We start from the raw sequence: 57,671 nt of genomic DNA on the forward strand, positions 1-57,671 counted from the left end.
GTTGACCACACACTGAGTTTCCAGCGGGTCAGGGCTGCGTATTCTACGCGTTCCCGTTAGTGCGTCAAGTAGTTTTTTCAACTTTCTCAACACTCATCGTTTAGCTCGCTAACCGATGAACTGCTTGGCTTTCTTTGCTCAACTTGCGTTACGCTGTCTGCCGTGTCAGTGGATGCGCATTATAGGGAGATTGAGAAAGTCCGCAAGGGCTTTTTTGAGAAAAATGGATCTTTTTTTAATACTTTCAGTTAGTCACACAATACCCCCACTTTATCCTCAGACTTATCCACAAAATGGGTTTTAACGGTTAAATTTGCTACAGAGATGACTTTGCTTTAATGGCTATCGATAAGAGTGAAATGATGTTCAATGGGGAATAACGACGATTAGCTATATAAAGAAGAGTCAGAATGTAATCCGGATGACACGAGAGTAAGCGCGAGGCTTATAAAAGAGGAAATAAAAAGGCAACTTAGATAAGTTGCCTTTAGTGTGCGTTCTATTCTACTTATTCAGTAGGCTTAATCTGTCAGCAGATTAACTTACCGTGACATTGTTTGTACTTGCGACCTGAGCCACAAGGACAAGGATCGTTACGACCCACTTTCTCACCATCACGGATCATCGGCGCTTGCGCAGTGACAGCTTCATGCTCATCACCACCGCCAACAAGCGGCTCTGCCGCTGCGTGTTGATAGTCGCGCTGGATCTTGGCATCTTCTTCACGACGACGCGCTTCCATTTCTTCCACATCTGACTGAGCTTGAACTTGTACTTTCGACAGCACACTGATGACGTCATGTTTCAAGGTGTTCAACAGTTGTTGGAATAACTCAAACGACTCACGCTTATATTCTTGCTTTGGATTTTTCTGTGCGTAACCACGTAAGTGGATGCCTTGACGCAGATGGTCCATCGCCGCTAAGTGTTCTTTCCACAGACCATCGAGCGTTTGTAGCATAACGGCTTTCTCGAACTGGCGTAGCACTTGCGCGCCAACCATTTCTTCTTTCGCCTTATATGCATCGCCCCAAGCAGTGATAATACGCTCACGTAGACTCTCTTCATGCAGATCGTCTTCTTTATCTAACCATTCCTGGATAGGTAGTTTGAGCATAAATTCTTGGTGTAGACGTTGCTCTAAACCTGGGATATCCCACAGCTCTTCTACTGATTGCGGTGGAATATATTGATCGATGACCGCGCCAATCACATCGTCTTGAATGTTTTGGATAGTATCTTCAATGCTTTCCGCATCCATCAACTCGTTGCGCTGGGCATAAACCACTTGGCGTTGATCGTTGGCTACGTCATCAAATTCGAGCAATTGCTTACGAATATCGAAGTTACGTGCTTCAACTTTACGTTGAGCGTTTTCGATTGCGCGAGACACCCATGGATGCTCGATCGCTTCGCCTTCTTCCATACCCAGCTTTTTCATCATGCCAGAGACACGATCCGAGGCGAAGATGCGCATTAAGCTATCTTCCATCGACAGGTAGAAACGTGATGAACCCGCGTCACCTTGACGACCCGCACGACCACGTAACTGATTGTCGATACGGCGTGATTCGTGACGTTCGGTACCTAGGATGTGCAAACCACCCGCGGCGACGACTTCATCATGACGAATTTGCCAATCGGCTTTGATCTTAGCTTTTTGCTCAGCGGTTGGATTATCGAGTTCATCGATTTCCATGTTCCAGTTGCCGCCAAGCACGATATCGGTACCACGACCTGCCATGTTAGTGGCAATGGTCACTGAACCAGTACGGCCAGCTTGCGCGACGATTTCAGCTTCTCGTTCGTGGAATTTAGCATTTAAGACTTCGTGCGGAATTTTTTCCTGCACCATTAAGCGCGCTAACAGTTCAGACTGTTCGATTGAGACTGTACCCACCAATACTGGCTGACCACGTTCGCGGCAATCTTTAATGTCTTTGATGATAGCTTGATATTTTTCATCGGCGGTCAGGTAAACCAAATCCGCCATATCCTTACGCACCATTGGACGGTTAGTCGGCACAACGACTGTGTCTAATCCATAGATGTGTTGGAATTCGAACGCTTCAGTGTCGGCTGTACCTGTCATACCTGCCAGCTTCTCGTATTGACGGAAGTAGTTCTGGAAAGTGATCGAAGCCAATGTTTGGTTTTCGTTTTGAATGTGCACGCCTTCTTTGGCTTCAACAGCTTGATGTAAGCCTTCTGACCAACGACGACCCGGCATAGTACGACCTGTGTGTTCATCGACTATGATGACTTCGTTGTCTTGTACTATGTAATCCACATCACGCTCAAACAGCGTGTGCGCACGGAGCGCCGCGTTAACATGATGTAACAGGGAAATATTTGCAGCAGAATAGAGTGAGTCACCTTCGGCTAACATGCCGCGCTCGATCAGCAGATTCTCTACTTTTTCTTGACCACGTTCGGTGAAATGCACTTGTTTGGCTTTTTCATCGATACTGTAGTCACCCTCACCCACATACTCTTCCGTATCTTCTTTATCTTGACGGATAAGATTAGGGATCAAGGTGTTGATCTTGATGTATAGCTCAGAGCTATCTTCAGCGGCACCAGAGATGATCAGCGGCGTACGCGCTTCGTCGATTAAGATTGAATCCACTTCATCGATTAGGGCGTAGTGCAACGGACGTTGTACTCGTTCTTGCGGCGAAAACGCCATGTTATCGCGCAGATAATCGAAACCAAACTCGTTGTTGGTACCGTAAGTGATATCGGCGTTATAAGCGGCTTTCTTTTCATGCTGACCCAGACCTGCCACGTTGATGCCGACGGTTAAACCGAGGAACTCAAACAGTGGGCGGTTATTCTCGGCATCACGACGTGCTAAGTAATCGTTCACAGTAATCACGTGAACGCCTTTGCCAGTCAATGCGTTTAAGTAAGCGGGCAAGGTTGCCGTTAAGGTTTTACCTTCACCCGTACGCATCTCAGCAATACGGTTACTGTCGAGTACCATACCACCGAGTAACTGTACGTCGAAGTGGCGCATGTCAAATACGCGCTTAGACGCTTCACGCACTGTCGCAAACGCTTCAGCCATGATGCTATCTAATGAAGCGCCGGCAGCTAAACGCTCACGGAACTCAGCGGTTTTAGCTTTTAATGCTTCATCGGTTAATTTTTCATAATCAGCTTCTAGTGCGTTAATGCTAATAACGATCTTTTGAAGCCCTTTAAGGGTGCGGTCGTTGCGACTACCAAATACTTTTGTCAGTAATTTACCAAACATCTGAATCACTTATTCTCTGTAGGCCAAGTCCATGATGGAAACTAGAAGCCAATGTTTCAATTAACTTGCTTTGCGGTAGACAAACTTTTGTGGATCTATCTGCTGTCCGCCGCGCAACACTTCATAATGCACATGAGCCCCAGTTGAGCGCCCAGTGCTTCCCATACTGGCGATTGCATCGCCTTTTGCGACCACATCACCTACAGTCACTGACAAAGCTTTATTATGGCCATAACGCGTATGTAAACCGTTACCATGGTCTATTTCGACCAACTCGCCATAACCGAACATGTTCCCAGCCCAAGTTACTACGCCTGCAGCAGTCGCAACAACTTTGGCCCCTTCTCGGCCGGTAAAATCAATCCCTTTATGCACAGTCCTGCGACCGTTGAAAGGGTCATTACGTAATCCGTAGGGCGACGATAACCAACCTTTATCGAGTGGGATCCCTGATATATAACGTTCATCATCTATATGGTGGTTAGATGACACTGTTTCAAGTAGTGAAAGCTGAACATTATTATTGTCAATTCGTGATGCCAACTTATCCATATCGTCGATAAGCTGTCCGAGCTCGATGTTAGTACCTAATTCGCTCAAACCACCCACACCAACTTCTGATGAGAAATCAAAATCTTCATCCAATTTGTTCTGCTGGGCGACCTGTTGACCTAAGGCTTCGAGACGGGTGATCTTGGCTTGCATACGTGCAACATGAGTCACTAGCATAGCCAGTTGAGACTCGGTAGCACTTTTTAGCTCTAAGACTTGTTTCTTTTGTTGTTCGCGCACGAGACGATCGTTATCGACACTGGCTTGCTGATCTTGAAATCGAGCGGAGTTGTGTTGATAAATACCGGACCCAGTGGCCAACAATAGTATTGGAAGTAGCAACCAGCGTTTACTGGGCTGCCAGCGTGTGACGCCATTCCGACCTTGAATAAATACTGTTACACTCATAGCCTAATTCAGCCATCTTATTATCATATGAAAAAGCCCCCTCAAGATCTCAGCCAATTACTGCATCAATCGGGCAAATTACCCGACCTTGCTGAGAAAGCGGAACTACTTATGTATCTGAATCATCATGTGAAGCAGATTATCGCAGGTCCTGTTGCGGAGCAGCTAAAAGTCGCTAATTTCCGCCAGGGTGTTCTTGTGGTTGAAACCACTTCGGCGGCCTGGGCTGCACGAATTAATTTCCAAAAGCCGAAGCTACTAGCGCAGCTTCAAGCAGAAACGCTCCCAATCCTTACCGCAATTGAAGTTAAAGTCAACCCGAGATTAGCAATGTATGACGCAAAGCCTAAACAGGGACACAAAGAATTAAGCCCTGCTGCAGCGGAGCATATTGCGGCATTAGCGGAAAATATTGGCGGTTCACTGGGCGAAAAACTAAAACGGCTGGCCTCATTGGCCAGCCGTAATAAATAATTTCACCGCTTTTTAAGCAAATACAGCGCCACCTGGAACGGTAAAGCTGACGGGAACATCGGCTTCTTTTTCAAAGCTGACCAACTCCCACGCATCCTGTTGCGCCAGTAAAGCACGCACCAATTGGTTGTTCAGCGCATGACCGGTTTTATACGCAGTAAACTCACCTAAAATAGCGTGTCCTGCCACATATAGATCACCAAACGCATCTAGAATTTTGTGCTTAACAAATTCGTCCTCATAACGCAGGCCGTCGGGATTAAGGACGCGATATTCATCAAGTACAACTGCGTTTTCCATGCTGCCGCCCAACGCTAGGTTGTTGGCTCGCAGATATTCGATATCACGCATAAACCCAAAAGTACGGGCGCGGCTGATATCTTTCACGAAAGCAGACGTTGAAAAGTCCATCACCACGTGCTGCTGGCTACGAGCGATTTCTGGATGCGCGAAGTCAATTTTAAAATTGACTCTAAAACCTTTAAAGGGTTTTAGCTCGGCCCATTTGTCGCCATCTTCAACACGCACAGGGCGCTTAATCTTTAAGTACTTCTTAGGTGCGGCCTGCTCTTTAATACCCGCAGACTGCAATAAGAAGACGAACGGGCTCGCACTGCCATCCATAATAGGAATTTCAGGCGCGTCCACTTCGATTACGGCGTTATCTATGCCTAAACCCGCAAGTGCTGCAAATAAATGCTCAATGGTCGAGATACGAATACCTTCGTCATTGACAAGTGCCGTACACATAGTGGTTTCACGAACTTGCTCCGCCTTCGCTGGAATGGCGACGGCAGGACTCAAATCAGTGCGCACGAGTACGATCCCTGAATTAACGGGCGCGGGCATTATGCTCAAAGTGACCTTGTTGCCAGAATGCAATCCGACACCAGTAGTTTTCACCATTTTCTGAACAGTTCTTTGAAATATCATTCAGTTACCCGTTTATATGCCAATTATAAAGCCTAATATTTGTACACTCAGCGTCGGCAAATTGGCCGCACTGGTTCAACATAATAACATAACTTTATTATGTCACACAAATGCAGCTATGTTGTGGTATTGCCCAAAACGAACAACACCTCACACATTACGCTGGACTCAAACGCTATCGCTAGTCAGCTTGCTTACGCAAAAATGCTGGAATATCAAGATAATCCAACTCATGCTTTGTCGATGGTGCAGGCTGTGGAGCTGGCTGCGGTGCAGCTGGCAATACATTGCCTTTTGGCGCAGCGTAGTTCACATGTACCGCTTCTTCGACATAGGCTTCGACTTTTGGTTCCACAACCACTGGCTCTGGACGAGGCGCAGGCTTAGACACCAATTGAATATCTGGACGCTTTTCAGCGCCAATACCAGTAGCAACAACGGTTACACGCAGCTCATCACTCATTTCTGGGTCGATGACAGCACCAACAACCACAGTCGCGTTGTCAGAGGCATAAGCCTTAACGTGATTACCCACGGTTTCGAATTCTTCGATACTCATGTCCATACCCGCAGTGATGTTAACTAACACACCACGCGCACCGGCTAAGTCGATGTCTTCTAATAATGGGCTGGCAACAGCAGCTTCAGCCGCTTCCTCAGCGCGGTCTTCACCGCGAGCGACGCCTGTACCCATCATGGCATTACCCATTTCAGACATCACAGTCTTCACGTCGGCGAAGTCGACGTTAATCAGACCTGGACGAGTGATAAGTTCAGCAATACCTTGTACCGCGCCAAGTAACACGTTATTCGCTGCGGCGAACGCATCGAGTAAAGAAGTGCCACGGCCCAATACTTTTAATAATTTTTCATTTGGAATCGTGATTAACGAATCCACGTGCTTAGCCAGCTCAGCAATACCTTGCTCAGCATAAGCCATACGCTTTTTCCCTTCGAATGGGAAAGGCTTAGTCACAACCGCAACGGTCAGAATACCTTCTTCGCGAGCGATTTGAGCGACAACTGGTGCAGCACCAGTACCTGTACCACCGCCCATACCGGCAGCGATAAAGATCATGTCTGAGCCTTTGATTGCCGCGCGAATGTTTTCGCGGTCTTCTTCAGCTGCTGCACGACCCACATCTGGGTTTGCCCCTGCTCCGAGACCTTTAGTGACATCGCGTCCTAATTGAATCGTTGAGCCTGCACCTGATTTTCTCAGGGCCTGAGCGTCTGTATTGGTAACGATAAACTCAACACCTTCAATGTTGTGTTTGACCATATGTTCGACAGCGTTACCGCCGCCGCCGCCAACGCCGATGACTTTAATCACCGCGTCGTCTGAGTGAGTATCCATGATCTCAAACATTGTCTGATCTCCGTGTTGCCTGCGTTATGAAAATTAAAATTCGCCCTTAAACCAGCTTTGGACCCGATTCCAAGCGCTAGTTACCCCTTGGCGCTCAGGACGTTCGAACTGACGTTCGATCACCCGTCGTGCGCCGTAATGAAGCAGTCCGACTCCAGTGGAGTAAATAGACTGGTCCACGTATTCATATAAACCTTTAATCGGTAGCGGTGACGCTACGCGAACTGGCATGCCGAACGTCGCTTCCGCGATATCGACCACACCTTGAATCGACGCTGTGCCACCTGTGAGCACAATACCTGCGGCGATTTGATCTTCTAATCCACTATCTTTCAACTCTTTAAGTACTAACTCAAACAGCTCTTGGTATCTTGGTTCTACCACTTCGGCGAGCGTGTGACGTGACATGCTACGTGATGGACGTCCACCTACCGATGGCACTTCGATACTGTCTTCGCGGCTCACCATAGAGCTGCGCGCACAGGCAAATTGCACTTTGATTTGTTCAGCATGTGACGACGGCGTGCGGAAAATCTTCGCGATGTCGTTGGTCACTTGGTTGCCCGCAACTGGCACAACCGCACAATGACGCAAGGCGCCGTTGGTATATACCGCAATATCTGTGGTGCCACCGCCGATATCGACGATACACACACCTAAGTCTTTCTCATCGAAGGTCAGCACGGCATCGGCCGAAGCAATCCCAGAGAACACTAAGTCGTCGACCTTAAGGCCACAACGCTCAACGCTCTTAGTGATGTTCTTCGCCATATCATTGGCGCAGGTCACTATGTGTACCTTGGCTTCCATACGCATGCCAGACATACCGATTGGGCTGCGAATGCCGTCTTGCACGTCGATCGCATATTCCTGCGGCAGCACATGCAAGATGCGACGTTCGGTCGGGATCTTCACCGAGCGAGCCGTGTGGATCACGTTATCAACGTCTTCCTGTGTCACTTCTTCATCGTTGATCGAAACCATGCCGTTTTCGTTTTGGCAGGCGATGTGTTTACCAGAGATGCTCAGGTAAACCGATGACACTTGGCAATCCGCCATTAATTCCGCTTGGTCGAGCGCACGTTGCACACTGCGAACGATCGAATCTAAATCGTTAACACCACCTTTATCCATGCCCCTTGAGGGATGGTTGCCAAGGCCGACTATGCTGATTTCGCCATCGGGCAGAACTTCGCCTATGATCACTGCGACCTTAGAGGTTCCTATGTCCAATCCGACGATAAGGTTTCTATCTTGGTTTTTGATCATTAATTATCGGCTCTCTTGTTTGTGCATCGCCCCAGCCTACGGCCAACCCTGTGTCGTAGCGCAAATCTACTCTGGCAACGGATTTCTCTTGTTTCGCCAAAACCGGATAAACAGTAATAAATCGCTGTATCCGTGCAATTTTATCTTCTCGACCTAAATCTAAAACGATGCCGTTTCCTAAGGTCGCGTGCCACGCATGTCGTGGCGTCAAATACAAACTGGCTAAGGTAAAGCCATTAATCTTTAACAGGGAGTTGATCTGTGCATATACAGTCAACACCTCAAGGCCCATATCGTCTGGCCCAGATAACTGCGGTAAATGCTCCAGCTCTGGATGCGATGGCGCTTCAAACACTTCACCATGCACATTCAACCAGGAGTCGCCATTCCAATGGGCCGCCGGCTGCTGCTCTTGCAAATACACCCTGAGTTTCGCTGGCCACTCACGTCTTACCGACGCGCGATACACCCAAGGTAAGTCTTCTAACGCCTGTTGCACTAAGGTAATGTCAGCACTAAAAAAACTCCGCTGCATTAAATCCTGTAGTGCCACTTGTATATCTTTATCTGTGGTGTAAGCCCGCTCACCTTTGATGGCAACGGCCTCTATCGGCAAGGTGCTGGCATCATTTAAAAACTTATGTAACTGGTATCCACCAAATACAAAACTGGCCACGATGAAGAATAAAAAGCCAGCCCCGCTCCACAGATACCAATTAACCCGTGACATTCTTGCCCGCCAGTGCCGCCTCTTATCACTCCAAGACACGCTTCATTCCACCTTTAACGACACTCATTAAAAACCACAGAAAACCGGCCATTATATAGACCAAAATCCTTTGGTCAAAATTTCCTTTTCCTCGCAGATCAAGCGCTAAAGATCAGCTTGCTTGCGCAGGTAATTCCGCAACGGCAAAGCCCAATTCTGTCGTCGCTAACAATCGCGACAGAGCGCCAATATTACCTGCACCTTGGGTGAGTAATAAATCCCCCTCTTGCAATACATCGGGCAATACCTCTGCGAGCTGATCAGGACTGGCGATAAAGATCGGATCTAACTGGCCACGCAGGCGAATTGAGCGACATAAAGCTCGGCCATCGGCACCAGTGATCGGCGCTTCACCCGCACTATAAACATCGAGCAACAGTAAACAATCCACTTGGGATAACACTTCAACAAAGTCTTCATACAAATCACGGGTACGGGTGTATCTGTGTGGCTGATACGCCATAACCAGACGTTTGTCGGGCCAACCTGCACGGGCAGCTTTAATCGTCGCGGCAACTTCACTGGGGTGATGGCCATAATCATCGACTAACATAACTTCGCCCTTAGGCGTAGCAAACTTGCCCAAATGCTGGAAACGACGACCTATACCTTGGAACTCCACTAACGCCTGAGTAATGGCGCTGTCGTCGATTTCATCTTCGGTCGCGACCGCAATCGCAGCCAAGGCATTAAGCACGTTATGTTGACCCGGCAAGTTAAGCACCAGATCGAGATCAGCTTTGCCTTTACGTCTCACCGTGAAACGACACTGATGGCCTTGCTGACTGAAATTCAGCGCTTGCACGTCCGCATCGTCACTAAAACCATAGGTCACGAGTTGACGACCAATGCGCGGCATGATTTCACGCACTACAGCATCGTCGATACACACAACTGCGACACCGTAGAAGGGCAAGTTATGTAGGAAATCCACGAAGGTCGATTTCAATTTTTCGAAATCACCGCCATAGGTATCCATATGATCGGCTTCAATGTTAGTCACCACACTGACCATAGGCTGCAAATGCAGGAAGCTCGCATCACTCTCATCGGCTTCGGCAATCAAGTAACGGCTGGTGCCTAATCTGGCGTTGGTACCGGCACTATTGAGCAAGCCACCAATCACGAAGGTAGGATCCCGCCCCGCTTGACCGTACACGCTGGCGATAAGGCTCGTTGTCGTCGTTTTACCATGGGTGCCAGCAATCGCCACACCATGACGGTAACGCATCAACTCGGCTAGCATTTCGGCGCGACGCACGATAGGAATACGTAATTCTTTGGCAGCAAGGATTTCTGGGTTTTCCAGATTAATCGCCGTGGAGACCACGACCACATCCACTTGCTGCACGTTTTCGGCAGCATGACCAATTTGGATCTTGGCACCGAGCAAACACAATCGGTCGGTCACAGCATTTTGCGCGATATCCGAACCACTCACCTGATAGCCTTCGTTCACTAACACTTCGGCGATCCCGCCCATGCCCGCGCCGCCAATGCCGACGAAGTGAATACGCTTAATACGGCGCATTTCTGGGATCATGCTTCTCAGTTGTGCATATCTTTCTGTCTTAGTCATGCTTATCCTTTCTCAGCAAGGCTGATGCACACTGCGGCAACTTGTTCAGTCGCATCCAGTACGGCAACGTCTCTCGCTCTTTGGCCCATACGGGCTAATTCTGTTCTGTCATTGGCAAGCAGTTGTAATTTGCCCGCCAGTTTATTCACGTCTAAGATGGCCTGTGGCAATAGGAAAGCTGCGCCAGCCTCAACCAATACTTGACCGTTACGGGTTTGGTGATCATCCACCGCATGGGGATAAGGCACCAGAATACTCGGTAGCCCCACCGCCGCTAACTCAGACACCGTCAGCGCACCGGCGCGGCACAATACCACATCAGCCCAGCGATAAGCGGCTTCCATGTCGTCGATAAACTCGGCGATATTCACGCCGCCATCTTGCCCATGTTGCTGATAAGCCGCCTTCACGCCCGTAAGGTTATCTTTGCCCACTTGATGCCAAACCGTAACGGACTGCTGCTGACTCAGAATCGCAACCGCTTCAGGCATCAGATCGTTAAAGACTTTGGCGCCAAGGCTGCCGCCGACAACTAATACTTTTAAGGCTTCATCAGCCTCTGGCTTTGGTTCGGCGCCTAAGGCAATCAATTCTTGGCGAATAGGATTACCAACAACCTTGGCCTTCACTGTGGTAAAGGTATTTTTAAAGGCACATAACACTTGCGTCGCAATCCGTGACAACAACTTGTTCGTCATCCCTGGGATGGCATTTTGCTCATGTAGTACCAATGGAATACCGGCTAATCTTGCCGCCACACCACCAGGGCCACTGGCGAATCCGCCCATGCCAAGCACGACATCGGGTTTAAACTCAGCAATCACGGCCTTAGCCTGCAATATTGAGCGCACCACTTTAAAGGGCGCCGCGAGTTTACGTATCAAACCATTGCCGCGCACACCTTTGATATCAATGAAATCAATATCAAATCCATACTGGGGCACTAAACGCGCCTCCATACGATCGGCCGTGCCTAACCAACGCACTTGCCAACCCTGTTGAGCTAGATACTTAGCCACTGCCAGCGCCGGGAACACATGTCCTCCCGTACCACCCGCCATGACTAAAATACGTTTTCCTGCTGGGGTCATCACTTCAATCTCCCTTGCACGGCCTGAACTAATGTCATGCGCCGCTCGTAATCAATGCGCAGCAACATCATGGCTGCCGCCGTCATGACCCATAAACTACTGCCGCCATAGCTGATAAAAGGTAATGTCAGACCTTTGGTCGGTAACATGCCGATACTCGCGCCGACATTAACCACAGTCTGGAAACATACCCAAATACCAATGGCGTAACCTAAATAACCTTCGAAGGGCTTATCCATGGCTAAGCACAAATTGCCCAAACGAATCGATCTCAGCGCCACAAACAGCAGCACAGATAACACGGCGATAATACCGATAAAACCTAATTCTTCCCCGATCACGGCAAAGATAAAGTCAGTGTGCGCTTCGGGCAGATACTCTAATTTCTGAATACTGTTGCCCAGCCCTTGGCCAAACCAATCACCACGGCCATAGGCCATCAAAGATTGTGTCAACTGGTAACCACTACCAAAGGGATCTTGCCAAGGATCCATAAACGATGTCACCCGGCGCATACGGTAAGGTTCTAATAACACCAAAGCCACAAACGCCAACACGCCGGCAAAAATCAGGGCGAAGAAGTCGAGCAAACGTGCACCCGCTAAAAACAGCAGGCCAACGGTACCGACGAACAACACCACAACCGTCCCTAAGTCGGGCTGCATCAAAATCAGCACAGCGTAAATGGCAAATACCGCAATCGGTTTATAGAAACCCTTAGCGTTCTCGCGCACTTCCTGATGACGACGCACTAAATAGCCCGCCATGTAGATAGCAAAGGCAAACTTAGCGACTTCCGCCACTTGGATGCGTATTGGGCCTATCGATAACCAACGCGTCGCGCCGTTTACCGTAGTACCGACCACTAAAACCGCCAGTAACATCAAGCCCACAACCAATAGCAGCATGGGACTCCAGCGCTGCCAAGTTTGCATTTCAACTCTTAATACAAATGCCGCAATGGCTAAGCAACCCACTAAATAACCCACATGGCGAGTCATAAAATAAAACGGGTTACCCGTGAGCGTTTGCGCTTCTGGCATAGAGGCCGACATCACCATCACAAAGCCAAAGCCAATCAAAGACAACACAGCCGCGAGCAAAGCGCGGTCGTACAATTGCACGCCCGGCACTTCGGTATCACGTTGCCAATTGGGCATTGCTGAACGCAAACGCCCAAATAGGCTGAGTTGTCTTACATCACTCGCCATTGAGTTGCTCCACAAGGTTTCTAAAATCGTCACCTCGAGCCATAAAGTTACTGTACATATCTAAACTGGCACAGGCTGGCGACAATAAAACGATATCGCCAGAGGTCGCCAATTCAGCGGCTTTCGTTACCGCTGCCGCCATAGTCTCGACTCTGACCGCGCCGTCTTTTAAGGCGGCAATCTTTTTGCCATCACGACCTAAGGTAATGAGGAGTGTTACTTTCGCTAACGCCACGCCTAAAGGTTTAAAATCAGCACCTTTACCGTCACCGCCAGCAATCAAAATAATATCGCCTAAGTGATCACTCAAACCATCGAGCGCGGCAACGGTGGCACCGACGTTCGTCGCTTTCGAGTCATTGACATAGGTCACGCCATTCTTAATCCCAACCACTTCACAGCGATGGGATAAGCCGGTAAAGCTACGCGCCACTTTTGCCATAATCTGTTTATCAACACCGACAACATCCACAAGCGCCATTGCTGCGAGTAGGTTGGCATGGTTATGACTACCAATCAGGGAGACTTCAGTGATCGGCATGATTTCGCTGCTGCCGTGGTAAATCTTACTGTCGCTGATACCCCATTCGTCCGCTTCTGGCGCAGCTAAACCAAAACTGTTTTGGTTCATTGGCTCTGGCGGTACGGTCAGTTTATCGTCGCGATTAAACAGCACGGCGCGGCTTTGTTTGTATAAACGTAATTTAGCTTCGCGGTAGGCAGCGATATCGCTGTATCTGTCCATGTGGTCTTCGCTAATATTCAAACAGGTCGCCACCACACACTTAAGGCTATGGGTGGTTTCCAGTTGAAAGCTCGACAACTCAAGCACAAATAAGTCAGCATTTTCATGCAGTAAATCCAGCGCAGGCACACCAATATTGCCACCAACGGCAACGGCGATACCCGCTTCCCTTGCCATTTCGCCCACAAGCGTAGTGACAGTTGATTTACCGTTAGAGCCAGTAATACCTATAACGCAAGGTTTACGGTCAGCAATCTCACGGGCAAATAGCTCCACATCGCCAATTACTTCGATGCCCATATCCACAGCGGCACGCACCTCTGGGGTATAAGTGGCAATGCCGGGACTGATAATGATCTGCGTCGCTTGCACGAGATAACGGCAATCGAATCCGCCAGAAATCAGCTTCACATCAGGAAAAGACGTCGCTAATGTTTCGGCGCCCGGAGGCTGCCGACGACTGTCCATGACCAATGGCGTAATGCCCTTTCCACACAAATAGCGCACGACGGACAAACCCGTTGCCCCTAAACCTAACACTATGTGTGAGTACTGATTTTGCATAACCAATTACCTTAACTTCAACGTGGCTAAGCCAAGTAAGACCAGGAATATCGAGATAATCCAAAAACGCACTATCACTCGAGGTTCGGGCCAACCTTTTAACTCATAGTGATGGTGTATCGGCGCCATGCGGAAAATACGCTGGCCGCGTAACTTGTACGAACCCACCTGCAGAATGACTGACAGGGTTTCCATCACGAACACGCCGCCCATGATCACTAACAAAATTTCTTGGCGAACGAGCACTGCAATTGTGCCCAGTGCAGCACCTAATGACAGTGAACCCACATCGCCCATGAAGACTTGCGCAGGGTAAGTGTTGAACCACAAAAAGCCCAGACCCGCACCGACAATGGCGGTACAGACAATCACAAGCTCACCCGAACCGGGTAAATGCGGAATATGTAAGTAGTTCGCAAACTGCGCGTGACCCGATAAATAAGCTATCAAGGCAAACGCCGCCGCGACCATTACCGTCGGCATAATGGCCAAACCGTCTAGGCCGTCGGTTAAGTTCACCGCATTGCTCGAACCCACAATCGTGAAGTACGCCAATACGATAAATACGGCGCCCAGTTGCGGCATCACGTCTTTAAAGAAAGGCACCACTAACTGGGTTTCACCTGGATTTGCCGCTGTGGCATACAGGAAAAAAGCAATGAGCAGCGCAGCTAAAGATTGCAGAATGTACTTCCAGCGCGCGATCAAACCTTTAGTGTCTTTACGCACCACTTTGCGGTAATCGTCGATAAAGCCGATCAAACCGAAACTACCGAGCACAAACAACATCACCCACACATAGCGGCTACCGAGATCGCCCCACAGCAATACGCTGATGAAGATAGCAGCCAATATCAGCAAGCCACCCATAGTCGGCGTGCCACGCTTACTAAAATGTGATTCTGGACCATCGTTACGCACAACCTGACCAATTTGCAGTAATTGCAAACGTTCAATCAGTTTAGGGCCAAACCATAAGCTAAAAACCAATGCGGTCAATAAGCCTAAAATGGCTCGAAACGTTACATAGGAAAACACGTTAAACCCGGTATGAAAACGGGTTAAATACTCGGCCAGATATACCAGCATTTACACTAACTCCCCACGCCCGAAGGCTACTGTTAGTCCATCCACGACCCGCTCCATGGCGGCGCTACGTGAACCTTTAACGAGAACCGTTACCTGTCCCGGTAACTGGTTAATATGCTTTATGAGTTTTTCTACTAACGTCGCCACACTGTCATAGTGCTCCGCACCGAAAGCTTGGCTCGTATGCTGACTTAACGTTCCGGTGCAAAACAAGGCATCTATCCCCTGTTGCTTGGCCAGTTGCCCTAGTTCAGCGTGTAAAAGGGGCGCATTGTCGCCTAATTCTCCTAAATCTCCCAGTACCAGACAGCGATTTTCAGAAATTTCCTTTAACCAAGCGATTGCCGCCCCAACGGACACCGGATTCGCGTTATAGCTATCGTCGATTAGACGAACGCGTCCCAATTGACTCGGCTGCATGCGCCCTTTCACTGGCGTTAATTGGCTTAAGCCTTCGGCGATCTCTGTCAAACTTAATCCCAAGGCAATACAAACACTTGCAGCGGCGAGAGCATTACTCACCTGATGACGGCCCGCCAGTGGCAAGACTACTTGGCAAGATTCACCTAAATAATTGAGCATAAAACGATAGCAGCCATCGGCATTGGCCTTATGACCTGTAGCGATGACATCGATATGACGTTTAGCGGCGCCATCTTGCTGGGAGAAGCTCAGTTGCTTATAAGGTCTTGCCTTAACGCTCATAAAATCGGCGAAGGCATCATCGGCGTTGATGATGGCGGTGCCATCGGCCTGCAGATGATTAAAAATTTCCGACTTAGCCTGCGCGACCCCCGCTTGCGATCCAAATCCTTCTAAGTGGGCACTGCCGACGTTATTCACCAGCGCCACGTTCGGACGCACGAGTCCCGAGGTGTAATCAATTTCACCTTTATGGTTTGCGCCGAGTTCGAATATCCCAAACTCATCCGCTGGCGTTAAACGCAGCAAGGTAAGCGGCACACCGATTTCATTGTTGAAGTTACCAGCGGTATAGAGGATTTGATGCTTTGCCGACAGAATTGTTGCGATCATTTCCTTCACGCTGGTCTTGCCGTTTGAGCCAGTTAACGCCACGCAAATCGGATTGATTTGGTCACGGACATAAGCCCCTATCGCGCCCATGGCTTTTTGGCAATCGGGCACAATCAGCTGCGGAATATCAAAGGCTAACTCGCGCTCGACCATTAACGCCGCGGCGCCGTTCTCAATAGCGGTTGCAGCAAAATCATGGCCATCAAAACGCTCACCCTTTAAGGCTACAAACAGGGTTGCAGCGCCGATTTTGCGGCTATCACTGCTTAAATCTTCGATGGTGACGTCGTCACCGACTCGAAACGTACCTAAGTGTTGACTTAGGGTCTCGAGAGAAAGAGGGATCATCTTGATTGCTCCGATAACTGGCGTGCCAGGGCGCGTTCATCATAGTCATGACGCACACCTGCCGCCTCTTGGTAAGTTTCGTGGCCTTTGCCCGCAAGCAAGATCACATCGCCAGGTTTAGCCAATGCCACAACCTCTTTAATAGCTGCGATACGATCAACCTGAGTCAATGCCTGCTGAGGGTGGGTTAGCCCTTGGATAATATCGGTAATAATTTGCGCGGGGTCTTCACTGCGCGCATTGTCGCTGGTCACCATAATGCGGTCGGCATATTGCTCTGCAGCTTGGCCCATCAAAGGACGCTTGCCCTTATCACGGTCGCCACCACAGCCAAATACGCACCATAAATCACCAGCACAATGGCGACGTAGCGCGTTTAACGCTTGTTCAATCGCATCTGGCGTATGGGCATAATCGACCACTAAGGTGATGTTATTCGCAGTTGTGAAACGCTCCATACGACCTGCGACGGGCGTTAGGTATTGCACTTGCTCAGCTAACGCTTTCATATCAAAACCTTGCAGATACAAGGCTGAGAGCGCCGCGAGTAAATTAGAGAGATTAAAGGCACCAAGAAGTGGTGAGTGAATTTGAGTCTCGCCCTCGGGCCACACTAAGGTTGCACTGACACCTTGATCGTCAAACTTGGCATTTTTAGTATAAAAAGCCGCGGCTTGATGACCTTCAATACTAAAGCCCCACATTTGCGCAGGCACAGATTTAAGTTCAGTCAACCAAGACTCGCCAACTGCGTCGTCGAGATTCAATAAACCGTGGCCTAAGGTGCTGAAGCGAAATAGGCTTTGCTTAGCGGCGGCATAGCTTTCCATGTCGCCGTGGTAATCGAGGTGATCGCGCGTCAGATTGGTAAACACGGCAACATCGAATGGTACTGCATCGACGCGGCCTTGCACTAAGCCGTGGCTCGACACTTCCATGGCGCAGACACTCGCGCCTTGGGCTTCAAAGTCATGCAACTGACGCATTAGGGTAATCGCATCGGCTGTGGTGTTACCGCTATCGACGAGCTCGCCCCAGAGACCATTGCCAAGGGTGCCCATCACGGCGGCTTTGCGGCCGAGCGACGTTATCAGCTGGGCAATCAGTTGGCTTGTCGAGGTTTTACCATTGGTGCCAGTAATACCAATCACCCCAAGGGATGTTGTCGCAGACTGATGCGCTAAGGGATAACGCTGGGCGGCGATGGCTGATACTTGGCGACTCAACTGGAAGAAATAAATCTGCACGCCGTGCTCGGCATTATCGCTGTGCAACACTTTGCCATGCTGATCAGCATCATCCGTGTGGACTAATACGGCTGCGGCACTTAAATCTAAGGCTTTTTCAATAAACTGTCTGCCATCAACCTTATGTCCTGGCAGCGCCAAAAACACATCGCCGCGACGTATTGCGCGGCTATCTAAGGTCAAATCGTTGAAGGACTGCGCGCCGGCATAATACAGCCAAGGCGCGAGCAGATCCCGTAATAACATCATTCTGCTCTCCCGGCGGCGATACCCGCCAATTGCACTTGTTCTTTATCGGTAATGGGTTCAACGTTTAACATTTGCAGTGCGCCAGACATGACTTTGGCAAATGCCGGCCCCGCCACTGAACCACCATAATAGAGATCGCCCTTAGGCTCGTTCACGACGACCACTATCGCTAACTTAGGATTATTCGCCGGTGCAACACCTGCAAATAATGCAACATAATCATCACCATAACCGCCAGCAACCGCCTTACGACTTGTGCCTGACTTGCCCGCAACCGGATAACCGTCAATATGCGCCAAGGTGCCGGTGCCGCCTTTTTCTGTCACGCCGACCAGCATTTGCATCACATCGTGGGCCACATCTTCAGAAATGACTCGCTCACCGACGGGGGGCTTTTTCAGTTTCATAATTGAGACGGGGAATAAGGTGCCGCCATTGCCTAAAGTGGCATACATGCGTGCAAGTTGCAGTGTGGTTGCCGTTAAACCGTAACCGAAGGACAAGGTGGCGCGCTCAAAGTCAGACCAACGGTGGCGGTCTTGAATAACGCCCGCGCTTTCACCCGTAAGGTTGATCCCTGAGAAGCTCCCAAGTCCCATAGATTGATAGGTGCCGAGTAACTGCTGCACCGGAATAGACAAGGCCAATTTACTGATGCCGACGTTACTGGATTTAGCCAGAATACGCGCCAAACTCATGTCGCCGTAGTTGGCAGGGTCGCGCACTTGGCGGCCGCCTAAACGCATCCAACCCGGTGAAGTGGCAATAATGTCAGTCGATTTGACTGTGCCCGCTTCAAGCGCCGCAGCCACCACAAAGGGCTTAATGGTCGAACCTGGCTCGAAGGTATCTGTCATGGCACGGTTACGCATTCTGAAGGTTTGCAGATTATCGCGCGCATTAGGGTTGTACGATGGCGTATTCACCATCGCCAAGACTTCACCGGTGTGAATATCGAGTACAACGATGGAACCTGAAGTTGCTTGGTTCATCTCTGTGGTGCGTTTCAGCTCGCGGTATGCTAACTGCTGAATACGTTGATCTATACTGAGCACAAGATCATTCGGGCTTTCGCCTTCTTGGATGATATCTAGCCGCTCAACCACATGACCATCGCGGGATTTACGCACTTTCTGTTTTGAAGGCGTGCCCGTTAGCCAGCTGTTATAAGCATTTTCTACGCCTTCAATCCCAACATCATCGATGTTAGTGATACCGATAAGCTGAGCAGTGATTTCACCGCCAGGGTAATAGCGGCGGGATTCAGATTTAAGGAAAACACCGGGTAATTTCAGCTGAGTGATGTAATCCGCGACCGCGGGAGTAATTTGGCGTTTTAAGTAGGTAAAGCGTTTGGTGGGATTACTGCGCACCCGATCTAATATGTCTTCTACGGGTTCATGCAACACATCAGCTAAAGCTTGCCAGCGACGCATATCCGCAAAACCATTGTTATCGTTAACTTGTTTAGGATCGGCCCAAACGGCACGCACTGGCACACTGACGGCCAACATGTCGCCATTGCGATCGGTGATCAAACCACGCTGCACCTCACGGCTCGTGGTCCGTAAGGTACGCATATCGCTTTCATGGCGTAATTTGTCAGGTTCAATAATTTGAATGTAGGCTGCGCGTCCCACTAGGCTGCAAAATAGTGTACACACAAACCCCACCACTACGTATAAACGCCAATGGATTAGTTGTGGTTTCTGCGGTTTGCTTACCCGTTTGATTTTCGCTTGCCTAGTCATATCTTCCCTATACTCACGGCACCTTTACCACAACTTCTTCGCTGGGTAACGGACGACTCATGTTGAGTTCCTTAGAGGCAATGCGCGTAATACGACTGTGTTCAGTCTGCGATTGCTCTTCTAATAATAAATTGCGCCACTCAATATCTAATCTGTCTCGCTCTTGCAGTAACTGGTCCCACTGGGTCGTTAGTTGGCGGCTAATATGGCTGCCATAAACAACCGCGACCGCATTGCAGAGCACGAGCAGAGCTAATAACAAGATCCATTTGTGCAGCCATAAATCGTGTAAGACGATCTGTGGTAGATTGATCGAGGGCTTACTCACAGTGCGCCCCTTAGTAATCTAAACGCTCGGCAATGCGTAACACTGAGCTGCGAGCTCTGGCATTGCGTTCGATTTCTTCGTCGGATGGCATAATCGCCTTGCCCACGGCGCGTAACTTACGCGACTTGTTAATTTGATCCTCAGTGACCGGAAAACCGTGCGGCACACTTTCGCCTTGGCTATGACGGCGAATAAAGCGCTTCACGATACGATCTTCTAAAGAGTGAAAACTGATGACCGACAAGCGCCCTTGGGGAGCCAGTACATTGACGGCACCTTCAAGCGCTTGATCAATTTGATCTAATTCACTATTGATATAAATCCGGATTGCCTGAAACACTCGGGTTGCAGGGTGCTTATTGCGTTCTTTACTTTTAGTGATACGCGCGATCAAATCGGCTAAATCTTTAGTTCGTAAAAACGGGGTTTTATCACGATCCGCAGCGATACAACGGGCAATATGGCGAGCGTTTTTCTCTTCGCCGTAGGTTTTAAATACCCAAGCCATATCCTCAATTTCTGCGCGTGCTAACCACTGAGCAGCCGTTTGACCTTGACTGTTATCCATGCGCATATCGAGCGGGCCATCACGCATAAAACTAAAACCACGTTCGGCATCGTCGAGCTGAGGTGAAGACACACCTAAATCGAGTAATACGCCATCTATTTTGCCCACAAGCCCTAGCTCTTCAACGTAATCGGCTAATTGGCCAAAACCACCATGCACGATTTGAAAGCGTGGATCGTCAGCAAATTGTTTTGCCGCTTCAATCGCTTGAGGGTCACGGTCGATTGCGATCAATCGGCCATTTTCACCGAGTTGCTGCAACACTTGTCTTGAATGACCACCGCGGCCGAACGTGCCATCGATATAGATGCCATCGTCTTTGATGTTTAAACCGCCAACCGTTTCTGCTAGCAGCACGGATAAATGGACAAATTCCTGACTCATTACTCTCTTCTTATTTAGTTATCGCGACTCGTTAAAGTGAAAAATCCGCGAGACGCTCGTTACTAGCAAGCTCCTCACTTCGAATCGTTTCCTGACACTCATCGATTTGCTGCAGCCAAGATTGCTCATCCCACAGCTCAAATTTGTTCAATTGCCCCACCAGCATGATGCGCTTATCTAAATTGGCATATTGCCTTAGCGGTGGCGGCAGTAATATGCGCCCATTACCGTCGAGCTCCACTTCGTGGGCGTAACCGAGTAACAGACGTTTTAACGATCTCTGGGTTTTATCGGTATCGGAAAGCTTTAACAACTTAGCTTCGATCAATTCCCATTCATGGATTGGATACAAGAGTAAACAAGCGGATTGGATGTCGACGGTAATCACGATGCGGCCTTGGTGCTCAAGCTGCAAAGGTTCGCGGTATCGCACTGGAATAGCGATCCGTCCCTTTGTATCTAAGTTGATAGCACTGGCTCCACGAAACACGCTAATTCATCCTTTCCTGTGATTTTTGATCCACAAATATCCACTATTTCCCACAACTGCTAAGTTTAGGGACAGTCGACAAGCAATGTCAAGGGATGGGATCCTTTTATAAATCCAGTCGGCAAGCGGGTTAGCAGCATGTTGAGCACTTAACCTAGCGACAAGCTTTTGACATGAAAGACCACGAGAGATCGACTAAACAGAAAAAACTACAGGAATAAAATGCGCCGAAATATTCAGCAACCTTTTGCTTTCAGGTGCTTGCGATGAAAAAAAAAGGGGGATTAATTCTGTATTTGTGGAGTTTTACGGGTCGAGGAATAACCTTAAACCCAAAAAAGTAACAAAATAAACTTAAATTCAACCTTATTAGACAGTCAAAAAAGAGTTGGATTTAGCACGAAAATCTAAATAATTATCCGAAATAAAGACGATCATCTTTTTGCAGATGGTTGAATATTAATGTCACGATTGCGAGAAAGCTCAACGTTCCCACTCCAAATCCCGTAAAAGCACCACGCAAATCCAACAATTCACCTCAATTTTGCATTCGCTACTATTGTTCCTTCTCAACCACTGTGGTTGCTTCACAATAAGTGCCGCTTTGGTTAGCATCGATTGCTCATGCTTAGATCTTAACCCCCCTCATTCGCCTTAACGACTTAAACCGCGTATAGTCTAAATATTGACCGACTCCTGCCGATAACATGTTAAGAGGTGTAATAACAAGGAGGCGTTATGAGTGGATTGGATAGCATTTATGCCATGCTGGCGCAGCCAGTGAAAGCCGTGTTGCACCCTAAACGGGTCGTCGACCAAGTGAGTAGTGCAACCGCAAATGCCCCCGATAGCCATGAAACACCGCAGTCACAGTTACCCCCAACGTTAGAAGGACGCGACGCGAAAGTCAGGGAGAGACGCAAAGATGCTGATAGCAATAAGAATAAGAAACGCCATGCATCGGATGAGCCTGAAGAATTAAAAGAAGGTGTCGTGCTTGAAGTCACCGACGATACCGCGGAAATCAAAAAGCCGCCAAGCCAGCATATTATTGATGTTGAAGTATAAGTCCGTACTGATATAAAACGGAAAAGGCGCAATCCTATTGGATTAGCGCCTTTTTATTCACCATAATCGAGTCATATTTCAAACCAACTCAAACTTAATATCAAATTTAAGCATGCCTCAAGTCAAAGAACTCAAATTGAGTAGCTTAAGTCGAATAGCTTAGGCGCGAGTTCTGGCGACGGCATCCTGCCAACCTGCGTATAACCGCACCCGAGTCTCGGCATCAATATTGGGGATAAAATGTTTGTCGATACAAGCTTTATGTTCAAGCTCTATGACACTCTCCCAAAAGCCCACAGCCAACCCTGCTAAAAATGCCGCGCCCAAAGCGGTTGTCTCACAAACACTCGGCCTTAGTACTTCGACATCGGTGATATCGGCTTGAAACTGCATCAAAAAATCATTGGCGACCGCGCCGCCATCCACCTTCAAACGCTTAAGGCTAACACCACTGTCCTTGGTCATGGCATCGAGTAAATCTTTACTCTGGTAAGCGATAGATTCTAACGCCGCCCGAATAATATGATTACGGTTGGCGCCACGGGTTAAACCAAAGAGTGCGCCACGGGCATTGGGATCCCAATAGGGTGCCCCGAGTCCCACAAAAGCGGGCACTAAATACACGCCATTGGTATCAGCAACCTTAGAGGCAAAATACTCAGTATCACTGGCGTCACGAATAAGCCCCAGTTCATCCCGCAGCCATTGAATAGTCGCGCCACCCATGAAGACTGAACCTTCGAGGGCATAGTTCACTTCGCCCTTCGGTCCCACGGCAACTGTGGTCAGTAACCCATGGTTGGAACGCACCGCTTTGGTCCCGGTATTCATCAATAAAAAACAGCCAGTGCCATAGGTATTCTTCGCCATGCCGGGCTCGACACACAGCTGGCCAAAAAGCGCCGCTTGTTGGTCGCCCGCCATCCCCGCGACTTGGATTTCACTGCCTTCACCGGCAATCCGCGTGGTGCCATACACGCTGCAGGAAGGCTTAACTTCGGGCAACATCGACAAGGGAATGTCTAAAGCTTCAAGTAACTTGTTATCCCAAGTCAGGCTATGGATATTAAACAGCAGAGTACGAGCAGCATTGGTGGGATCGGTGACATGCACTTTGCCCTCGGTTAACTTCCACACTAGCCAAGTATCGATAGTGCCGAACAACAACTCACCGCGCTCAGCTTGCGCACGGGCATTGGGCACATTATCTAGAATCCACTTGATCTTAGTGCCTGAAAAATAAGGGTCGAGTAACAGGCCTGTGTTTTCACGGACATACTCTTCTAATCCTTGAGCTTTGAGTTGCTCACAAATTTCAGAGCTACGACGGCACTGCCACACAATCGCGTTATAGATAGGTTTACCTGTGGCTTTCTCCCAAATGACAGTGGTTTCCCGCTGATTGGTAATGCCAATCGCGGCCACTTCATCGCTGTGGATCCCCGCGCGCGCCAGCACTTCAATTAATACTGAACTTTGGCTTGCCCAGATCTCCATGGGATCATGCTCGACCCAACCCGGATTCGGATACAACTGGGTGAATTCCCGCTGGGACACGCTGACAATGTTTGCGTCGTGATCGAACACTATCGCCCTTGAGCTGGTCGTGCCTTGATCTAAGGCCACCACGTATTTTTTCTGCACGCTACTATCCTATCTGAACTCTCCGCCGCCTTTTTATGCCGGCGAGAATTAACATGAACCACTACTTAGCAATGAATATATTCGCAATTTTCTGCCATGACCAGCAAGCAAGCCGTAAAACAAGATAACGCCACCATGCTATAGCCATAAAAAAGCCCTGAAGATTCAGGGCTTTTTTAAACTACGCAGAACTTACATCTTATAGCTCATCTGGATACCCGCAAGCCACACATCGCCGCTCGCTTCACCGTTAAAGTTAACGGCCGCTAAGCCCAGTAGGTTTTGCTGTTCGTTGATTGGCGCATCGCCTGTTGCTTTGATATAAGTCACCGCAAAATCAACATTCAGATTCTTAGTCGCCTGATAACCGGCGCCGACAGAGAACCACAGACGGTCAGAGTCTGGAATTGTGGTTGTGCGCCACTCGTCATTTGCTGCGGTTTTGTCTAAAGCAACACCGGCACGCACTAACCAGTCATTATTCACTTGATAAGTGGTTCCCAGCGCGAAACGCCAGTTATCTTCAAAGTGTTCTTCTTTAACTAAATCAGACTCTAAATCGCCCTTAGGTTTAACGTCACCAGGGAAATAAGCCACCAGCTGATCAAATACACTCCAATCGGTCCAGTTCACGCTCGCGTGCATGGCCCAGTTATCGGTCAATTGATGATGGGAAGCAATTTCTGCAAAGGCGGGTAATTCAAGGGGTAAATAGCCTTCGATAGACACATCTTGGCCGCCGGTATACAAGACGCCAGAAGCATGACCATCTAAGTCCAATTGCACGCCGCTGTGATACGCAAAGCCTAAACGGTGAGCCGGATTGATCTGCCAGCTTGCACCTAACTGCCAGCCGTAACCCACATCATCACCCTTCATGCTTTTCAGCTCAGTGCCACCAGGAGGTAACATTGCCTGCACGGGAGCAGGCAGAGCAGGTTTGATACCATCGACCCAACCTGGTAATGACGCACCAATTTCGCCTTCACCATAAACGATACGTACACCAGCACCGACGCTAACTGCATCATTGATGCGATAAGCGATGTTTGGATTAAACTCAACGGTTGTAACTGAAGTCTTGTTACCAAAAATAGCCGCGGCGTGAGTCGCAGGTAATTCAGTGGCTAGACCATAGTTAGAATTTACCGCTAGGCCCCAAGTCCATTGATCATTTAACTGATTTGAGTAGTAAAAATTTGGTACGAGTGCGTCATCGGCCACATCCAGTGCATCACCAGCTATCACTTTAGGATTTGGGCCAATTAACGGCGAGCTAATGCTGACATCGCCAGTCACATCGACGTTTGGCATGACATAAATACCACCCGTTGATAACTGACGACCTTCGAGATAAGTCAACATGGCTGGATTACGTGCTTGAGCCGAAGCGTTATCCGCCATAGCCGCTTCACCGGCAAAGGCGCGGCCTAAGCCTGTGGCAGAATATTCGGCTAATTGAAAACCAGCGGCATGGAGTTGAGTCGTTGAACTTAACAAGGCTGCAGTGACAGCCAAAGTCAGAAGACGTTTTTGCATCGTTATTCTCTAATAATATTATTGTTATCTGTACTACTTAAATGAGTACTGCGGCGTTCAGGCAAAATAGAGCAAACACTCCAGATTGAATGCGAAGCAGTTTACTTATGCAGAAGATGTTTGCAACCAAAGGAGATAAAACAGACAAAAACTCTAGCTAACGATGACTTTAAAACAGATTTAGTGACCAATATCACCATTTAAACAAAATTTAGCCTATATTCGCCCAGTTACTATTCGCAGTGCTGATTAACTCAATATGGTGAAATAAAAAAATAACCATAATAAACAACACAGTAAAATTAAAAATCGCAGAAACACGTGTAAATCATTCAGATGTAACAAATTCAGCATAAATCACTATCGATACAAAAATTCTATGACACACAAACAGCAGTAAAAATTTATCACTTAAAATACAACTAGTTAAACCATGAGTAGATGATGATTTAAAACAAAAGCGCCTAGGTGTTAACCTAGGCGCTTAAATATGGACTCAACACCAGTACAAATGTGCGCTGAAAAACTAACGGCGCCAACCTTGGATTTGGGTTTCGTACTGACTGATTTGCGCAGCGTGGGACAAGGTCAACCCAATTGCATCTAAACCGTTTAGCAGCTTATGCCTTGCCGATTCTGCCAGCGTAAAACTAAACTCGGCGCCCGACGGTGAAACCACTTTACAGCTTGTGAGATCAACAGTTATTTGTGCGCCAGCTTCTGCCGCCACTTCATCCATTAATTGGCGCACCTGCGCGTGGGTTAACGCCACAGGTAACAGGCCATTATTGATTGAGTTACCGTAAAAAATGTCAGCAAAACTCGGCGCTATAATCGCACGCAGACCAAAGTCTGCCAGCGCCCAAGGCGCATGTTCGCGGCTTGAACCACAACCAAAGTTTTCCTGCGCCAAAAGAATCGACGCGCCTTTATAACGGCTTTGATTCAATGAAAACTCAGGATTAGGCTGATCGCCCGCATCATCTAAATAACGCCAGTCGTGGAATAAGTGCACGCCAAAACCATCGCGCGTCACCTTAGACAAAAACTGTTTCGGAATGATCTGATCCGTATCGATATTGGTGCTGTCTATCATGACCGCAAGCCCGGTATGGGTCGTAAAAGGTTGCATTAACTTCTCCTCTTGGGTTTACGGTAATTAGTAAGGTTTACGAATATCGACAAAATGCCCCGCCACCGCAGCGGCTGCAGCCATTGCTGGACTCACCAAATGGGTACGACTGCCGCGACCTTGGCGACCTTCGAAGTTACGATTACTGGTCGAGGCGCAGCGATCGCCCGCCTCTAATCTGTCATCGTTCATCGCTAAACACATAGAACAACCCGGTAAACGCCACTCAAATCCCGCTTCGATAAAGATTTTATCTAAGCCTTCGGCTTCAGCTTGTGCTTTCACTTGGCCAGAACCTGGAACGACAATCGCGGTGACGCCACTCGCGACTTTACGGCCTTTGGCATGTACGGCGGCGCTGCGTAAATCTTCAATCCGTGAGTTAGTACAAGAACCGATAAACACCTTGTTGATACTGATGTCTGTCATCGGCGTACCCGCACTCAGGCCAATGTATTCTAAAGCCTTTTCCATACTAGCTCGGGTGCTTGGGTTAGCTTCATTAATGGGATCCGGTACTTTGCCATCGATTGCCACTACTTGGCCTGGGTTAGTACCCCAAGTCAATTGTGGCGCGATATCGGCGGCATCTAACTCAACGACAGCATCAAACACCGCGCCGTCATCGGTTTTAATGGCTTTCCAGTAAGCGACAGCCTCAGTCCAATCTTCGCCCTTTGGCGCAAATTCGCGGCCTGCTAAATAATCAAAAGTGGTTTGATCCGGCGCGACCATGCCCGCCTTCGCGCCCATCTCAATCGCCATGTTACACACTGTCATGCGGCCTTCCATCGACAGGGCTTCGATCGCCTCACCGCAGAACTCCACCACGTAACCCGTGCCACCATCCATGCCGATTTTGCCAATAATAGCGAGGACGATATCTTTGGCGGTCACGCCATCGGTGACATGACCACGCACTTCAATCTTCATGGTTTTAGCTTTTAACTGACGCAGCGTTTGCGTTGCTAACACGTGCTCAACTTCCGAAGTGCCAATCCCAAACGCCAATGCGCCAAAGGCGCCGTGGGTGGCGGTATGGGAATCGCCACACACAATCACAGTGCCGGGTAAGGTAATGCCTAGCTCAGGGCCCATCACATGCACAATCCCTTGATTAGGATGGTGAATATCATATAAGCGCACGCCAAAGTCTTTACAGTTTTGCGCTAGGGTTTCCACCTGAGTGCGCGCCATCGGGCTTAGGGCATCTAAACTGGCGCTGCGAGTAGAAGTATTATGATCCATAGTCGCAAAGGTTTTTTCCGGCGCGCGCAGCTTACGGCCCGCGACCTTCAAACCGCTGAATGCTTGAGGTGACGTCACTTCATGGACTAAATGTCTGTCGACATAAATGACCGGCGCTTCGCCCTCTGGAGCAGCAACGATATGTGCATCCCATACTTTTTGGTACAAGGTCTTTGCGTTCGTCATTACACACCTTCCTTTATAGCATTGGCGATAAAGTCACCCATTTCTGCCGTCGATTTCGCTTCACTACGCTTGTCGCTGCTCAATAACTCACCGGTTAAATAGCCAGAGTTCAAGGCTTTGCTCACGGCGCGCTCAATCGCACTCGCCGCTTCTTCTTGTTTCAAGCTATGACGCAACATTAATGCTGCCGACAGAATTTGCGCGACTGGGTTGGCTATCCCTTTACCTGCGATATCCGGCGCACTGCCACCTGCTGGTTCGAATAAACCAAAACCACTGCTGTTCATGCTCGCCGAGGACAACAAGCCCATAGAGCCCGTTAACATGGCGATTTCGTCGGATAAAATGTCACCGAACAGGTTAGAACATAACATCACATCGAACTCATCGGGGCGACGCAGCAGTTGCATGGTCGCGTTATCGATATAGATATGTTCCAGCTCGACATCGGGAAAATCAACCGCCACTTCTTCAACCACTTGGCGCCACAACACTGAACAAGCCAGTACGTTGGCTTTATCCACTGAGGTGACTTTTTTACGGCGACCACGAGCGGCTTCAAAGGCGATGTGGGCGATACGGCTAATTTCGCGGCGGCTATAACGCATGGTATCGAAGGCTTCTTCATTCTCGCCTTCACCTTGGCGGCCCTTTGGTTTACCAAAATAAATGCCGCCGGTTAACTCACGCACACATAAAACATCAAAGCCACGGGCAGAGATATCGCTACGCAGCGGTGACATATGCTCTAGGCCATCGTGCAGTTTGGCTGGGCGCAGATTGCAAAACAGTTCGAAGTGACCACGCAGAGGCAATAGCGCGCCGCGCTCAGGTTGTTCATTTGGCGGTAACTTTTCCCACTTAGGGCCACCGACTGAACCAAATAGAATCGCATCGGCCGCTTCACAACCTTTTAGCGTGGCATCGGGTAGTGGGCAACCGTGGTTATCGATGGCAATACCGCCGACATCGTATTGCGTATATTCGATATTCAAATCGAATCGCGCTTCCACTTCTCGCAGCACTTTACGCGCCTCTGCCATCACTTCTGGGCCGATCCCGTCCCCTGCTAATACTGCTACTTGATAACTCATACGCCAGCCAACTCCTTTAAATATGAATGCTTTATGCTCGACCTTGCTATTCTTTGGATGCTTTTAGCGACTAAACGCCGCCTAGCTCTCGATTCTTTTGCATGCTTTGTTTGTAATCGGCGACCTTGTCTGCGCGGCACGTTAAGTTCATCACATGCACTAAAGCGCGCGCCGAGGCTTCAACGACATCGGTCGCTAAACCTACACCGTGGAAGTTTTGCTCGTGGTAAACGGCGGTAATGTCCACTTGACCTAAGGCATTTTGGCCTACGCCCTTAGCGCCTAACTTGTAGCTGATGATGTCGATACGACGATCAGTAGCACGGGCAATGGCGTTATAGGCGGCATCAACGGGACCATTGCCGGTTGCGGCTTCGGTTTTAATTTCACCGCCCACTTCAATACGAACGGTAGCTGTGGCAACGCCTTCGGTAGAGTCAGACTGCACCACTAATTGCTGCAATTGATAGTGATTATCTTCTTCGGCCTGCGCTTCCATAAAGGCTAAGGCTTCTAAATCATAATCAAATACTTGTCCCTTTTTATCTGCCAATTTTAGGAACTCTTCGTACAGCGCATCCATATTGTAATCGTGCTCGCTATAACCCATTTCCTCCATGCGATGCTTGATCACATGGCGACCTGAGCGCGAAGTCATATTCAAATTGTTCCGATTCAAACCTATGCTTTCTGGAGTCATGATTTCATAGGTATTTTGCGCTTTTAACATGCCATCCTGATGGATACCCGACGAATGGGTAAAGGCATTGGCACCGACAATCGCCTTGTTCGCCTGCACTGGCATGTTGCATAACTGGCTGACTAAATTAGAAGTACGGTGGATTTCCTTGGCGTTAATGCCCGTTTCCAAACCCAACATGCCCTTACGCGTCGCTAAAATCATAGCGATCTCTTCCAATGAACAGTTACCCGCACGCTCACCTATACCATTGATCGTACATTCGATTTGACGCGCACCGTGTTGCACTGCGGTTATCGAGTTAGCCACTGACAAACCTAAATCATCGTGGCAATGCACTGAGATCACCGCTTGGTCGATGTTCGGCACACGGTTAAACAGGGTTTGGATAATAGTGCCAAACTCGCTTGGCACTGTGTAACCGACCGTATCGGGAATGTTAATGGTACGCGCGCCAGCAAGAATGGCGGCCTCTACCATACGACACAGATTGTCGATTGGCGTACGTCCCGCATCCTCACAGGAAAACTCCACGTCGTCGGTAAAACGACGGGCGTATTTCATTGCGCCCACCGCCATTTCTAATACTTGGTCGAAAGAACGCTTCAACTTGCTTTCCACATGAATCGTCGATGTCGAGATAAACGTATGGATACGGAACTGATCTGCAACAGACAAGGCCTGCGCCGCGGCATCGATGTCCTTTTCAAGTGCGCGGGATAACGCACAAACGCGGCTATTTTTGATGGTGCGCGCTATGGTTTGCACCGACTCAAAATCACCGGGTGATGAAACTGGAAAACCCACTTCCATTACATCAACACCTAGACGTTCCAGCGCCATGGCGATCTGTAACTTTTCTTTGACCGAAAGGCTTGCGGCTAACGCCTGCTCACCATCACGTAAGGTCGTATCAAATATAATTACTCTGTTAGACATCTCGCTTCTCCATGGAACGTCACCGTTCATTATTTAACTTTTGCCGTATTCAGATACAAAAAACCCCGCAACATTTGTGCGGGGTTTGTGAATGCTTTGCCTATTTATCGAGCGTGCAACACTAAGACCTCCGCGTATAAACCGCGAGGAGAGAGAGGAGGTCGAGTTTGCTGCTAATTCTATTCATTTTATTTAAATATTTATTCTGTTCAAATAATCTAGGACGGTTAATATTTAACTTGCCTAGCCGAGAGTGTCAACCCTAATTTTTTCATGTTCCACTCATTCGACCTGTCTTAAGGCCAATAACTGTGAGTTTTATCCCCAAATAAGTGATCGATTCCACAGAATTAACCCGCTGTTTGGATTCAGAAAGCACAGGGATGTGTTAACTTATTCCCCTTAGAAAATAATAGTTTTTTATGCAAAAAACGATTAAGAAAAGTTATAATCTCGCCTTAGTGATTACGGATATTAGAGCTTACGCATTTTATGGAGCACAAAATGGATTTTCGCGTCTTGGTACTTAGCCTGTTGTTATGGCTGATCCCCTTTGGGGCGAGTGCTATAGACCAGTTAGATGAGCTCACAGAACTCGTCTACCAATATCCCAGTAAAGCCCTGACTCAAATCACTGCCTTAGAAAAACAATTTACAACCAGTGCCACTTCTGACATTAATCGACTCAGATTGAGTGTATTGAAATGCCAAAATCTGCTGCAACTGGGTGAGAACGAAGCCGCAATCAACGTGGCTCAGCTAGGCGAGGCCAATGCTAAGCAGCTTAAGCTCGATCAAGTTCGCCCCTACTTTTTGATTTGCCAAGCCGACGCAAATCTCAACTACAACAATATTCAAAATGCGCTGCCCTTGCTGGATTCTGCCATTACCTTAGCGCGACGCTATCAACAGCCCCAAGCCTTAGTCGATGCCTTACGTTTACGTGGTCAGCTCGATACCAATACGGATAATTTCTCCTCTGCCATCGAAGATTTACGTCTGGCCATCGATATTTATCCAGACATTCATACTCAGACCCAGAATTGGGTTTGGCCACCACAGGCTTATATTTATGCGGCCATGGGTAATTTACTCTACGCAACCCATGATTTCCCTCAGGCCATGTATTACACCAACTTAGGAATACAGAGCTCAGATGCCAAGGGCAAAGTGTTACATATCATTCTACGAAATGCGGCCAGAATAGCGCTCGATAATCAAGAATTCGATTACAGTGATAAACTCGAAAAACAAGCAAAGGCACTACTACCTGAACTCGGTTCGCCACTTGAGCTTGCCTACAGCTATGCCATTTTGGCATCGATCGCGCTCGATAAAGGCCGCATCGACACAGCCGAAGAATACCTTTCTATCGCCATCAATACCTTCAAGAAGCACAATCAGCAATTGGCTATGATGCGCTCGACCCGCCTGCTGGCACAAATACGCTTTGCCCAACATCAAGACGATGCCGCATTAATCCTAATGAATCACGCCATTGAACAAGCTGAAAATCTAAAACAATATTCTGATCTCAAAGGATTTTACGGGATCATGAGCGATCACTACTTAGTGCAAGGGGATTTTAAGCAGGCCTATTCTTTCTTACTCAAACGCTATCGAGCTGCCGAACTCGCCAATCAAGGGATGAACACTGCACGGATATTGCAATTTAAAGCCCGCCTAAATCAACAAGATCTGCAGCAGGATCAGAATAGTCCTGCGCCAGAAAAGGCATCGATCCTCCAAGAGTTAAATCTAGACTGGGCCTATAGCACACTGTTCTTAATTGCGATGACGTTACTCGGCGGGGCTATTTGGTATTTGATTGATAAGCAAAATAATCGCGCGCCCCGTATCGAAGGCGAGGAACCTGCGGAAACTCTGCTCCAACAAGTCACATCGGCCTTGAACAGTGCCAAACAAGGTAATTATCCGCTGTCTTTATTACTTTTTAATGCGAGTCAAATACGGCAAGTTGACTTGCCGCCTCTGCAGGATGAGCTACAACACAGACTGCGAGAGCAAGATAAGTTGATCCGATATTCGATGGATGAAATTGTGATTATCCTACCGCACACCTCTGCAGCTGGTGCTAAGAAAGTCGTCAATCAATTAGTGGCCTGTATTCAGCCTTGGCAGGGGTCAAGCAAGGTCAATATTGGTATCGCGGCAATGCAGCAGTTTGATACGCTAGAGTCTTTAATTAAGCGCGCCAGTATCAATCAATTGGGAAAGGTTAAAATCAGTGAGAATAATCCAAACCATTATTCTCCCGCTAAATAAGCCGCGATTTCATCGAGAAAAGCGTCGCCGAAACGACTCAGTTTACGCTCGCCCACTCCGTTAACGGCGAGCATTTCCCCTGCACTGGTCGGCATCATGGCCGCCATTTCCGCCAGCGTCGCATCGTTAAACACTAAATACGGTGGCACATCCTGCTGCTCAGCTATGGTTCTTCGCAGTAATTTGAGTCGCGCGAATAGCTTACGGTCGTAGTTCAGCGGCGCCTTAGACTGGCTCACCTTGCGTTTTGTGGTCGTTAACTGAATGCGCGGTTCGGCGAGCATTAACGCCACCTCACCTTTGAGCACAGGTCGTGCCGATGGGTTTAAGGTTATAGATGAACCTCGCGTCACATCTTGACTCGCCAGTCCCAAATGGATCAACTGACGGATCACGCTCAACCAATACTCATGGCTCTTGTCTTTACCAATTCCCCAAGTCGTAAGTTTGTCATGGCCTCGGTCAACAATCGGGGCGCCTTTAGAGCCGCGCAGCACTTCAATTAAGTGATTAATACCAAAACGCTGACCTAAACGGAAAATACATGACAACACCTTTTGCGCATCTTCGGTGCCGTTATAACGCTTAGGCGGATCGAGGCAAATATCGCAGTTACCACAGGGCTCTAGTGCGCTCTCATCAAAGTAATGCAATAGCACTTGGCGACGGCAGGTTTGCGCCTCAGCAAACGCCGCCATGGTATTGAGTTTATGGAATTCGACTTGCTGCTGCGGCCCTGGCTCAGACTGTTCAATCAAATGTCGCACCCGGCCAATATCGGCAGGATCAAACAGCATAAAGGCCTCGGCATCAAGCCCATCACGGCCCGCTCGGCCCGTTTCCTGATAATAGGCTTCGATACTTTTAGGGATATCGTAATGCACCACAAAACGCACATTCGATTTATTGATCCCCATACCGAAAGCCACAGTGGCGACAACGATATCGATTTGATCTTTAAGGAAACTGTCCTGCACTGCGCCACGATCTTCCTGCGTCATTCCCGCATGATAGGCCTTAGCATTAAAGCCTTGCAGACATAAACGATCGGCAACCTCGTCGACACGGCGTCGGCTGCTGCAATAAATAATCCCGTTGGTGCCATTTTGCTGGGTTAAAAAATGCCGTAACTGATTCGCAGCATTGAGCTTTTCCGCCACTGTGTAGCGAATATTAGGCCTGTCGAAACTAGAGAGTAAACGGAACGGGTCAATCCCAAGTCGCTCGCAAATACTCTGCCGAGTCGCCTGATCCGCCGTTGCCGTCAGCGCCATCATGGGCACATAGGGGAAGAGTTGTTTTAGCTGGCCAAGCGCCGCATATTCAGGGCGAAAATCATGACCCCATTGACTGATACAGTGCGCCTCGTCGATGGCAAACATCGCTAGCTGCAACGACTGCATTCGCTCAATAAAATCTGCGCTTAATAAGCGCTCTGGTGACACATAAAGCAGTTTTAATTCACCGTGGCGCAGCTGCCTTAATACTTCGGCGCTCTGCTCTCGCGGCAATGAAGAATTGAGATAAGCCGCTGCAACACCGGTTTGTAACAAGCTATCGACTTGATCTTTCATCAAAGAAATCAATGGAGATACGACAATAGTAATGCCATCCATCAGCAATGCGGGGAGTTGATAGCAAAGACTCTTACCGCCGCCCGTTGGCATGATCACTAAGCAATCTTGCCCGCCGCAGACACGTTCTATCACCTCCCGCTGACCGTCCCTAAAGTCACGGTAACCAAACACCTGTGCGAGGCGTTGCGAGAGCGGATCATCATGCGTGTCGAGTACGAGCTTTTCCATGGATCTTCTATGTTAAAAGTGAGGGGGCCTATTCTATACCCAAACTAGCTCAAAATGCAGGATTCAGCGGTAATTTAAAGTACTTTAGACGAGGCCATTCATCGCGATTGTAGCTATTTTAACCCCTAGTGGACTAAGCCAAAAATAACGAACGGGGGGTAAAGTGCTTTAAAGCCCGCCGAGACGGAGCGCCGAAGGCATTCTGAAACTCACATGTTGCGCTAACTTGGGTATAGAGGCCTAAACCGCTTCTGTCTTGCGTCAATATGAGATCATCCGTCTAGGTTATTTCGTTACAGTACCTTCATTTCAGCGACAGAGTTGCATTCGCGGTGAGCTTCACTGTAGATTAATTGCTCTAAGCCGCACTTGGTTAATCTCAGTGTTGATAACAAATCCAATTACGCCTAATGCAGTCACTCAGTGACAAGGACCCAATAATGACCAGTCCAATCCAAGCCGAAGCTTTGAGAAGAGTCGCAGCAGTATTTGATCAACATGTCCCTTTCCATAATCTACTCGGACTCGATATCAAGCGTTATGACATTGATGGCGTTGAAGTCGTGATCAACATGAAACCTGAGCTGATTGGCAATATCCACCAGCAAATCCTTCACGGCGGTGTGACAGCCACGGTACTCGATGTGGTTGGCGGACTCACCGCCTTTGCAGGACTGGTTGCCAGTCGTGATGATTGGACGGTCGAAGAGCTGCAGCAACGCCTGCAAACCCTAGGCACTATCGACATGCGCGTCGATTATCTGCGGCCGGGGCGCGGCCTCACCTTTACCGGGACGGGCAGCGTGATCCGTGCGGGCAATCGGGTGTCGGTGTGCCGCATGGAATTGCATAATGAGCAAGGCACACATATCGCTTTTGGGACAGGCACTTATATGGTGGGCTAGCAGCTTCACCGCAGAACACTCATTTACCGTCTTAAAGTTCAAAGCCAGTAAACATCTTGATTAGTAAGATGTTTACTGGCGTTGATCGGCCACTCAATCTCTTATCGAGATATTCTGTAACCAAAAGAACGCGGCGATGCCCTTGAGTCAGCGGTCAGACACACCTACAATCGCCGTCTTGTTGTCCTTCGAAGATGTCTCATGCAAGATCTTGAATACCGCAAAGGGATCCTACTCGCCGTCAGTGCTTACTGTATGTGGGGTTTTGCGCCTTTATATTTCAAATTACTCAACCATGTCTCTGCTACCGAAATTTTGCTCCATCGCGTAATTTGGTCGTTCGTGTTTATGCTGATCATCATGCAATTTATTGGCGGGTTCTCACGCTTACGCTTACTGTTTAAACAGCCTAAACAGCTAATGGTTCTCACCATTACCTCCATACTGATCGCGGGAAACTGGCTGCTATTTATCTGGGCGGTGAATAACGATCACATGCTCGATGCCAGCTTAGGTTACTTTATCAACCCTCTGCTCAACGTCTTGCTTGGCATGTTATTTCTAGGCGAAAGGTTACGTAAGCTGCAATGGTTTGCGGTCGCACTCGCCAGCGCTGGTGTGTTGATCCAATTAATCTCTTTTGGCTCTATTCCAATTGTCTCACTGGCACTCGCGGGCACCTTTGGTTTCTATGCGCTGCTGCGAAAAAAGGTCAATGTGGATGCTAAGGCTGGCTTATTGGTCGAAACCGCAGTGTTATTACCGGTCGCGCTAATTTACCTAGTCGCGACCTTAGACACAGCAACAGCGAGCATGCTGACAAACGATTGGCAACTGAATCTGATGTTAATGGCAGCGGGAATAGTGACCACGATTCCTTTACTCTGTTTTGCAGGGGCGGCGGTACGGATTCCATTGTCTATGCTTGGATTTTTCCAATATATCGGCCCAAGTATCATGTTCATCCTAGCAGTGAGTCTGTTTAATGAGCCATTCGATGCAGAAAAAGGCGTGACCTTCGGTTTTATCTGGAGTGCCCTGTTAGTATTTACCTTAGACATGGCCTATAAACGCAAAGCGGCGTGATCATTATCACGCCGATACACATAGTTACAGAAGTGATGATGACTTCTGTAACTGTGCTAAAAATTCACTCCCTTGCGGCACTGTCAGTAATAAACTGTAGCCTTTAACCGTTGGCACTAACACTAACTGCGATTTATCTGTTATCGCCAGAAATGCTCTACCTTTTCCCTGCAAATTAAACCACCCTAATTGAAACCCTGGCATGCCTATGCCGTTGGTTTTAAAGCTCGGCGTTAAATCTGCCTCTTGCTGCAAATCGACTATGCGCGCCTCGGCGGGCAATAAATCTGCGCGGGATAACTGCACTTTATAGAAGGGCACATCCACTGTAAGTTCAGTATCGGTTAACACTAACTCGGCGCTATTGGATTGATAAAAAACCCATGAAAATCCGCCCATCATCACCAGCAATATGCCTAAACTCGCCGACTTCGCTATCTTAGGCATATTTTTTAGCCATAACATCAGCAAGATACCCGCTAAACCGAGCAATAAGACGATAAAACTGAAGATAGAGGTCTGGGTGAAAGGGGCGAGTTCGAACAATTGAGGACTCATTGGCAGCATCTCCCGTGCAGTGAAGCCTTAATCTGCCAACAAAGACATATTATGTCAACAAAAATGCCAGCGCTAATATGAGTACTAGGCTGGCATTGATTGGATTGATTTAAAACGGCTTAGAGATCGAGTGCGAGAATTTTTGAACGACGTTGATAGTTATACAACTGCTTTTTCTTCTGTGGCAGTGCTTCAACATCTTCAATCACAAAACCATGCTCGAGGAACCAGTGAATACTGCGAGTTGTCAGCGCAAACAAGCGTGAATAACCGCGGTTTCTGGCCTGATTGATTATGTTCTTTAGCAGCAAACTGCCTCTGTCGGCATCGCGATAATCGGGATGCACCACCAAACAGGCAAACTCGCCCGCATTGTCCTCTTCAAAAGGATAGAGCGCGGCGCAACCAATCACTAAACCATCGCGTTCAATCAACATGAACTGTTCGATTTCGATCTCGAGCTGCTCACGGCTACGACGCACCAGAATGCCTTGTTCCTCCAATGGACGAATAAGGTTCAGTACACCGCCAATATCAGCGATCGACGCACAGCGTAAACGCTCGGCACTCTCAGTCACGATTTGCGTGCCTATCCCTTCGCGAGAAAACAGTTCCTGCAACAAGGCGCCATCTTCAAGGTAGCTGACTAAGTGACAACGCGGTACGCCATTACGGCAAGCATCGATACTGGCTTTCAAAAAAGCCATAGTGCCAACGCAGGCAGAACCTTGCTCGGCCAGCTTGCTCATGATGTTTTGCGCATCGTTTGGCATCAATTCGGCAATCACGTCGCCATTGCGATCGAGAATACCGTTTTGTGAGCTAAAACCGATCATCTTGTCGGCTTTGAGCTTGATCGCCACTTGGGTCGCGATTTCCTCGGCGGTTAAATTAAAGCTTTCACCGGTCACAGAAGCCGCAATCGGCCCCATCAACACGATGCAGTGATTATCTAACTGACGTTTTAAGCCTTGCACATCGATACGACGCACTCTGCCGCTTAAGCAAAAATCGATGCCGTTATCCACGCCTAATGGCTGGGCAATCACAAAGTTGCCGCTCACTAAGTTAATTTGCGCACCTTGCATCGGCGTATTGCTTAAGCTCATGGATAAACGCGCTGTGATATCAAATTGCAGTGCACCCGCAACTTGCTTGATCACTTTGAGCGAGTCTTCATCCGTAATACGCACGCCTTCGTGGTAGGCAGGTTCGATACCATTGACGGCTAATGCAGCATCAATCTGCGGCCTAGCGCCATATACCAACACCACTTTAATCCCTAAACTGTGCAGCAGGGCGACATCATTTAAGATGGCGCGGAAGTGATTCTGAGCCAAAGCTTCACCACCCAGCATGACCACAAAAGTTTTACCTCTGTGAGCATTAACATAGGGGGCAGAGTGACGAAATCCATCAACCAGTTCAGTGGTACGCACGCGTTATTTACACCTCATTTTTGAGCTGGCAGCGTCACGATGACATGCCAGGAATGAATCGCTAACTTTCGCGTATGTTATTGCATTTTAATTCACATATAAAGAATTTATTCTCACTAAAGCGCAGTTTTAATGATTTAAAGTGCTTAGAACTGCACTATTTTATATTTTCAGCAAGTGTTCACACTTTTTTAACTTCACAGGGGATGATTCAGCGGCTTAAGTTTGCGAGGCAATTATCTCAACTTGATGACTAACACTAACTACTAAAAAAAGCGCAAAAAAAAGCCCCTTAAATAAGGGGCTTTTCTCGAAACACTAACCAAGGATTACTTGATTTTTGCTTCTTTGTAGATAACGTGCTGACGAATAACTGGATCAAATTTTTTGATTTCCATTTTTTCAGGCATGTTACGCTTGTTTTTTTCAGTTGTGTAGAAGTGACCAGTTTTAGCTGTAGAAACTAATTTGATCTTCTCACGATTACCTTTAGCTTTAGCCATGATCTATTATACCTTCTCGCCACGAGCACGAAGTTCAGCAACAACAACTTCGATACCTTTTTTGTCGATCAGACGAATACCTTTAGTAGATACACGTAACTGTACGAAACGCTTTTCTTCTTCTAACCAAAAACGGTGGTTTTGTAGGTTAGGTAAAAAACGACGACGGGTCGCGTTTTTTGCGTGCGAACGGTTGTTACCAACCATCGGCTTCTTGCCAGTAACTTGGCATACTCTTGACATGTCAATCTTCTCCAAAAACAATTTTAACGCTCGAGCATTAATGTGCCTCGTATGGCCGTCGCCCGAGGCACAAAGAGGGCGCATTTTATACACGATCACAGAGTGAAGATCAAGTGTTAGATTAATTAATCCAGCCTCGTTCTGCAAAAGAAACTATCTCTCGATCACCTACAACCATATGGTCCAATAAGGATACGTCTATGGTTGCTAACGCATTTTTTAATCGCTCAGTTATTCGTCGGTCAGCCTGACTGGGCTCGGCAATACCAGACGGATGATTATGACAAACTATAACTGCTGCGGCCTTTTTCTCCAGCACTAAGCTCACCACTTCACGTGGGTACACTGAGGCTGAGTCTATTGTACCGCGGAATAATTCGACAAATTGAATCACTCTATGCTGGCTATCCAGCAGTAAAACTGCGAACACTTCATAGGAGCGATCGGCCAATTGTCGCATTAAATAGTCCCGAGTTAAATCGGGATTTGTTAAAACTTGACCTCTTTGCAGATTTTCCTGCGCTACACGCCTCGCTAATTCGGCCGCAGCTTGAAGCTGGGCGTATTTTACAGGTCCTACGCCCGGAAGTCGACATACCTGATTTCGAGGAGCACAAAGCAGGTTTCTGAGGCCGCCAAACTCGCTAATAAGCGACCTTGCAAGGTCAACCGCGTTTAATCCCGCCAAACCGTTCCGCAGTAATACCGCCAATAACTCCGCATCCGACAGTTGCCCCGCCCCTTTTTGTAACAGTTTATCTCTCGGACCTTCCCCCTCAGGCCAATCTTTAATGCCCATGCGACCTCCCTGTCATCTCACATATTTTCACTTTACTGAGTATGGACGAGATTTTTTGAACTGGGAGAGTCACTAAAATTCACCGCTTTGTGATATTGTTGGCGGCATTATTTCTATCTCGGATGATGTCTGTGAGTCTGACAAATAAAAACGTCCTGCTGGGCATTGGCGGCGGTATTGCGGCCTATAAAAGTGCTGATTTAGTCCGTCGCTTAAAAGAGCGTGGCTTTGATGTGCGCGTGGTGATGAGCCAAAGTGCGATGGAATTTATCACGCCTTTGACGCTGCAAGCGTTATCTGGACATCCCGTTGCCTCAAGCCTACTCGATCCTGCGGCAGAAGCAGCCATGGGCCACATAGAACTCGCTCGTTGGGCAGATCTCGTCATCATCGCCCCTGCAACCGCAAACCTATTGGCGCGGATTAATGCCGGCATGGCCGATGAGCTGATCACCACCACTTGTCTTGCCACAGAGGCGCCTATCGCCCTGTGTCCGGCAATGAATCAGCAGATGTACCGTAATCTGGCGACGCAGGCGAATTTAACCAGTCTGGCATCCCGCGGCTTTACCCTTTGGGGACCCGCAAGTGGCAGTCAGGCCTGTGGTGAGGTAGGTCCCGGTCGTATGTTAGAGCCATTAGACATCGCCGAACGGGCTACGCAGTTTTTTGCCACTCATGACGCCGTTGAACTTAAGCCACTCGCAGGACAGTCACTGCTGATTACCGCAGGGCCAACCCGTGAGGCGATTGATCCCGTCAGATACATTTCGAATCACAGTTCTGGAAAAATGGGCTTTGCCTTAGCCAAAGCCGCAGCAGATATGGGCGCAACGGTCACCTTAGTCTCTGGCCCAGTGAGTCTAAGCACCCCAGAAGGCGTGACCCGCATTGATGTTGAATCGGCGCAGAATATGCTCGACGCTGTGATGGATAACGTTGATAAAAAAGATATTTTTATTGGTTGCGCCGCCGTTGCTGACTATCGCATTAGCGACATCGCCACCTGTAAGATCAAAAAATCGGCGGAAGAAATGCAACTTGCGCTGGTGAGGAATCCTGATATCTTAGCCACGGTTGCGAGCTTACCTAACCGTCCTTTTGTGGTGGGATTCGCAGCAGAAACCCATGATGTAGAAGCCTATGCGCGCGATAAACTCAAACGTAAAAACTTGAATATGATCGCCGCAAACGACGTTTCCGTTGCTGGTCTAGGCTTTAATGCCGATGCCAATGCCCTGCGAGTGTTCTGGCCGCACGGCAGTCAAGACTTGCCTGCCACTGACAAACTCACGCTGGCACGGCAATTACTTTCGTTGATAGTGAAAGAAAAAACAAATACATGAAAACACCGATTGAATTAAAAATTCTCGACTCCCGTATCGGCTCAGAATTTCCTTTACCTGCCTACGCTACACCTGGCAGTGCTGGCATGGATCTTCGTGCCATGATCGACACGACTTTGACTATAGCACCGGGGGAAACCGTACTTATTCCAACGGGGATTGCCATTCATGTTGCCGATCCAGGACTGGCTGCAGTGATTTTGCCGCGCTCAGGTCTTGGCCATAAACACGGTATCGTATTGGGGAATCTGGTCGGACTCATAGATTCAGATTACCAAGGACCCTTAATGGTGTCTTGCTGGAATCGTAGCGACAGTCCTTTTGCCTTAGAAATTGGCGATCGTCTCGCGCAACTGGTGTTTGTTCCTGTAGTACAAGCACAATTCAAACTCGTTGATGAGTTCGACAGCTCAGATCGTGGTGAAGGCGGATTTGGCCATTCAGGCACTAAATAATCCCCTAAGTCGTTATTGAGCCAAGGATACTGCAATGGCTGTAAGCCCAAAAATTAATCGTCGTGAACATATTTTGCAATGTCTAGCACAGATGCTAGAAACCAACCCAGGACAAAGGATCACCACAGCGAAACTGGCCTCAGAAGTCGGTGTATCGGAAGCCGCCCTGTACCGTCACTTCCCGAGTAAAGCACGGATGTTCGAAGGCTTAATCGAATTTATCGAAGAGTCGTTATTGTCGCGCATCAATTTAATCATGGATGACGAAAAAGACACCATGAAGCGCTGCCAACTGGTGCTGCAACTGTTACTGATTTTTGCCGAGCGTAACCCGGGGATTTCCCGCGTCCTCAATGGTGATGCGCTGCTCGGAGAAAATGAACGCCTGCGCAGCCGCATTAGTAATTTATTTGCCAAAATTGAAACCCAGTTGAAGCAAATACTACGGGAAAAAACCCTGCGGGAAGGCAAAGGCTTCAACTTAGACGAAGCCATATTAGCCAATTTACTGTTAGCCTTTGCCGAAGGGCGAATCGCTCAATTTGTACGAAGTGAATTCAAACTCAAACCTACCACACACTTCGATGAACAGTGGCGTTTTATCCAGCACCAACTTCTACAAAGCTAATGATTTTTCAACATAAAAGACGGTAACTATCGTCCTTTATGTTGAGTATTTCCGCTATTGCAAAAATGCTCAGCTTCCTAAAAACTAATCTAAAACTTTAGGATTGACTCAAACTTGCCGTCACAGCCAGTCTAAACTCGATTGGCAGTGGCTGATTTTAAGCCGATATCCGATAAGGACTATCGGCTTTTTCATGTGGCCTATGAGCGTTTTTCGGTATGAATTATCTGCAATTCGCGCTATCCTCCTCTCCCTATTCTTGCCCTAGCGAGAATAACAATAATTTGTATCTGATGCTGAACAGCCCAAGTACCACTCGATGCTCAGCATAGGTTTTCTGTTATAGCCGCTACGACGTAGTGGAGGATTAGATGGCATTAAGTGAAGCAGCAGTAAAAGTACAAGCCGCGTTATTAGAACGTGGACTTGAAACCCCAATGCTCCCAAGCGTTTACAGCAGTGAAGAACGTAAAGACAAGATTGAACATCATATGAAAGAAATCCTGACATTAATGTCATTGGATCTGTCAGACGATAGCCTTGCCGATACGCCGCGCCGCATTGCTAAAATGTACGTCGATGAAATCTTCTCCGGCTTAGATTATGCGAACTTCCCTAAGATCACGGTTATCGACAATAAGATGGGCTTCGATGAAATGGTGCGAGTGCAGGACATTAGCCTCACCAGTACCTGCGAACACCATTTAGTGACGATCGATGGCACTGCGACCATAGCTTATCTACCACGCAAAAAAATCATTGGTTTATCAAAGATTAATCGCATCGTGCGTTTCTTTGCCCAACGTCCACAAGTGCAAGAGCGTTTGACTCAGCAAGTGTTAGTCGCGCTACAAACCTTGCTCGAAACCAAAGACGTTGCGGTTAAAATGGATGCTGTGCATTACTGCGTCAAATCCCGTGGCGTGATGGACTCAACCAGTTCAACCACCACCACAGCGCTGGGCGGCATTTTCAAATCTAACCCTGCGACCCGCGCCGAGTTTTTGCACCAGTCTAAATAAATGTATTGAAACTTAACGCTATTTAAAACGTGCCTAAATCAATAGCAATCAATACAGCTCAATAAAAACGCTGCGATTCCTTCTATAGAATCGCAGCGTTTTTTGTTTTCATACCAACCCAATCAAACCCTTCTCGGTCTAGATAAGGTCATTACCGGCTGATTAACTGATTTCACTTAAATGCCGTATTGCTCGCGGTACTGGCTCACGGCGGCAAGTTGCACTTCCATTCCAGGCTTTTCTGATAAATAGCTAATGAGGTCGGCAAGTTTAATGATCGCCACTATGCCACAGCCAAAATCACGCTCAACCTCTTGAATAGCCGATAACTCGCCCTTGCCTTTCTCTTGTCTATCTAAGGCGATCAACACACCGGCTAATTGTGCCTTATGGGCTTCGATGATTTCCATCGACTCACGAATTGCCGTACCGGCAGTGATCACGTCGTCCACCAGCATCACGCGGCCTTTCAGCTCGCTTCCGACTAAGCTGCCACCTTCGCCGTGATCTTTTTTCTCTTTGCGGTTAAAGCAGTAAGGGATATCGATATCGTGGTGTTCACACAGGGCAACCGCCGTAGTGGTCGCAATCGGAATGCCTTTGTAAGCTGGGCCAAACAGCAAATCGTAATCAATGCCAGAATCCACCAACGCAGCGGCATAGAAACGGCCTAAACGCGCTAAGTCACGGCCAGTATTGAACAAACCCGCATTGAAGAAATAAGGACTGATACGACCCGATTTAAGGGTAAATTCGCCAAATCGCAACACCTGACGTTCTAAGGCAAATTCAATAAACTCACGTTGATAGGCTTTCACAATATCTCCTTACGGCTTTGTCTTTTATTGGTTTTTATTAGGTAATGTTTTATTAGGCAACATTTAATTCGGTACAGGGCTTGTCTAACACTAGCATCTTGCTGCAGATAAAAAGTTGCAGCTAATAAAAAGCCCCGCACTCTGTAACATGACGGGGCTTGCTCATCACCACACTATTAGTTCAGTGCGGCTTTCTGCACATCGACGATTTCACGAATACTGTTCTTCGCCAATGCCAACAGCTCGAGTAATTCTTCGTGACTGAACGGCTCGCCTTCGGCGGTGCCTTGAATTTCAATGATCTTGCCCGTTTCCGTCATCACCACGTTCATGTCAGTTTCAGCGGCGCTGTCTTCGATATATTCTAAATCGCTTATCGCTTCACCCTTATAAATACCGACGCTGACAGCAGCGATAAGGAATTTAAGCGGGTTAGATTTAATGATGCCTTTACCGCGTGCCCAGTTCAGCGCATCCACTAAGGCCACACAAGCGCCAGTGATAGAAGCAGTGCGCGTGCCACCGTCAGCTTGGATCACATCACAATCGATCACGATAGTGTTTTCGCCTAGGGCTTTCATATCCACACAAGCACGCAGAGCACGGCCGATAAGACGTTGAATTTCTTGCGTACGGCCAGATTGCTTACCGCGAGCGGCCTCACGATCCATACGGCTATGGGTAGAACGTGGCAACATGCCGTATTCCGCCGTCACCCAGCCTTGACCCTGACCTTTAAGGAAACGTGGCACACCTTCAGTAAAACTGGCGGTACAAAGCACTTTCGTTTCGCCAAATTCCACTAACACAGAACCTTCGGCATGGGCCGTAAACTGGCGAGTGATAGTGATGGGACGAGTTTGTGCTGGCGTTCTGTTACTTGGACGCATGCGAGATTCCTGTATTCTGAGTCATTGACCGATTTTGGCTGCATATTATAAGGGCTTGAGCCTTAGGATGCCATGCTTAGGGTGATTCTCTGGCAAACTCATCTAGGCAAAGTACCCATTAACTTGCAGTCTTATACTGTATGCCTTTAATCCTAAAGCCATTGACTCTATAATCGCCTCTCATTATGACGATTAAACCATTAGGACAACCCATGATCCAAAGCATGACAGCCTACGCTCGCATCGAGCACAAAGCACAATGGGGCACTGCCTCCTGGGAAATTCGCTCAGTCAATCAACGTTATCTCGAAACTTACCTACGTTTACCCGAGCAATTCCGCAGCTTCGAACCCGTACTGCGCGACCGCCTACGTAAACGCTTAAGCCGCGGCAAAGTTGAAGTCAATCTGCGCTACGAACTTGCAGACAACAGCAACAACGAGCTGCAATTGAATCAAGCGCTGGCCAAACAGCTATTGGGCGCCGCCAATTGGCTCAAGCAAGAAGCGGGACAAGGCGATGTCAATCTGACCGACATCCTGCGCTGGCCGGGCGTACTAGCGAGCGGTGAACAAGATATGGATGCCATCGGCGCCGATCTGATGACAGCCTTCGATTCAGCCATAGATCAATTCATCGAAGCCCGTGGCCGTGAAGGCGAAGCCATCAAAGACATGCTGCTAAGCCGCTTAGATGGCGTGAGCGAGCAAATCGCCGTCGTACGTGAGCACATGCCTACTGTGATGCTATATCAACGCGAAAAGCTCACCAACCGCCTTGCGGAAATCAAAGGTGAACTCGACCCAGCCCGCATCGAGCAAGAAATGGTGCTACTGGCACAGAAACAAGATGTAGCTGAAGAAATGGATCGCCTCGAAGCCCATGTGGCCGAAGCCCGCCGCATCCTCAAAAAAGGCGGCAGCGAAGGTCGCCGTTTAGATTTTATGATGCAAGAATTTAACCGCGAATCGAACACGCTCGCCTCTAAATCCATCAGCACTGAGATCACCTCAGCCGCAGTGGAGCTTAAAGTCTTAATCGAGCAAATGCGTGAACAGATCCAAAACGTTGAGTAACGATATTTAACGCGTTTTAGATACCAAAAAGCCCTTAATCTAAGGGCTTTTTGTATTTTATGGCACTGAGAAAAAACCTGTTAAAAGTGCTTTTGAAATGCTCAAAATCGGACGCTATACAGTGCTTTAATACACAAGGATTTGTAATGGAACTAAATACCATACCTACGATTGAATCGCTTTTAGAGCAAAATGCCATCCACTTTACCGGCAATCCTGAATGGACTTACCGTTTTACTGATTTAGTCACCCCTAACAATGTCGAGTCACTTTTTTGCTATGGTGGACCGCATACCCCGAGATTCAAACCTTTTGGCTTATTGGACTCTGTAGAGCTATGTGCGAATACGCCACTCATCTAGTTGGAGACTGAAAAAAATGATTTTTAACACCAGAGCTCAAACAGTATCAATCAGTGAAGAAAATCCATACATTGCAAAAAAATGAAGAATATTGGCCACATGTTTAATAGCGATACATGCCATACCTGTGCATCCAACTTATATGGTGTCGTGTATTAATTTAATACCTAGTCCAAGCCACAGTGTTTGCCTCAACAAGATGAAAATGGGTACAGAAAATTAGCATAATTAAGTTGTGGCTGATGTCGATTCAGTCGACATGTATTGCAAACATGTTTACAAAGCAGCAATTAATCGACACATACAACTGATTTAAAACTGGAGTAAAAATTGAAACGGCTTGAGTCGATACGATTAATGTCACCTAACCATTACCGTTTCTAAGATATGCGCTTAATTCTGTCAGTTAAACCGTTCAATATTGAATCCTGTATGTGTAGTGGAAAATCATCTGGCAGCTGCGCTTTAACCTTAACAACCACAGCCTCTACCTTGTCAGCAATGTCGCGCATCATCTCCATCATAATCCCAGTATCAAAGCCCACAGCTTTAGCTGTTAGGATAAAGTGCCGTGGAAAAATTTGATTGATTTGATACTTCTTACCCTTAGCCGCTTTGAGGCCCATAGCGAGCTTGGCATCACGAATATTTAGACCTTTGCCACCAATGACGGGGTACATAGATAAAATATCGTAAAAAGGCGTTAGTCGATATCCGCCATCGGCCTCGATGAAGAGTGAGAAGTTTTTAGCATGTCCATCGGTTGCGGCTAAAAGCCAAAACAAAACCTGAGACTTGATGAAGTTATATCTGTCGCGCTCCGAGTTCATCGAACCCAATAGATAAGGCATAATTTGTTCAATACCCGGGCCACCATGGCTCTCATATTTCTTCGCTGGTGGAATATTTAATGCCTGACAAAAGTCTTCTTGGGGCAGCCGCATAATCCATGTGCCATCTGAAGAGAGCCTGCGATCGAATCGCTCCACAGCAAGCGCTTTAATATCACCCACTTTGATTATTGAGCACTGGGGTGCATCTAAACCAAACTCTCTGACTATCATCATGCACAGGTATTCATTCTCGACACTGTCAGACATATCTATGCTGTGGGAGTGGCTGTTTATTTCGCCTATGGGCAGCTTAATGATATGGGTAGTGGGTGTCGATTTGATAGGTAATCGCCACTCTCCATTGAGTTTCAGTAATGCCGTCTTTTCTTGGGCACCGGCAATAGAAATCCTAAAGTCATCGTCATCGGCTAGCATCCCTAAGGGGATATTAGACTGATAACCCTTGAGTACTTTTTCCAACTGCGTATCGGATAGCGGTTTAGACTCAATCTTTTTTATATCAAAGGGGAGCTGACCATGGGGGACAAGCTGTAATGCACCCACACTGTCTTGACCAATTTTAACCAGTAGGTCAAACGCTTGTGTCGAATCAGCATTATGACGAGCAACGACTCTGTTTCTCACTTCGTGATTATCAGGTAGCAAATTATCGAAGAAGTTATAAACTTCATCACCTTTATAGGCTTGCTTGCGTAGCGGCATAGACAAAGAAATTGGGCGACTACCGGGTATCGCTAGCCACTGCTGGGCATACGCAAACTGATGAGAACCTGTGGATGATTTGGTCAATTCACCCACAAGGTAGCCATTCATATAAACATCAAGCACTGCCATTACCACTCCTCCTTCCATTCTTGCTCAGGCACTGTGGCGTTATCATGGCGGCGCTCATCAACCAGCTGTGGATTCCGAACCTTTATATCTAGATCTAGGTTTAATGCAGAAAGGATCTTAAACAGCGTTTCTAATTTGGTCGAATCCGGGTTCAACTCAAAGCTTGAAACGGTATCCTGGCGAATACCTACCTTGCTCGCCACCTTGCTTTGCGAGAGCTGCGCGTTCAGCCGCGCATCTTTTAGATACGTACTCAACTGCTTTGCGTTGGTCACCTTCATGATCGCTTTACCTTTAAACTGTTCTTAACTCTTACTGTACACGCTAAAGCAGGTAAATCAAGATTTACACGCTAAAACCGTTAAAAACACATTCACACGCTATAGGCGTTAAATATAGTTCAACCCGCTATAGCGGGTAGCCTGATCATAAAAGACAAAAGAAATGGGGGGAGTCATTGCCAAGGAGTGCTAAATTTAATTGAATCGCAGAACCGACACAACTAACCACTTAACAATTAACAATTAACAATTAACAATTAACAATTAACAATTAACAATTAACAATTAACAATTAACAATTAACAATTAACAATTAGCAATTAGCAATTAGCAATTAGCAATTAGCAATTAGCAATTAGCAATTAGCAATTAGCAATTAACAATTAACAATTAACAATTAACAATTAACAATTAACAATTAACACTTAACACTTAACACTTAACAAAGTGGGACTAAAGTGGTGACTAAAATCACTTGAAAATAAAGAATTTAGATTCAAGTATATGATTTATATTGGAAAATAAAAACAACCAACATTCAGTTCCAAATGTCGAATAGTGTGTTGTCGTGTTTAACTGCAATCTAATAAATAAAACCCTGATTTATCAGGGTTTTTATTTGGGTAACTCAATCTAATTCACTTTTAATAAAGCAAAACACATCACTCGTTCACAGCGCCATAGCTATGTGAATTGAAAAAACTAAATCAAAGCGATAGCACAATTTTCTGTAGTGGCTCTAACCGCTTAATCAGTGCTTTACGCTGTTTATTATTGCTAATAAAAACATCAAAATTTTGTTTAAACTCGCTGGAAGATTGTTTTAGTTGATAAGCATCAAACAACACTTGCAAGGTACGGCTGGCATTATCATAGCCACTGGCACACCCACGAGCCGCCTCCTCAAAAGCACTATCCCAATGGCTTTGATGCGCTTTATAAACCGCTTCAAGATGTTCATTACGCAATAACGTCTCACGGGCAAGACGCTCGGCCTCAGCCATGCGATCTTCTTGCATCACTTCTTTTTCTGCTACGTGCCAGAAGGGATGCAACGATGCAACTGTTACCCTGTGGGAGTACTCTATTGGTGTTTCTTGCGTTCTGAGGAGCGCATACGCATCCGCCGCAAATAGTTTCCCTTCATCAAATAAGCGACAAAGCAACGCGTCCTTCTCGGCATCCGTTAGCTTAGCCACCTGCTGCTGTGCCGTTAATACTGTGGTTTGAGGAGCATGTGCAGGCATTGACTGCAGCAAAAGATGTAAAGCACGTATCGATGGTAAAGGGATGTTAAAGAGTGTGGTAAATGCCAATTGCGCCTGGGTTAACTGGTGAAAATCAAAGGCTATAAGCGGCAAGGGCTCTAATCCCATATCATCGTTGGCTTGGCTTAACCAATGAAAATACAAGACGCGATAATCCCCCGCCAATAACTCCGTCCTTAGCGCCGCCAAATCAAATATAAAGGCTTCCGCATCTTCATCGTCACGGTAGTTATCGTCTTCCTCTAAAGAAAATATCAGTAATTGGTTCTGTTCATTTTCGACAAGAGACACATAATACTCAACATTTATTGCCTTGAAATCACTGGGGATTGTACCTGCTGGCAATTTAAGATACGCATTCACTTGCCCCCAATTGGTGTAATAAAAGCCAATATCAAAAAAATCCATCATCAAGGCTTCTGGATCGGCACTTAAATCACCGTAATGATATTGAACACAAAAGGAGTGGCTAGTGATCTCTGCTCGGCTAGAAATATTCCTTAATCTATTCCGCTGCGGGACCGACAAGCTACTGTTAACACATTCGAATCGATAATACTGATATTCACTCATAGCTAACTCACATTGATTTTCTAGCGCTGTCTTAATGCAGCAGGCCAAACGAACAGATATAGGTATAACTAAATTTTAACTAGGCGACTCAGAAAGCTGAAGACAACTTTTGTGCTTGTTGTTCAGCCTGACTACACTCATAAACAATCCTGAATATGTCACTCGGTTGAGGTTAAAATTGGCAGCGGCTAAAATCCCTCTCTTTTATGACGATAGAGAACATGCAGAAAAAATCATCTATGAGCTGTCACTGCACGAAGATCTCTCACTCATCAAAAAACGCCTAAAATTGGGTGATTATCAACTCAATGGTTGGCTGATTGAACGTAAAACGTTGCCCGATTTCGTGCAATCATTATGCGATGGGCGCCTATTCTCACAGGTGGCCAGATTAGCCCAGAGCCCAAATCATACCGCCCTGCTTATCGAAGGTTATACACAAGATATCGCATGTTACCAGATACGCAGAGAAGCGTTAATCGGGGCGCTGTGCTCGATTTCAATCAATTTCCACATCCCAATACTGCGCAGTTTATCGCAAACTGAAACAGCCAAAATTCTGTATTTTTGCGCCACTCAGTTAAACCGTAGAGAACATGAATTAACCCTCACGGGACGTAAGCCCAAACGCAAGAAAAATCAGCAATTATTCATCTTGCAAAGCCTACCCGAGGTAGGCCCTAAACTCGCCAATAAACTTTTATGCCATTTCGCCAGTGTCGAGGCAGTCGTAACAGCATCTGAAGAGGCATTGATGCAAGTGGGTGGTATAGGTAAAAATAAAGCAAGTAAGATCCGTGAAGTGCTGACTCGCTAAGTGACTTCACAGCATAAGCTGAGTGCCTGTTGACTTACCCGAACAATAAACTATATAGCTCTTGGTGCGAGCTCACTTGATAGTGCGGGGTGATACCGGTAGGTACATCATGGCCGTGGACGTTATACCAGCATGTATGAATACCGGCATTGATGCCGCCTTGGATATCTGAATGCGGGTTATCACCGACCATCAACACAGTATCGCGCTCAGGATGACCCATGAGTTCGAAGGCGTGCTCGAAGATACCCACATCAGGTTTGGCGATACCGACTTTTTCTGAAATCACTAAAATATCAAAATGATGCTGCAAGCCTGTACGCTCTAATCGCACGGTTTGTAGTTCAGTGAAACCGTTGGTGATGATGCCCAATTTAGCTTTACCTTGCAGCGCGGCTAATAACTCGCGAGCACCGGGTAGCGGCGAACAAATTTCGGCCATTGCTGATAAAAAGGCACTATTGAGCGTCATGGCCGTGACAGATAATTTGGCTGCCCAAGGCTCGAAACGTATGGTCTGCAACTCGGCGGCAGTTATCTTGCCATCTTGATAATCGACCCAAAGCGGTTTGTTAACTAACTGATACTCGTCAAAATCGGCTTGGGTAAAATCGACCCCAAACTCACTAAACATCAACTTAAGCCCTTTTAAAGCATCGAAATAAAATAGGGTTTCATCGGCATCGAACAAAATCCATTGGTAAGGCAAGGACATAGGAACTCTCTTTCTGACAAAATAGCTAAGACCCATCCCCATGCCGTTCAGTGGCATTGAGAATGGTACATCGGCGATTGCGGCAATGCTGTGGCTAGCTGCCTAGCAGTAATCAAGATAAGCGATAAACATGAGCGATGAGCCCGAAAATAACTAGGCTTCACTGTCGACACCCGCAATCAGCAAGTGCATTAGTCTACCTTGCATCAAGGGCAATGATAACCACGATAATAAAAACTGACTGTTGAGGTATCATCAACAATAATGGCAGGGGATTGCGATAACATAAGGACACCATGGAGTACTTTTCGGCACTACCTATCTTTGTCACTGTAGTGGAATGCGGTAGCTTTTCGCAGGCAAGTCAAAAGCTTGGGCTGAGTAAATCGGCAGTGAGTAAACGCATTACCCTATTAGAACAAAGTCTGGGTATTCAACTCTTGCACCGTACCACTCGCAGCTTGAGTCTTACCGAGGCGGGCACCCGCTACTTCGACTACGTTCGCCCTGCAGTTAAACTCGCAGCAGACGGATTGGACGCTATTTCCGAGCTACAACAAGCGCCTCAGGGCAGTCTGCGCATCGCTGTCCCTATGGTATTTGGCCGCTTGCATATCGCCCCTTTAATCCCCGAGTTTCTGCGCCGTTACCCGAAAATACAGCTGCAAATGCAGATGGATGATAAGACCACCGATTTAATTGCTGGCGGATTCGATCTGGCGATTCGCATCGGCGAGCTACCAGATTCCAGCCTGATTGCCCGTAAAATTGCCCCTTGTTTAAGTGTGATTTGCGCCTCACCCGAATATCTTGCTCGCCACGCTGCACCACAAACGCCACAGCAACTTAGCCAACATAACTGCTTGTTCTACTCATATTTTCGTGATGGTGTTGAATGGACCTTCTTAAGCCCGCAGGGCCCCACTCGCATCCAGCCGAACGGTAACTATCAAGTCAACAATAGTGATGCCATCCACCAAGCCACACTCGATGGTGTAGGCATAGCCAACCTGCCCCGCTTCATGGTCGACGCCGACTTACAAGCAGGCCGCCTACAAGCCTTGCTCACAGACAATCCCCTCCCAGAACATGGTATCTACGCGGTTTACCCGCAGCGAAAATATTTGCCGACTAAGGTGAGTGTATTGATTGAGTTTTTGATGGGGAAGCTGGCGAGTGGCAAGTTAGGGTAAATTTTCACTTGTCAGTAATGAGGAAGGACAACTCTCTTTTCCCCCCTATGAAAAATAAACAATAGACCATCAGACTGACTCTCTCGAGCGGCAGATAGCGAATCATTTGAACAATCAGATTTATGTTTTTAATCAATACTACACTTGCATTTTTAGCCCCTATTTATACGCTATAACGTATATAAACAAATTATACGCTGCAACGTCTTAAACATTGACTATACGCTATAGCGTGTTAATTTATGTTTATACTTTAAAGCGTATTGGGAAATAATGGGAATTCAAGATGAAGATCACCACAACCAAACAGCTTAGCGCTTATATACAAGATGTTCGCCAATCACAGGGACTCTCCCAGGCTAAAATTGGTGAGAAAATTGGCTTACGCCAAGGCACTATTTCCAACTTCGAACAGAATCCCGACAGCACTAAACTTGATACATTTTTCAAACTCTTATCAGCCCTCGAACTCGAAATAGAACTCAAACCTCGCAACGCGAGTGACAGTGATACAGGCCCATCTAACAATAAGCAATGGGCTCAGGAGTGGTAATGGCAGCACTTGACGTTTATATGAATGGCTTTCTAGTTGGTACTTTCTCTAAAGAAGATACTGGCGCTCACAGACTATCCGCAACGAAAATACCTCCCAACCAAAGTGACAGTATTGATTGAATTTTTGATTGAGTTCTTAGCAAAGAGATAAAGCAATTATTAGATAGGGTTAAGGATAAATACGGCTTTACATAATGGTTATAACGAACATAACCACACAGCCAAAACAGACTAATGAAAACACATTTAAACCAGATAAAACAGTTCGTTAAGCAAATACTTTAACTATACTTAACATCACTTAATGCGATGATTAAAGGCAGAAATATGAGTGCTTACCATCAAACATTTGGCTATGAATTTGATCTTGGCTTCGACCTAAGCTTATACCAATTTCTCATTGATAAAAGCTACCAAAATGACATGTGCCCCAGCTTTTATTTCAAACGAAAAAGCGACTACTTTATTCTTTGGGTAGACTATGCCGACCCCATTTGTCGCGAAGAAGATTATCCCCGCTACACCATCATTTCGGCCGTAAATGACGGCGACAACATACACCCAGAAATTCGTACCGCTTCTCAGCCAACACTACAGCTTGAATTTGAACAACCCAGTGAACTGATTGATTATCTAGAGCAGATAAAACAGCAACTGAGCGCCAAGGTCGTTTCAATACGGTAACCATGATATTAAACCGTAGCGATAATGCGGCGATGCACCCAAAGCTGAAAAACCAAGCTTGAAACTAATTAGCCGCCAGTAACAGTGCTACGCAACTGGCCCAGCACACAGACACGCCGTGAACCCATCCATGGGGGCTCCACCGCGCTGTCCCTAGCGCGGAGGGTCTGCTTAGCGGACCCCAGTTGCAGCCGCGCAACCATTCGAAACAGTGACTTAGTTTGCAGCATCTCGCATTGATTACCTAATAGCCCAAACGACATAAATGCCCGACTAACAAAAGAAAACTGTTTGATGTGACTCATAGTCCGTGGAACATAAAACAGCGATGACTGAAAATATAAGCCCACCAATACACTAGGTTTACATCATGGAATACCAATCCGTTAGCCAGTTTGAAGAGGCTTATTTTGTATCTTATGAAAAAGAATGGTGTGGATACGTGATCTACATCGAACGAAATCCAGATCGGTTCAGGGGAGGCTTTGAATGGTCCGTATGCTTTGATAATGAAGAAATTCAATCAGGGCTAGCGTTTCATTTTGATTTTGCACTGGCAGAAGCACAACAATTTATTAGTTTTAGGGCGAAAGAGGATTAATTACTTATGGATGGATTATTCGTTACCAATTGATATAAGAGTTAAATTTAAAAATGAGAGCAAACAGTGATACATAAAATGAGTCACTTAACCTACATTGTCTCCCCAGTGACACGCCGTTCATACCTCCATGTAGGCTCGACTAAAACCTCCCTGTTTTAGACGGTCACGGGTGCAACAATGTCGATTCTATTATGGCCTCTGCTCTATCAGGTTTCTGTACTTATAGCCCCAAAAGCGTTTTTGAAAAAAAAACGCTCTAGATTCTAAGTATGTGTCGTTACTTTGTACGATTTGAACATTAAGTTAGTCATTAACTTTTATCACAATTACAAACTCCTCAATCACCAACTAAAAGCTAGCGGAATAGTGCTTGCCATGTATAATTTGCGGTTCGAAATTTGCGTTTGGACTGATAATTAATGAAAGCGATAGATCTATTTTCGGGTGCTGGCGGCTTATCTCTTGCCGCACATCAATGTGGCATTGATGTCATCGCAGCTATCGAACTAGATACAGCCGCTACCGTTACGTATCAACGTAACCTCATTGAACGCCTAAAAGCGCCAACTAAGCTAATTAATGGCGATATTAATGCTGTCGACTTGCCCGCCTTAATGAAAGAGTTAAAGCTCAAAGCAGGAAAATTGGACTTGCTCCTTGGCGGCCCACCATGTCAAGGCTTCTCAACTCATAGGATTAACGGTGCAGGTATTAATGATCCCCGAAATCAGCTTCTGTTAAAGTATTTTGATTTTGTTGATGGTTTACGCCCAAAAGCGTTCTTGATTGAAAACGTGGCGGGACTTTTATGGAAACGCCATGAAAACTATCTCAATCAGCTTCTAGCTCTCGCTGAAACTCACGGTTATACCATTCACTTTTGCGACATTCTCAATGCCAAAGACTATGGCACACCACAAAACCGTAAACGTGTTTTTATTTTTGGTACACGTAAAGACCTGAATATTGATGGTTCAAACTTTCCGCCAACGGCGACACACTTCTCACCTGCTAGCAATAAATCACCTTACTGGAAAACAGCCTCAACAGTATTTGAAAAAATACCGGCAGACCTTATTGAGCAATATATCGAAGAGTATTTTCGATCAAAAACTAAACTTGCAGATGATGAAGCAAGAGATCTCCTACTTAACCTAGAATATGGTGAAGCCGTAAAAGAGGATGATCCTTGTAACATCACAATGCGGCCAACACCCAAAATGATTAGGCAATTTGAAGCCACACCTTTAAATGGAAGCCGCGAAGACGCTGGCGAAGAATTTAGGCTGCCCTGCCATTCAAATGGATATAAAGGTCATAAAGACGTATATGGCCGAGTAATGATCCACTTACCAAGTAATACCATCACTACAGGATGTAACAACCCCTCTAAAGGCCGTTTTGTTCACCCTTGGAAAAACCAAGGTATGACATTACGTCATGCCGCTCGATTACAAACTTTCCCTGATAGCTTTAATTTTTTGGGCACTTCGACTCAACAAGGTAAACAGATAGGTAATGCAGTTCCTGTTAAATTAGGAAAAGTGTTAATAAACACAATCAAGAAAATCATCAAATCGTAGTATAGAATATTTTTATTCTCAAAAAAAATAAACTTTTATATTAACAATGGAAAATCTATCAAACTAAATATTACTGAACCATAATAAATAGTCATCTGTCTAAATAGCTATTCCAAATAATAAGTCACTGTAATCACTCTGCCTCGCCCAAAATAACTAAATGCCAATTGCATTCTAAATCCATTTAAATCTTGTTATCGGAAAGCTCGACGCTACTGTAACACCGG

53 protein-coding genes are annotated in these 57,671 nt (G+C 47.2%); 18 read left to right on the forward strand and 35 right to left on the reverse strand.

From position 1 onward, the window contains the following. Window positions 1-529: 529 nt before the first annotated feature. Both secA and FW758_RS15465 read right to left on the reverse strand, forming a co-directional pair. The gene (gene secA, locus FW758_RS15460) at window positions 530-3,259 is read right to left on the reverse strand and encodes a preprotein translocase subunit SecA (RefSeq protein ID WP_446445868.1); all 2,730 of its coding nucleotides are present in this window, start codon (window positions 3,257-3,259) and stop codon (window positions 530-532) included. 60 nt (window positions 3,260-3,319) lie between these two features. Then, window positions 3,320-4,219, reverse strand: coding sequence for a M23 family metallopeptidase (locus FW758_RS15465; protein WP_006079901.1), 900 nt, complete (start codon window positions 4,217-4,219; stop codon window positions 3,320-3,322). 27 nt (window positions 4,220-4,246) lie between these two features. Here FW758_RS15465 and FW758_RS15470 point away from each other — a divergent pair, with 27 nt between their 5' ends. After that, window positions 4,247-4,693 carry a DUF721 domain-containing protein gene (locus tag FW758_RS15470; RefSeq protein WP_006086703.1) on the forward strand — a complete coding sequence of 149 codons (447 nt, stop codon included), beginning with the start codon at window positions 4,247-4,249 and terminating at the stop codon, window positions 4,691-4,693. Window positions 4,694-4,705: 12 nt separating this feature from the next. Here the strand turns inward: FW758_RS15470 and lpxC are convergent, their stop codons facing one another. The 15 genes from lpxC to mraZ form a co-directional block, all read right to left on the reverse strand. After that, entirely contained in the window at window positions 4,706-5,626 is a 921-nt protein-coding gene (gene lpxC, locus FW758_RS15475) for a UDP-3-O-acyl-N-acetylglucosamine deacetylase (protein ID WP_011845621.1), read from the reverse strand. Window positions 5,627-5,807: 181 nt separating this feature from the next. Further along, window positions 5,808-6,995, reverse strand: a complete 1,188-nt coding sequence (gene ftsZ, locus FW758_RS15480) for a cell division protein FtsZ (RefSeq protein WP_006079898.1) — start codon at window positions 6,993-6,995, stop codon at window positions 5,808-5,810. A gap of 33 nt (window positions 6,996-7,028) precedes the next feature. Next, the gene (gene ftsA / locus FW758_RS15485; RefSeq protein WP_006079897.1) at window positions 7,029-8,264 is read right to left on the reverse strand and encodes a cell division protein FtsA; all 1,236 of its coding nucleotides are present in this window, start codon (window positions 8,262-8,264) and stop codon (window positions 7,029-7,031) included. Beyond that, window positions 8,245-8,994 carry a cell division protein FtsQ/DivIB gene (locus FW758_RS15490; RefSeq protein WP_012586608.1) on the reverse strand — a complete coding sequence of 250 codons (750 nt, stop codon included), beginning with the start codon at window positions 8,992-8,994 and terminating at the stop codon, window positions 8,245-8,247. Before FW758_RS15490 ends, ftsA begins: the two co-directional genes overlap by 20 nt. A gap of 151 nt (window positions 8,995-9,145) precedes the next feature. Then, on the reverse strand, window positions 9,146-10,612 hold the full coding sequence (gene murC, locus FW758_RS15495) for a UDP-N-acetylmuramate--L-alanine ligase (RefSeq protein ID WP_006079895.1): 1,467 nt from the start codon (window positions 10,610-10,612) through the stop codon (window positions 9,146-9,148). Window positions 10,613-10,614: 2 nt separating this feature from the next. Next, window positions 10,615-11,703: an undecaprenyldiphospho-muramoylpentapeptide beta-N-acetylglucosaminyltransferase gene (murG, locus tag FW758_RS15500; RefSeq protein ID WP_259523214.1), complete on the reverse strand. Its 1,089-nt coding sequence runs from the start codon at window positions 11,701-11,703 to the stop codon at window positions 10,615-10,617. Further along, a complete protein-coding gene (gene ftsW, locus FW758_RS15505) occupies window positions 11,703-12,914 on the reverse strand; it encodes a cell division protein FtsW (protein ID WP_006086699.1) in 1,212 nt (403 codons plus the stop codon). Before ftsW ends, murG begins: the two co-directional genes overlap by 1 nt. Continuing rightward, on the reverse strand, window positions 12,904-14,223 hold the full coding sequence (gene murD, locus FW758_RS15510) for a UDP-N-acetylmuramoyl-L-alanine--D-glutamate ligase (protein WP_446445847.1): 1,320 nt from the start codon (window positions 14,221-14,223) through the stop codon (window positions 12,904-12,906). Before murD ends, ftsW begins: the two co-directional genes overlap by 11 nt. Before the next feature lie 6 nt (window positions 14,224-14,229). After that, window positions 14,230-15,312, reverse strand: coding sequence for a phospho-N-acetylmuramoyl-pentapeptide-transferase (mraY, locus tag FW758_RS15515; RefSeq protein ID WP_006079891.1), 1,083 nt, complete (start codon window positions 15,310-15,312; stop codon window positions 14,230-14,232). Continuing rightward, the gene (locus FW758_RS15520) at window positions 15,313-16,695 is read right to left on the reverse strand and encodes a UDP-N-acetylmuramoyl-tripeptide--D-alanyl-D-alanine ligase (protein WP_011982225.1); all 1,383 of its coding nucleotides are present in this window, start codon (window positions 16,693-16,695) and stop codon (window positions 15,313-15,315) included. Next, window positions 16,692-18,191, reverse strand: coding sequence for a UDP-N-acetylmuramoyl-L-alanyl-D-glutamate--2,6-diaminopimelate ligase (gene murE, locus FW758_RS15525; RefSeq protein WP_446445848.1), 1,500 nt, complete (start codon window positions 18,189-18,191; stop codon window positions 16,692-16,694). The genes FW758_RS15520 and murE overlap by 4 nt, the downstream gene beginning before the upstream one ends. Beyond that, entirely contained in the window at window positions 18,188-19,942 is a 1,755-nt protein-coding gene (locus tag FW758_RS15530; protein WP_006079888.1) for a peptidoglycan glycosyltransferase FtsI, read from the reverse strand. The genes murE and FW758_RS15530 overlap by 4 nt, the downstream gene beginning before the upstream one ends. 13 nt (window positions 19,943-19,955) lie before the next feature. Then, window positions 19,956-20,270 (reverse strand): cell division protein FtsL, encoded by a 315-nt coding sequence (ftsL, locus tag FW758_RS15535; protein ID WP_446445849.1) that lies wholly within the window; start codon window positions 20,268-20,270, stop codon window positions 19,956-19,958. A 10-nt stretch (window positions 20,271-20,280) separates the two neighbouring features. Next, on the reverse strand, window positions 20,281-21,222 hold the full coding sequence (gene rsmH / locus FW758_RS15540) for a 16S rRNA (cytosine(1402)-N(4))-methyltransferase RsmH (RefSeq protein WP_446445850.1): 942 nt from the start codon (window positions 21,220-21,222) through the stop codon (window positions 20,281-20,283). Between the two features lie 31 nt (window positions 21,223-21,253). Then, a complete protein-coding gene (gene mraZ, locus FW758_RS15545) occupies window positions 21,254-21,712 on the reverse strand; it encodes a division/cell wall cluster transcriptional repressor MraZ (protein WP_011982222.1) in 459 nt (152 codons plus the stop codon). Between the two features lie 738 nt (window positions 21,713-22,450). Here mraZ and FW758_RS15550 point away from each other — a divergent pair. Beyond that, entirely contained in the window at window positions 22,451-22,780 is a 330-nt protein-coding gene (locus FW758_RS15550; protein WP_446445851.1) for a hypothetical protein, read from the forward strand. 159 nt (window positions 22,781-22,939) lie between these two features. Here the strand turns inward: FW758_RS15550 and glpK are convergent, their stop codons facing one another. From glpK to leuA, 6 genes are all read right to left on the reverse strand, one after another. Then, window positions 22,940-24,424, reverse strand: coding sequence for a glycerol kinase GlpK (gene glpK / locus FW758_RS15555; protein ID WP_427724115.1), 1,485 nt, complete (start codon window positions 24,422-24,424; stop codon window positions 22,940-22,942). Between the two features lie 192 nt (window positions 24,425-24,616). After that, window positions 24,617-25,963, reverse strand: a complete 1,347-nt coding sequence (locus FW758_RS15560) for an outer membrane protein transport protein (protein WP_446445852.1) — start codon at window positions 25,961-25,963, stop codon at window positions 24,617-24,619. A 526-nt stretch (window positions 25,964-26,489) separates the two neighbouring features. Continuing rightward, window positions 26,490-27,095 carry a 3-isopropylmalate dehydratase small subunit gene (gene leuD / locus FW758_RS15565; RefSeq protein WP_446445853.1) on the reverse strand — a complete coding sequence of 202 codons (606 nt, stop codon included), beginning with the start codon at window positions 27,093-27,095 and terminating at the stop codon, window positions 26,490-26,492. Between the two features lie 27 nt (window positions 27,096-27,122). Next, a complete protein-coding gene (gene leuC / locus FW758_RS15570; RefSeq protein WP_242326294.1) occupies window positions 27,123-28,529 on the reverse strand; it encodes a 3-isopropylmalate dehydratase large subunit in 1,407 nt (468 codons plus the stop codon). Next, complete coding sequence (gene leuB, locus FW758_RS15575) at window positions 28,529-29,623, reverse strand: 3-isopropylmalate dehydrogenase (RefSeq protein ID WP_446445854.1); 1,095 nt, start codon at window positions 29,621-29,623, stop codon at window positions 28,529-28,531. Before leuB ends, leuC begins: the two co-directional genes overlap by 1 nt. 70 nt (window positions 29,624-29,693) lie before the next feature. Further along, a complete protein-coding gene (gene leuA / locus FW758_RS15580) occupies window positions 29,694-31,262 on the reverse strand; it encodes a 2-isopropylmalate synthase (RefSeq protein WP_446445855.1) in 1,569 nt (522 codons plus the stop codon). A gap of 504 nt (window positions 31,263-31,766) precedes the next feature. On the opposite strand from leuA, the gene FW758_RS15585 reads away from it, so the two are divergent. Continuing rightward, complete coding sequence (locus tag FW758_RS15585; protein ID WP_446445856.1) at window positions 31,767-33,548, forward strand: diguanylate cyclase domain-containing protein; 1,782 nt, start codon at window positions 31,767-31,769, stop codon at window positions 33,546-33,548. On the opposite strand, the gene recQ is transcribed toward FW758_RS15585, so the two are convergent. After that, complete coding sequence (recQ, locus tag FW758_RS15590) at window positions 33,530-35,353, reverse strand: DNA helicase RecQ (protein ID WP_012586599.1); 1,824 nt, start codon at window positions 35,351-35,353, stop codon at window positions 33,530-33,532. The two genes, FW758_RS15585 and recQ, sit on opposite strands and share 19 nt — an antisense overlap. Before the next feature lie 440 nt (window positions 35,354-35,793). Between recQ and FW758_RS15595 the strand changes: the two genes are divergently transcribed. Continuing rightward, window positions 35,794-36,258 carry a thioesterase family protein gene (locus tag FW758_RS15595; protein ID WP_006079875.1) on the forward strand — a complete coding sequence of 155 codons (465 nt, stop codon included), beginning with the start codon at window positions 35,794-35,796 and terminating at the stop codon, window positions 36,256-36,258. Window positions 36,259-36,459: 201 nt separating this feature from the next. After that, a complete protein-coding gene (gene rarD / locus FW758_RS15600) occupies window positions 36,460-37,344 on the forward strand; it encodes an EamA family transporter RarD (RefSeq protein WP_006079874.1) in 885 nt (294 codons plus the stop codon). 24 nt (window positions 37,345-37,368) lie between these two features. Here rarD and FW758_RS15605 read toward each other — a convergent pair whose 3' ends face one another. From FW758_RS15605 to radC, 5 genes are all read right to left on the reverse strand, one after another. Further along, window positions 37,369-37,902, reverse strand: coding sequence for a PH domain-containing protein (locus tag FW758_RS15605; protein ID WP_446445857.1), 534 nt, complete (start codon window positions 37,900-37,902; stop codon window positions 37,369-37,371). A gap of 119 nt (window positions 37,903-38,021) precedes the next feature. Beyond that, on the reverse strand, window positions 38,022-39,341 hold the full coding sequence (argA, locus tag FW758_RS15610; protein ID WP_006079872.1) for an amino-acid N-acetyltransferase: 1,320 nt from the start codon (window positions 39,339-39,341) through the stop codon (window positions 38,022-38,024). Window positions 39,342-39,670: 329 nt separating this feature from the next. Next, window positions 39,671-39,844, reverse strand: coding sequence for a 50S ribosomal protein L33 (gene rpmG, locus FW758_RS15615; RefSeq protein WP_006079871.1), 174 nt, complete (start codon window positions 39,842-39,844; stop codon window positions 39,671-39,673). 6 nt (window positions 39,845-39,850) lie between these two features. Then, window positions 39,851-40,087, reverse strand: coding sequence for a 50S ribosomal protein L28 (gene rpmB / locus FW758_RS15620; RefSeq protein ID WP_006079870.1), 237 nt, complete (start codon window positions 40,085-40,087; stop codon window positions 39,851-39,853). 121 nt (window positions 40,088-40,208) lie between these two features. Then, window positions 40,209-40,886 carry a RadC family protein gene (radC, locus tag FW758_RS15625; RefSeq protein ID WP_006079869.1) on the reverse strand — a complete coding sequence of 226 codons (678 nt, stop codon included), beginning with the start codon at window positions 40,884-40,886 and terminating at the stop codon, window positions 40,209-40,211. A 122-nt stretch (window positions 40,887-41,008) separates the two neighbouring features. On the opposite strand from radC, the gene coaBC reads away from it, so the two are divergent. From coaBC to folE, 4 genes are all read left to right on the forward strand, one after another. After that, window positions 41,009-42,232 carry a bifunctional phosphopantothenoylcysteine decarboxylase/phosphopantothenate--cysteine ligase CoaBC gene (gene coaBC / locus FW758_RS15630; RefSeq protein WP_446445869.1) on the forward strand — a complete coding sequence of 408 codons (1,224 nt, stop codon included), beginning with the start codon at window positions 41,009-41,011 and terminating at the stop codon, window positions 42,230-42,232. After that, window positions 42,229-42,687, forward strand: a complete 459-nt coding sequence (gene dut / locus FW758_RS15635) for a dUTP diphosphatase (RefSeq protein ID WP_006086674.1) — start codon at window positions 42,229-42,231, stop codon at window positions 42,685-42,687. The genes coaBC and dut overlap by 4 nt, the downstream gene beginning before the upstream one ends. Before the next feature lie 34 nt (window positions 42,688-42,721). Then, on the forward strand, window positions 42,722-43,315 hold the full coding sequence (gene slmA / locus FW758_RS15640) for a nucleoid occlusion factor SlmA (protein WP_006079866.1): 594 nt from the start codon (window positions 42,722-42,724) through the stop codon (window positions 43,313-43,315). A 371-nt stretch (window positions 43,316-43,686) separates the two neighbouring features. Further along, the gene (folE, locus tag FW758_RS15645) at window positions 43,687-44,337 is read left to right on the forward strand and encodes a GTP cyclohydrolase I FolE (protein ID WP_006079864.1); all 651 of its coding nucleotides are present in this window, start codon (window positions 43,687-43,689) and stop codon (window positions 44,335-44,337) included. A gap of 176 nt (window positions 44,338-44,513) precedes the next feature. Here the strand turns inward: folE and pyrE are convergent, their stop codons facing one another. Together pyrE and rph are read right to left on the reverse strand one after the other, a co-directional pair. Beyond that, window positions 44,514-45,155, reverse strand: a complete 642-nt coding sequence (pyrE, locus tag FW758_RS15650; RefSeq protein ID WP_006079863.1) for an orotate phosphoribosyltransferase — start codon at window positions 45,153-45,155, stop codon at window positions 44,514-44,516. Between the two features lie 176 nt (window positions 45,156-45,331). Then, window positions 45,332-46,045 carry a ribonuclease PH gene (rph, locus tag FW758_RS15655; protein WP_006079862.1) on the reverse strand — a complete coding sequence of 238 codons (714 nt, stop codon included), beginning with the start codon at window positions 46,043-46,045 and terminating at the stop codon, window positions 45,332-45,334. A gap of 212 nt (window positions 46,046-46,257) precedes the next feature. Between rph and FW758_RS15660 the strand changes: the two genes are divergently transcribed. Both FW758_RS15660 and FW758_RS15665 read left to right on the forward strand, forming a co-directional pair. Next, window positions 46,258-47,121 (forward strand): YicC/YloC family endoribonuclease, encoded by an 864-nt coding sequence (locus FW758_RS15660; protein WP_006079861.1) that lies wholly within the window; start codon window positions 46,258-46,260, stop codon window positions 47,119-47,121. A 146-nt stretch (window positions 47,122-47,267) separates the two neighbouring features. Then, window positions 47,268-47,483: a hypothetical protein gene (locus FW758_RS15665; protein WP_432334591.1), complete on the forward strand. Its 216-nt coding sequence runs from the start codon at window positions 47,268-47,270 to the stop codon at window positions 47,481-47,483. 380 nt (window positions 47,484-47,863) lie between these two features. Here FW758_RS15665 and FW758_RS15670 read toward each other — a convergent pair whose 3' ends face one another. The 3 genes from FW758_RS15670 to FW758_RS15680 form a co-directional block, all read right to left on the reverse strand. After that, on the reverse strand, window positions 47,864-49,171 hold the full coding sequence (locus FW758_RS15670; protein ID WP_446445858.1) for a type II toxin-antitoxin system HipA family toxin: 1,308 nt from the start codon (window positions 49,169-49,171) through the stop codon (window positions 47,864-47,866). Next, entirely contained in the window at window positions 49,171-49,452 is a 282-nt protein-coding gene (locus tag FW758_RS15675; protein ID WP_446445859.1) for a helix-turn-helix domain-containing protein, read from the reverse strand. Before FW758_RS15675 ends, FW758_RS15670 begins: the two co-directional genes overlap by 1 nt. A gap of 707 nt (window positions 49,453-50,159) precedes the next feature. After that, window positions 50,160-51,293, reverse strand: a complete 1,134-nt coding sequence (locus FW758_RS15680; protein WP_446445860.1) for a hypothetical protein — start codon at window positions 51,291-51,293, stop codon at window positions 50,160-50,162. A gap of 178 nt (window positions 51,294-51,471) precedes the next feature. Here FW758_RS15680 and FW758_RS15685 point away from each other — a divergent pair, with 178 nt between their 5' ends. Next, a complete protein-coding gene (locus FW758_RS15685; protein WP_006079856.1) occupies window positions 51,472-52,110 on the forward strand; it encodes an ERCC4 domain-containing protein in 639 nt (212 codons plus the stop codon). A gap of 34 nt (window positions 52,111-52,144) precedes the next feature. Here FW758_RS15685 and yjjG read toward each other — a convergent pair whose 3' ends face one another. Then, complete coding sequence (yjjG, locus tag FW758_RS15690) at window positions 52,145-52,825, reverse strand: pyrimidine 5'-nucleotidase (RefSeq protein ID WP_446445861.1); 681 nt, start codon at window positions 52,823-52,825, stop codon at window positions 52,145-52,147. A 296-nt stretch (window positions 52,826-53,121) separates the two neighbouring features. Between yjjG and FW758_RS15695 the strand changes: the two genes are divergently transcribed. From FW758_RS15695 to FW758_RS15720, 6 genes are all read left to right on the forward strand, one after another. Next, window positions 53,122-54,018, forward strand: coding sequence for a LysR family transcriptional regulator (locus FW758_RS15695; protein ID WP_446445862.1), 897 nt, complete (start codon window positions 53,122-53,124; stop codon window positions 54,016-54,018). Window positions 54,019-54,304: 286 nt separating this feature from the next. Continuing rightward, window positions 54,305-54,571, forward strand: a complete 267-nt coding sequence (locus FW758_RS15700) for a helix-turn-helix domain-containing protein (RefSeq protein ID WP_168826547.1) — start codon at window positions 54,305-54,307, stop codon at window positions 54,569-54,571. After that, complete coding sequence (locus FW758_RS15705) at window positions 54,571-54,693, forward strand: hypothetical protein (RefSeq protein ID WP_263164420.1); 123 nt, start codon at window positions 54,571-54,573, stop codon at window positions 54,691-54,693. Before FW758_RS15700 ends, FW758_RS15705 begins: the two co-directional genes overlap by 1 nt. A gap of 207 nt (window positions 54,694-54,900) precedes the next feature. Further along, entirely contained in the window at window positions 54,901-55,257 is a 357-nt protein-coding gene (locus FW758_RS15710) for a hypothetical protein (RefSeq protein ID WP_446445863.1), read from the forward strand. 370 nt (window positions 55,258-55,627) lie between these two features. Next, window positions 55,628-55,858 (forward strand): hypothetical protein, encoded by a 231-nt coding sequence (locus tag FW758_RS15715; RefSeq protein WP_446445864.1) that lies wholly within the window; start codon window positions 55,628-55,630, stop codon window positions 55,856-55,858. Between the two features lie 422 nt (window positions 55,859-56,280). Next, window positions 56,281-57,444 (forward strand): DNA cytosine methyltransferase, encoded by a 1,164-nt coding sequence (locus FW758_RS15720; protein WP_446445865.1) that lies wholly within the window; start codon window positions 56,281-56,283, stop codon window positions 57,442-57,444. Window positions 57,445-57,671 lie beyond the last annotated feature (227 nt).

Source organism: Shewanella sp. 1180_01 (assembly GCF_052850535.1).

Coding starts and splice junctions, on each gene's coding strand:
- FW758_RS15490 (WP_012586608.1), bottom strand. CDS start 8,994: ATGTCACGGGTTAATTGGTATCTGTGGAGCGGGGCTGGCTTTTTATTC.
- dut (WP_006086674.1), top strand. CDS start 42,229: ATGAAAACACCGATTGAATTAAAAATTCTCGACTCCCGTATCGGCTCA.
- ftsA (WP_006079897.1), bottom strand. CDS start 8,264: ATGATCAAAAACCAAGATAGAAACCTTATCGTCGGATTGGACATAGGA.
- FW758_RS15675 (WP_446445859.1), bottom strand. CDS start 49,452: ATGAAGGTGACCAACGCAAAGCAGTTGAGTACGTATCTAAAAGATGCG.
- FW758_RS15720 (WP_446445865.1), top strand. CDS start 56,281: ATGAAAGCGATAGATCTATTTTCGGGTGCTGGCGGCTTATCTCTTGCC.
- leuB (WP_446445854.1), bottom strand. CDS start 29,623: ATGAGTTATCAAGTAGCAGTATTAGCAGGGGACGGGATCGGCCCAGAA.
- coaBC (WP_446445869.1), top strand. CDS start 41,009: ATGATGTCTGTGAGTCTGACAAATAAAAACGTCCTGCTGGGCATTGGC.
- FW758_RS15585 (WP_446445856.1), top strand. CDS start 31,767: ATGGATTTTCGCGTCTTGGTACTTAGCCTGTTGTTATGGCTGATCCCC.
- rsmH (WP_446445850.1), bottom strand. CDS start 21,222: ATGAGTCAGGAATTTGTCCATTTATCCGTGCTGCTAGCAGAAACGGTT.
- ftsW (WP_006086699.1), bottom strand. CDS start 12,914: ATGGCGAGTGATGTAAGACAACTCAGCCTATTTGGGCGTTTGCGTTCA.
- FW758_RS15665 (WP_432334591.1), top strand. CDS start 47,268: ATGGAACTAAATACCATACCTACGATTGAATCGCTTTTAGAGCAAAAT.
- yjjG (WP_446445861.1), bottom strand. CDS start 52,825: ATGTCCTTGCCTTACCAATGGATTTTGTTCGATGCCGATGAAACCCTA.
- mraY (WP_006079891.1), bottom strand. CDS start 15,312: ATGCTGGTATATCTGGCCGAGTATTTAACCCGTTTTCATACCGGGTTT.
- recQ (WP_012586599.1), bottom strand. CDS start 35,353: ATGGAAAAGCTCGTACTCGACACGCATGATGATCCGCTCTCGCAACGC.
- FW758_RS15605 (WP_446445857.1), bottom strand. CDS start 37,902: ATGAGTCCTCAATTGTTCGAACTCGCCCCTTTCACCCAGACCTCTATC.
- murG (WP_259523214.1), bottom strand. CDS start 11,703: ATGACCCCAGCAGGAAAACGTATTTTAGTCATGGCGGGTGGTACGGGA.
- leuA (WP_446445855.1), bottom strand. CDS start 31,262: ATGTCTAACAGAGTAATTATATTTGATACGACCTTACGTGATGGTGAG.
- rpmG (WP_006079871.1), bottom strand. CDS start 39,844: ATGGCTAAAGCTAAAGGTAATCGTGAGAAGATCAAATTAGTTTCTACA.
- slmA (WP_006079866.1), top strand. CDS start 42,722: ATGGCTGTAAGCCCAAAAATTAATCGTCGTGAACATATTTTGCAATGT.
- FW758_RS15660 (WP_006079861.1), top strand. CDS start 46,258: ATGATCCAAAGCATGACAGCCTACGCTCGCATCGAGCACAAAGCACAA.
- FW758_RS15680 (WP_446445860.1), bottom strand. CDS start 51,293: ATGAGTGAATATCAGTATTATCGATTCGAATGTGTTAACAGTAGCTTG.
- FW758_RS15560 (WP_446445852.1), bottom strand. CDS start 25,963: ATGCAAAAACGTCTTCTGACTTTGGCTGTCACTGCAGCCTTGTTAAGT.
- FW758_RS15670 (WP_446445858.1), bottom strand. CDS start 49,171: ATGGCAGTGCTTGATGTTTATATGAATGGCTACCTTGTGGGTGAATTG.
- FW758_RS15715 (WP_446445864.1), top strand. CDS start 55,628: ATGGAATACCAATCCGTTAGCCAGTTTGAAGAGGCTTATTTTGTATCT.
- secA (WP_446445868.1), bottom strand. CDS start 3,259: ATGTTTGGTAAATTACTGACAAAAGTATTTGGTAGTCGCAACGACCGC.
- rarD (WP_006079874.1), top strand. CDS start 36,460: ATGCAAGATCTTGAATACCGCAAAGGGATCCTACTCGCCGTCAGTGCT.
- murE (WP_446445848.1), bottom strand. CDS start 18,191: ATGATGTTATTACGGGATCTGCTCGCGCCTTGGCTGTATTATGCCGGC.
- FW758_RS15530 (WP_006079888.1), bottom strand. CDS start 19,942: ATGACTAGGCAAGCGAAAATCAAACGGGTAAGCAAACCGCAGAAACCA.
- FW758_RS15695 (WP_446445862.1), top strand. CDS start 53,122: ATGGAGTACTTTTCGGCACTACCTATCTTTGTCACTGTAGTGGAATGC.
- rpmB (WP_006079870.1), bottom strand. CDS start 40,087: ATGTCAAGAGTATGCCAAGTTACTGGCAAGAAGCCGATGGTTGGTAAC.
- leuC (WP_242326294.1), bottom strand. CDS start 28,529: ATGACGAACGCAAAGACCTTGTACCAAAAAGTATGGGATGCACATATC.
- murD (WP_446445847.1), bottom strand. CDS start 14,223: ATGCAAAATCAGTACTCACACATAGTGTTAGGTTTAGGGGCAACGGGT.
- FW758_RS15465 (WP_006079901.1), bottom strand. CDS start 4,219: ATGAGTGTAACAGTATTTATTCAAGGTCGGAATGGCGTCACACGCTGG.
- FW758_RS15520 (WP_011982225.1), bottom strand. CDS start 16,695: ATGATCCCTCTTTCTCTCGAGACCCTAAGTCAACACTTAGGTACGTTT.
- lpxC (WP_011845621.1), bottom strand. CDS start 5,626: ATGATATTTCAAAGAACTGTTCAGAAAATGGTGAAAACTACTGGTGTC.
- FW758_RS15705 (WP_263164420.1), top strand. CDS start 54,571: ATGGCAGCACTTGACGTTTATATGAATGGCTTTCTAGTTGGTACTTTC.
- ftsZ (WP_006079898.1), bottom strand. CDS start 6,995: ATGTTTGAGATCATGGATACTCACTCAGACGACGCGGTGATTAAAGTC.
- FW758_RS15550 (WP_446445851.1), top strand. CDS start 22,451: ATGAGTGGATTGGATAGCATTTATGCCATGCTGGCGCAGCCAGTGAAA.
- FW758_RS15595 (WP_006079875.1), top strand. CDS start 35,794: ATGACCAGTCCAATCCAAGCCGAAGCTTTGAGAAGAGTCGCAGCAGTA.
- rph (WP_006079862.1), bottom strand. CDS start 46,045: ATGCGTCCAAGTAACAGAACGCCAGCACAAACTCGTCCCATCACTATC.
- FW758_RS15710 (WP_446445863.1), top strand. CDS start 54,901: ATGAGTGCTTACCATCAAACATTTGGCTATGAATTTGATCTTGGCTTC.
- folE (WP_006079864.1), top strand. CDS start 43,687: ATGGCATTAAGTGAAGCAGCAGTAAAAGTACAAGCCGCGTTATTAGAA.
- FW758_RS15470 (WP_006086703.1), top strand. CDS start 4,247: ATGAAAAAGCCCCCTCAAGATCTCAGCCAATTACTGCATCAATCGGGC.
- FW758_RS15700 (WP_168826547.1), top strand. CDS start 54,305: ATGAAGATCACCACAACCAAACAGCTTAGCGCTTATATACAAGATGTT.
- leuD (WP_446445853.1), bottom strand. CDS start 27,095: ATGCAACCTTTTACGACCCATACCGGGCTTGCGGTCATGATAGACAGC.
- murC (WP_006079895.1), bottom strand. CDS start 10,612: ATGACTAAGACAGAAAGATATGCACAACTGAGAAGCATGATCCCAGAA.
- radC (WP_006079869.1), bottom strand. CDS start 40,886: ATGGGCATTAAAGATTGGCCTGAGGGGGAAGGTCCGAGAGATAAACTG.